This is a genomic window from Natronincola ferrireducens (assembly GCF_900100845.1).
Classification (GTDB): Bacteria; Bacillota; Clostridia; order Peptostreptococcales; family Natronincolaceae; genus Natronincola_B; species Natronincola_B ferrireducens.
Genome location: NZ_FNFP01000011.1, coordinates 1 through 57,671 on the forward strand (window position 1 = coordinate 1; position 57,671 = coordinate 57,671).

Below are 57,671 nucleotides of genomic sequence, written 5' to 3' on the forward strand. Positions count from 1 at the left end.
ATTGTACGAACAAATGTTCAAGAATTACATAATTTTATAATAGAATTACTATATATAATAAAATTTAGGTTTGTTTGCAATTTTTAATTATAATACATTTTACAAGTGCACACAACTATAAGGACTTATTAATTGATAAGAATTGAAAGCAAGATCAAAAAAATAAAGGATATATCTTTAGCTAAGAGTTCTACCCTTTATCTTTATTCATATATTTTCTTATTCTTTGGATGTCTTCTATTAAATCCCTAATTTCTTGTAGGTTACTATACTTTACTATCACCTCAAAACTAATCACCCCAAACATATAAAACACCGTCGTAAACGATTGATAAGAGAATTTACTTAACAAATGCTCTGAAATACCATACAAAAAAATAATCACCGCCAAGGAGAAGAAACAAGCAGGTCAATTCCCTCTGTTTCTTCAAGGCTTACTTACATAGAAAAAGTTTATGTAGGTAGGGGAGACAAGAACATCGAAGCTAGAGGGACCTACTGGAAGAGGGAAGGGGTTTTTCTTATCTCTGGAAGATGGATAGGAAGAATCAAAATACTATAAACAAGGTTTATTTGATTATATATCTGTTGAAGATTGAGTTTGTCAGAAATTCAATCTATTACTTGGTTCATGGAGCATTTTAAAAGCAAGTTTCTATGCTTTAGAAAGACTATTGAATAAAATGGCTTAGGAAATAAATAGACATCTTTAAAATTTTTTAAAATCGACAATAGGTGACATTAATTGCATTAAAATTATAGTACTATTTTCCTAAGAGATAATACCTGAGAGGGAAAGAGGTCAATTAAATGTAGGACATGCATTGGGAATTTAAGTGTAGAGAACTGTAGTACCATTACAATGATTTGTTTTTAGCCATTGATTAAGAACTCAAAATTATAAATTTATGTTTTGTTTTTAAAGTGCGGCCTAAGAAGAAATGCATAACAATACCACTAATATAGGAGGAAAAGATTTTATGGATTTATATAAAAATAATTTAACAGCAATTTTGACTGTGCATGGGAAAATATTTCAAATACCCTCTTTTCAACGTCCTTATAAATGGGATACAACCCACTGGAATGACCTATTTAGTGACATAATTAGAGCTTATGAAAAGCAAACTGAACATTTTATGGGAACTATTGTTCTTCAGAAAAATGGGCAAGGTGAAAATCTACGAATAGTTATTGATGGTCAACAGCGATTGACGACAATATCAATATTTTTATTGGCTTTTGCTAAATGGATAAAAGTATACAATAGCGGAAATGATTATTTGATTAATACTACGATAAAAAACTTTTTGATAACTAATCAATTTGATGGCACAGAAATCTTCAGAATAACCTTAAGTAATAAACATAATAATAATCAAGATTATCAGAACATGATTAATAGTTTCTACAAACCATCAGTTTTAAATGTTTCTACTAAAAGTATTTTTATAGAAGCTATAAATTACTTTTATAATCAGATAGATATGTTTTATGATGCTATAAAAGATGATATTGCTATAAGTGATTTTGTAAGTAGAATTTTTTCAGTAACAAGTGATAAATTAAAGTTTGTTACTATCGAACTTGAGAAAAATGAAGATGCAAATATGATTTTTGAAACATTAAATTCAAGAGGTAAAAACTTAATTGATGGAGAGTTAATTAGAAATTATATTTTTATGCACCCTAAAATAATAGATGCAGAAGAGATATACTTCAAATACTGGGAGCCAATTGAAGATCACTTTGAAAATTTAGAAAAAGAAAAGGTGTCTAATATCTCTGAATTTATTAGGTTCTTCCTTTATGCCAATACCAGTGAAATAAAAAATATAAGAAGTAATCGCATATACTTAGAGATGAAGGAATATCTTGATGATTATCTAAGTCAGCACAGTGTACCAGAGTTATTGAAGAAGCTTAATAGCTATAAACTGTATTATAACTATGTGATATTTCCAGATGAATTACCAGTTAAAAATTTTTCAGAAAAAATACAAATAAGTTTACATTTATTAAAGTACTTAAATACATATGTCTATACCCCCATACTTCTTAAACTATTTGAACAGTATGGTAATAACGTTATTTCACTAAAAACCTTTGAAGAGCTAGTATTATTAATTGCTTCATATTCAGTTAGACTGTCCATAAATGGCAAGAAAGTAGCAAATAAAATTATATCTGAGGTTATATTGTCCATCACGGATTTTGTTGATGAAAGTGATATATCACAAGAAATACAAAACATAATAAGCAGACAGAAATCAGCTCCCTTTTATGATAATCAAATGTTTAAGAAAATAATCAGTACTGCACCACTATATAGCCCGAAGAAAAAAGATTTTATTAAGTATTTGTTATTACTAGTATTTAAGGAAGAAACAAAAAATAAAATTTTATTCCAGAATATTGAGGGATTAACAATAGAACATATATTCCCGCAGTCATATGAAAATTGGATGGCAGATTTAACAGATGAGGAGTTAGAGGAAAACATTAGTTTATTAGATACCATTGGCAATTTAACACTGGTTAGTCAAAGTTTAAACTCAAAGCTTTCTAATAGCAGATTTTCCATAAAAAGAGAAGAACTAAAAAAATATTGCATTTGGCCATATGAAAGAGAATTGTTCTTTAATAGTGAAGAAAGCAAATGGCATAAAAAGAAGATAATTATTAGAGCTGATAAGATTTCTGATTACATAATTACCCTGTTGCCAGGTCCTAAAAAACTAGCTAAAAAAGAAATATCAGAAAACGAATTGCTGATTAAAGTTAATGATGTAACTATTGAAGGGAAAAACCAGAAGAATGTCTACATTAATGCAGTCAAGAAAATTTATGAAAACACAGATTCTAAAATATGGAATAGAATGCATATAAAAGGCTGTGCCTCACGGGATAAAAACCAATTTACTAGCCATCAAAGAGGACATTTGATTGCAATTGGAGATATTTATATTAATTACCATGCAAGTCTTTCGGAGAAAATTAGAAGGCTAAAGAGAATTGCTTTATTATGTAACACTAAAATTGAGATTAGTTAGCTATAAATGTGTTTTAAGGCTCATAAATTATTCTACTTTGCGTATAATAGGCTAAATTATAATAAAAAAGAGGGAAACTTTCGATGTAAATGTGAAAGTATTCCCTTTACTATTTTTCGTTCTTTCTCCATCTCCCAAACTCATCCAACAACTCCAGAAAACTTGCCGCACTGCTATACCTCACCAGTACCTCAAAACTAACCAATCCCAGAGTATAACACAAGGTTGTAAAAAAACGATAGGAGAATCTATCTAATAAATACTCGGAAGTGCCATATAGTAAAATAGCAACAGCCAAGGAGGATATGAGGACCTTTATAATCAGTACCTCTGTAGTCTTCTCAGAAAAGGTATCTATCATATCCTTAGAGAAGGCCCCTAGGAAACAAAAGAGATAGATAAAGGCAAAGAGGGTAAAGTCCTCTAGGAAAATTAACATCACCTTACACCTTCGTTGATGGAATATCTTCTAGTTTCAAGCTTAAGTATCAGGTTTTGGAGTGAGGCCAGACTAATAAAGGATACCAAGAGGTAGAGGAGATTTATAAAAATGCTTCTTTGAATATCAGATTGATCTACCTTGGTAATGTGGGGATTTATTGTAGTGGAATTAAGATTTGCCCTAGCAGTTGCTGGATCTACTTCCAGATTGCTGCCCATCAAAGAATAATTAAGAGCCTCACAAAAAAGACCTTCAGGGTAGTACAACTCTCTATAGGATAAATAAATATTCCAGGATAAGCTGATGGTGACAATACATAGAATAACTGCGGTTATTTTGGTAAACGGGGTTTGGGTTTTCATTATTCACTTCCTCTCTTTCTTTGGATTTTTAATCAATTGTTGTGTTTAACTTATTTATTGAAATAGAAATACTATTAGTACAAAAGGCACAGCCCTTGGAGGACCATGCCTTTTGAAAATTAACGATTAAGGACGAAATTACTGGGCCACTTCCAACTCGGTGGTAGAAGTTTCTACTAGGTAGGCACTATCAATGGCCACTAAATCTCCAACTCTTGTGAAGACGGACCCATTGGCAATGATGGTCTCCATAACACCCTTAACATCAGCAGCATTTAGATCCTCCCTTGGAGTGGATACCCTGATGGCTGCCAATTTGTCCTGATCTGTTTTAAATACCATTCGTAAATATCGGTTCAAGTCATAACCTCCCTTCTATAATGTAATTGATAAAATTAACAGATTACACTACCAGCTCACACCTTTCAGTCATAAAGATGCCCTTGATAGGATGGGGAAATAAGGACCCGATTTCTGCAACTACCTCTACGATGCTGTCTAAATCAGCATCTGTCTTGAAGCTGGCAATAGTTCTGGTCATATGAGTTTCCTTTCCATCCTGATTGATACCAGTGATAAATTGAGCTGATGCATTTCTTGTTTCATTCATTTTCATTACCGCCATGTTTTCACCCCCTTTCATAGTAAAATTTCATTCTTAGGAGAGGGCCTATAGCTCAAAGGTTTTAACTACCTTATCGGTTTCAGGCAGCTCCTCTTCATAATCAATGATAAACAACTCCTCTGGCTCTTCAAAATCCTCTTCAACCTCTATAATTTCATTATGATAAGGTCTATCATCCAGCATAGAAAGCTGAAGGGTTTCAAAGGATACAGAAATTTCTTCATTGGGCTTAAACTTTCTAATGGCCACCAAATTTTCATCATTCAGTTCAATATCACTTAACAAAATCGTGATGGATTGACTCCAGTTTTCGGCGGTTACTTTGTTACTAATATCAATCTTTTTAATCTTTGCAACCAGTTTAGTATTGGGCACCCAGTCACCTCCTCTGATTAGAAATTAATAATTATCCTCGCCAACGGGATCTGCCAGTGGTTCTAACGTCCACATGGGTGAAGGTTGGATAAACACCTATCCCGGTAAAGCCCAGTTCCTCGGCAATCTTTCCTATGGCCTCGGGGGAATATCCGGGAACCTGAATATCTGCTGCTCGGCCTAACATATGCTGACTATTGGGGCTACCCCCTACCTTTTGGTTATGGGCTAATGTTCTATAGCCTGATGTGAGGTTTACAGGTCTACCTACTTGATCCCTAAGCTGCTGGAGTTTTTCCAGGAGACGATGATCCAGTTTCACCAGCTGGGTACCACCTCTACATTGAAATTCCCATAGCTGAAAGTTCTTAGCAATTTGTATTTTGTTCACCCTCATCCTCCTTCCTTAGGTTTTCTTCATTATATAGGAGCGATTTAGGAAATTCAGCAAACAGGGAGGATAGGCTTTACAAAGGTAGGAAATTTTCTTATAATGAATACAGAACAAACGTTCGAGATGAACGAGATAAGGGGGAGGAGATGAATGAAGGATAAAAAGATGGAAATCTTGGTTTCTATAAAGAATTACATAGAGAAGAGAGGATACAGTCCTACTGTTAGAGAGATAGGAAAGCTAGTAGGCTTAAGATCTACTTCTACTGTACAAGGCTATTTAATAGAGATGGAAATTTGGGGCATCATTGAAAGACAGCGAACCCTACCAAGGGCATTAAGGATCACCGAGAAGGGAAAAGAAATTATAAAGGCTTATGAAGTAGTAAGTGGATAGAAAAGAAACCAATCAGTAGATACAGGCAGCTGCCTCAGCCGGCAACCCCCTGTATCATTTATTTTTTCCCACCACCCACCCTAAAAACCTCTGGGGTCCACAACCTTTTGCCTCCAGTCATTCATCCAGGAGGGGGTTATATATCCTAAAGGAGCCTCCTTCCTTCATTCCTCCCTACAAAAGATTGTACCTTTCGGGTCCTTGTCTTCGCTCCCTCCACAGACTACAGCTGTATTGCTTAGTAGGTGTAGAGAAGACCCAAGGGGAGATGGCTTGTTATTACCATACGTCCATAAAAGCCATGCGTCCTTACAAGGTATTCTACTGATTCGAGGGGCTGTAGACTGTTCTGGTCGCTGGGCCTATCTCTCTAGGGCCTTTGGCTACCGCCACCTCCTCAGACTGTAGCATCTATGGATAAGATTTAGGGGAGGGCTACAGACTGATCCAGTGGCTAAGTAGAGCTTTGGAGAAGGTCAGGGTCTATCTTTAGAGAAGTCAGGGTCCATCCTGTGATCAGAGGCTGCAGGAACAAAGGGGCTTTTTATCCTAGCCTCTGGCCTCAGGATGTTGCTTTGGGGTCCTATCATGGAGATGGTCTTCGAAGCTCCTTGCTTCCACAGCCTGCTGCTAAATGGAAGTAAGTTTAATAAGCGGCAACAGACTGTTCCAGCTTTATCCTGTCAGCTTTAGGGTCATTGTTGCTGCTCCCTCCACAAACTGTTTTGCTTTGTAGCTAGGTGTAGGGTGAAACAGATTGTTCCAGTCGCTGGGATAGGCTTTGCAGGTCCAGTCTCCACAGACTGCCTTTCCGATGGGGCGGTTCACGGAGAGGGGCAGACTGTTACGATTACGGGTCCACCTTCAGGGTATTCATCCCCCAACTAGCGTTCCATAGAGGTAGGAGCTATCTAGGGGTAAGTTTTTCAAGAAGTTCCTGCCAATATTCTATTTTGTTTAAGTGTTTTTTAAAGACATAATTAAGGAGATAGATAAAATAATTTTTTAAGACATTATGGTTTCACTATATTATCACTGTGTGGTAACGATTTAACCAGTAAGCCTACTTCTTTTTAAAAAAATTTTGAAGGACAAACTATGACAAAATTTAACAAACAATTATAGTAAAATGGAGGGAAGGGGAGGGATTGCAGTGGGATGCTTAGGTGTATTTTTAACAATATTATCAGGTTTAATTTTAATGGTTTTATTTGTAGAATATACTGGTTTGATGATTGGAATTTTATTCGCAATAATTACATTAGGTATAATTCTTTATAACAAGGCGAGTACCAAGCAAAAGGAAGTGGAAATTAAACTTGAAGAAGAAAAGGCGAAGAAGAAAGTGTGGGAAGATGGAAATAAAAGAAAATACAATATTCCACAAGATGCAAAGCTTGTGAGATATTACAAAGGCAATCCTAATATAAATAAAGGATATATAAAGTTTTATACATGGAAAGATGAGAAGAATATAAATTTCGTTGATAGCGAATTCAACATAGATATTGGTAAAGTACAAATGCAATTAGATGATATAAAATACTATTATATTATTGGAGATATATATAATGAGATGAGTATTGAAGGTGGGGGAAATGGAGGAAGTTCTTTAGGTGGAGCAGTAGTAGGGGGATTAGTTGCAGGTGGTGCTGGCGCAGTAATAGGGAGTAGAAAAAAGAATGATCCTATAAAAACTATAAATAAGAAAGTAGATGAAAGAAAAACCATAGTAGTTATTAAAGAGAATAATAAGGTGTTTAATATGGAATTTGAAGGAAAGACATACGATGTTCTACTAGAATTACTTCCAGAGAAAGAAAGAGATTATGTGAAAATTATTTCTACTAAGGAAAATAACGAAGACTGGTTGTATAAACAGATAGAAAAATTAGCCAGTTTAAAAAACGAGGGTATCCTTACGGAAGAAGAGTTTCAAGGAAAGAAAAAAGCACTACTAGAGAAAATCTAAATATAAAAAAGAAAGGGAGGTCATTATGGAAGGATTGTTGATGCTTGTAATGATATGCTTAGGATTAGGAATTGTTTTCTTATTTATTAACAAATCGCGACAAGAACAGAAAGGTAAAAGTGAAAAATTAGAACAAGGTATCTACGGAGAAATGAGAGCAATTCATTTGTATGGATTGAAATATCCTCCTAATGTAGTTTTTAATGTAAAATTATACAGTGATTACTTGCTGTTTGCTTATGAAAATGAACAAGTTAAGCTAAATGTAAAAAAAATTAAAAGTGCATCTGTTGAAAATGTGAAAGAAATAAATGAAAGTAAAGGGTTTTCTATCGGTAATGCTGCATTAGGAGGTATCTTATTTGGACAAGTAGGGGCGGCCATAGGTGGTTTTAGTGGGTCACAAAATCTCAAATTTAAGCTTTTAATTATCAATTATATTGATTCTGAGGGTATGTTAAAGCATATCAGCTTTATGCCTGATTATTTCTTAAATGTTACAAATAAAAGCATGACTGATTATAGAAATAAATTTTTATCAGAATTTTATAATGAATTAAAAAAGAAAATCGACGAAATTAGTGAACATAAAGCAATTCAATTAGAAGAACTCTAGTGCTTTAAAAACAAGGAGGTAATAAAAGTGGTAAAAATGATTTTAATATGTGGCACTTGTGGCAATGAAGTTGAAATGGTTCCACATCAAGTAGGCCATCAAATTCAAATGTCTAAGTTAGTTAATTATGGTTTTAGAGTTGATACACCGTCAATTGATAAATATGGTGATATAGGAGATTATGAAGATATTGATGATGTAGATGTTGAATTAAGAGAGATAAGAATAAATTGTAGCAAATGTCAAGATGATTATATTGTATTAGAATTTTAACCCCTAAATGTTTATAGATTATGGAGCCTTTTTCTGGCTCTTTTTTATGCATTTGACTGGGAAAAGATAGAATAAAATGAAAAAGATTAGAAGAAAAGACGAACAAAAGAGAATACTTCTCCAATAGAGGGTACATTACATTCTTAGAGGAATTCGGTACCTCCATAGCCTGCTGATAAATCAAGTAAGCTCAATAAGCTACAGCAGACAGTTCCAGTGTTCGGGAAGACTCTGTAGATCCAGTCTCCACGGACTGCCTTTCGATGGAGTTGTTCAGAGGGGAAGGCAGACAGTTTCGATTACGGGTCCACCTTCAGGGTCTTGATCCCCCAACTAGCGTTCCATAGAGGTAGGAGCTATCTAGGGCAAGTTTTTATAGAAGCTCCTACCACTATTACACTTTCCTTAAATGTCTTGTTTAAGAAATAGTTGCAAAAACCGCAACTACCGCTCCGCTTTCCTTAAACGTACATTTAGTGAATAGTTGGGGGGAGAGGGGCCTGAACTTTTAGGAAATTAAAGTTCTTCTTAGGAAATTTTATATTCGTCAAAGGAAATACAAAGGAAAAATAGAATATCGATAACATGTAAGTATTTACTAAAAAGAAATGTAAAAGCTTGTAAAGGTATCTTATTATATTGGGGATACATAAGGAGAGTAGAACAAAAAGTCTATGATAAATAACGCTATGTGTAATTTATTACAAAACAGATATAAATTTAATCGTGTAAATTACTAGGGGGGAGTAGTTTGGAAGACTTAACTTTAAAATCGGATATAGGTGCAACAGCAGCTTTTAAGGGATATCGATTACAAACATTATACATAGTTTATAGAATTTTACACCAGCAAGATAATGAACTTAAATTTCAGCCTGAAGGGCAAGAAGATTTGGCCATTTACGGAAGTGATAATAGTCTAATAGAAGTGATTCAAATAAAAAATCATACTGAGTCTTTATCATTATCAAAATTTTCACCTCAAAAAGAAGACTCTTTTTTTAGGAGATCCTTAGAAACTCTTTTAAAAGAAAGTAGTTGTAGTTTTAGTATTGTCTCATTTGGAAAAGTAGGTACGGAGCTCAAAAATGCAATTGAAAAAGATGAAAAAGATCGAAAGGAAATAATTAGAAAGCTAACTGGTTACAAGTATAAAGAAAGTGAGGTTAAAAACCTTTTTAAGAATTTGGAATTAGAAGAAGTTCAAGAAGATGAACTGCAGTTAAAAATATTTAATTTTCTTAAAGAAACTCAAGTTGGAATGGATCCACAAATAGCATTTGATTTACTAATGTTTTGGATTTACAAGTTATCTGAGGATAGACAATCTTTAGATAGAGAAAGTTTATTGAACAAACTGAATAGCATAGGAATCTTTTTCAGTGAGAGAGATATATTTTATAGGGAGTTCGGAACATCAATTGTTTCGTTAGGGATAGAATTAATTGATGAAAATCATAAGGTGAAGTTAGAAGAAGAATTTTCATTAGGGGTTTCAGCTAATTATAACCATATATTGGCTAACTTAGATATACCGAGAGAAGATAAACTAAGAGCAATTAGTGATGGGTTTGATGCCAGTAAAATTGTTATTATACATGGTGCATCAGGTCAAGGGAAGTCAACATTAGCCTATAGATACCTGCATCAATATTATCCAGCCCCTTTTACATACCAGATTAAACATGTGAAAGACAAGCATCATGCATTACAGATTGTTAGGGCTTTGTACGCCATCGGGAGAAATATTAATTTACCATTAGCGCTCTACCTTGATGTTGAGCCTGGAAGCACGGTGTGGGTAGAATTAATAAAGGAAATAAATCAATATGATATCTTTAATATACTCATAACAGTTCGAGAAGAAGATTGGAATAGAGCTATTTTAACCAATGCAGATATGATTTATGAAGAAATAAAATTATCATTAGACTCAGATGAAGGGAAAAGTATTTATGAAAATATCCTGAAAAATAAGGGGGAGCTAAAGTTTACCACTTTTGAAGAAGCTTGGAATGTTTTTGGTGGACAAGGACCTTTATTAGAGTTCATGTATCTTATTAATCGCGGTATGACTTTAAGGGATAGATTAAAAGAACAGGTAATGAGAATAAAAGATGAGATAAGATTAGAAAATGACTATGATCGATTACAATTACTGAGAGTAGTGTCTTTATGTGGATACTACGGTGCTAATGTAGATGTGGGTACCTTAGTATCCCAGTTATCCTTAAAGGATCCTATTTATGCCATTACAAGATTTGAAAATGAATATTTCTTTCGCAAAAGCACAGACGGAAAATATTTAGAGGCTCTTCATCCCATTCGATCTAAAATACTTGTTGAATTATTATTTGATTCAGTGCTATCACCAATACAACATGATATTAACCTATGTACATTAGTAATTTGTGAAGAAAATTTTGAAGTGTTTTTACTAAATTACTTTTATGAAAATGAGATTGAAGATAATTTCTTATCTTTTTTAAATAACCTACAGACTAAGACTTGGACAGCTTATGGAGCAATTACTAAAAGTTTGATTTGGCTGGGAATAAAAGGTTATATTAAGGAGAATTGGGACGTTATAGAAGAGGTATATGCTAAGCATAAACAAAGCTGGTTTTTAGTATTAGGTTTTGACTTATGCGGGTTAATGCATAATTGGGATCAGCAATTATTTAAAATGCTTGACATTGCACATAACCAACAACTCAAAAAAGATATATTAGAATATTCATCAAGATTAACTAGTAAGGATGTCGTGTTTCAGTTTGCAAAAGATTGGTTAATAAAATCCAAACAACCAAATAGTTCACCTGAAACAGAAACTGATTGGAAATACCTAGGGATGAGTATGTTTTGGATTGGTAAACTAAAGATAGATAAGGTTGTTTCGTTAGAGTACATTAATTTTGAACAAGCATCTAGGAATATATCTATTAGTAGCCTTGCAGATTTTATTGTAGGCCTGTATTATTATGATTTAGAAGATAACGAAAGAATTAGTACCTACCGAGACAAATTTCTTGAAAGATTTAAGGAGGAACATTTAATTCCTATCATTGAGGAAAAAGGAGAAGAAGTAAAGATACACAGCATAATATCTTATAATATACAAGACGAATCTGATGAGGATCAACTAACAAAGAATTACATCCATGAATACAATATGAGAAACGTTGAAATAGTAAGGCGACTATTTCCTGAAAAGAAAAAAATTTGCAGTCAAGGATATGGACATAAATTTGCTCTCATACCTATGGAACATGATGACACGACAAAGGAAATACCTATAGAAAATCTACCATTACAGTGGCAAGTTGAAGTTAATTCTACCTATAGAGAATTAGTAAATTATAACTTTAGACCAGAAGGATGGCAAGAATATGTTGATATGATTTTAGATTTAAGAGAAAATATAGTAGCGTTGCTAAATGATATTTTAGATGCAATAAAAAACCATTATAGAAAAAAGAATATCATAAATATATTTAAAGATTATATCAATGAAAAAGAATACAATAAATTATATGATGACATAAGTACAGCTATACTACTTCCTAAAACTGTAATGGATACGTGGGGGTTTATAGGTGAACAAAGTGATATAAATAGAAATCAGGATCAAGATCAATTACTCAGGTTTAGAATAGGACTAATTAAATATCATGAAATAGTAAGTACCTTAAGAAAAATAACTTCAGACTTAGGAAATTTTCTATTTCATGCTAAAAATATACTGACAGTAAATCCAGCATTAAAAAGTAAATCTAAAGAAGAAAAAAAATTGATATTAAGTAGAGCAGATACAATCGGAGTAGGAATAAAAAATGATAAAATATCTATACGCTACATCTATGATGCCTTACTATCCTTAGAAAAGTTTCAAAAAGAATTTCAAAAACATTTTATGAAATATGCTAATGAAAATGAACTAAAAATATTAGAAAAAAGGGAGTTGAAATTATTTTACCATGTAGCAATTGTGTGGAATAAATTTACTTTAGATAAATTTAGACAGAATGATGATATTATAGAAAATACGCTACTTGAGATGCATAAAATCGGAAGGAAGGTTGAAAAAAATATTACTAATCAATTTGCATCTTCTCAGCTTAAAATTAGGATTATAGAAGAAGAGAAAGCTTTAAATGATAAGCCATATAAAGTAATAATTATTGAAAGTAATGAGGTTATTTTTGATGAAGATGAGTTTCTTAAAAAAGTACTGGGCATATTTAAAAAAGCCTTTAGACCTGCTGAATATACAGATTTAAAGAGACTATATCTAGAAGATAATTATTCTGAGATTAAAGTAGTAGTGCTAGAAAAAGGAAAACTCCTTAGCTCTGTTGTATATTCCATTCCACTATATAGAATATTGGATGTAGATGAAGAATTTTCATTGATTGATATAATGCCCTCTTATAAGGATAATCAGCTAATAGTTCAAATAGGAATAAAAAAGTGGGCTGATTTAATTCCAGAATTAGAAGCTACAGAAAAAACAATGATTAACCTATGGGAATGCTATCATAATGTTGCGCACCTCATTCAACTTAAACAATTAGAAGAGTTGATTGAAATAAAAGAAGATGTTTTTGGGTTGACTATGACACAAAAATATTTAGAGCGTATTATGAAGTTAGTGGAATCTAAAATACAATTATGCATTGATTTTTGTTCCTATTTGCTACAACAGCTTGACTTTACTGAAGAAACTATAAAAGCAAATCCAGAAGTATTAGATATTTTTGAAGGAATTAAGATGATCCATAAGAACTTATTTCCAACTGATACAATGGGAGAAGAAAACTATCAGACCACAATTGACCTTGGAGAAATGGAAAATTGGATTAAAAAATTGCACCAAGCTATCGATGCTACTCATTTTGTCTATAAATGTCTTGCATATTATAAAATTGACTAATAGATTTAGAATAATAACTCTAAGTGTAAATTTTAAGTTAAATTAAAAGTAAATATAGCCAAAGTTATTTAAATTGCAAGACAGCCAATTAGAATAACCTTAATTTGTGAATCTAAATGATACTGCCACCGTATGTGGTGGTTTTGCCACCCATTTGCCACCCACCCAAAAGTTATAGGGAACTATAGAAAAGTATAGAAGGTTACCATACAATCTTTAGTTCCCTATATTTCAACATTTCAAGAGTATGAAATAATATAAAATGTTATATACATAGATGATAAAATAAACTCATGAAATAAACGGCGCATGTGGAGTGTGTGGTAAAGCTATATCGAAAGTAAAGAAAGAAGGCAATAATATGGATGGAACTATACGAGATAACATAAAACAAGGTACAAAGGTTAGAGTTGTTCAAAAACAGGATCAACGTTCGGGAAAACTAACAGAAGGTGTGGTCTTAAAAATTCTTACAAACTCCGCTACGCATCCACATGGCATTAAAGTGATACTTGAAGGTGGAATTGTTGGTAGGGTTAAGGAAATATTATATTGAAGACTTAGGTATTATAAAGGGCATCTGCTTAAAAGAAGAGATTGAATATCTGAAGAAATCTAAAGATGAAAAAATATAAAAATTCAACATGATTCTGTGCTTAATAAAATTTAAGAAAATAAAAGCATCTCTCAAATAAAAGGAGGAGATGTTTTTTTGCTACTAAAAAGAACATAAGTTCTTGAAATTTTATGCAATGTAACTTATACTTTTAATAAGAAAATATCTTATAATAAAAAGTACATCTATTGAAGAGTAGAGTATGTATCATAAAGAAAAGGATAAATACTTTAAATTAAAGATATAAATTAATTGTGTGCGTAAATAACTTTGTTACTGAAGAAGTAATGATTATATTTGAATATACTTGAATAGTATTGACAACGTTTATAACAATGGTATACTTTTTAAGGAAGCTTTTTTTTGGAGGGATACTATGACTATTGTGATAAAAGATAAAGAGTTGCTTACAACCCAAGAAACTGCAAATTATTTAGGCGTGAGCAAGTCAACAGTGTACAGAATGGTGAAAAATGAGATATTAAAGCCAATTAAGACACCTGGGGGTCAAAGAAGATTTGAGGTAAAAGAGCTTGAGAACTATAAAGATTTAAGTAGAAAAGGTAATAATGAAGATAAAAGGAATATTAAGAAAAAAGAAACTGAACAATTACAGATTAAAGTTTTAGATGATAATAATGGAAATGAAAAAAATCAAGAAGATGGGGAAAGTCAAGAAGATGTGGGAACAGTAGATCCAAGAAACAAATTAAATAACTTAACAGGTAAACAATGGATGCCAGAAACAAAAAGTTTTTGGTATCAAAAAGGATTAGGATCAAAACATCCACATGCAAAGATAGAAAGACAACATCCAGCCCCTTTTTCATTTCAAGATATTGCTAGATTAATATTATTTTTTACAAAAGAGAATGAAATTGTGCTAGATCCATTTTCAGGAGTGGGATCTACCATTAAGGCATGTGCTATGCACAATCGAGAAGGCATAGGGATTGAATTATCACAAAGATGGAATGATCTAGCAATTGAAAGAATTGAATTTGAAGTTGGTGAGGGCGAATCTCAGAAGCATACATTTATTAATGGTGACTCTACCATAGAGTTGAAGAAAATAGAAGATGATAGTATTGATTTTATGGTAACTAGTCCACCGTATTGGTCAATTTTAAATAAAAAAGCAGATCATAAAGTGAAAAATGAAAGACTAAAAAATAATTTGGCTACAAACTATTCTGACGATGAAAAAGATTTGGGAAATATTTCAGACTATCAAGATTTTCTAACAATTTTAGTTGATAATATTTTTATGGAATGTGCTAGAGCATTAAAACCTTCAAAATATATGAGTTTAGTAGTATCAGATTTTAGAAATCAGTCTGAATTTATTAGTTTTCACAGTGATTTAATCCAAGCAATGAACAAAAGAAAAATTAATAATAAATATGAGTTATCTTTGCAAGGGGTGAAAGTATTGCTTCAAAATCATAAATCACTATTACCCTATGGTTATCCGTTTGCATATGTGGAAAATATACATCATCAATATATAGTGATATTTAGAAAAACAGAAATAAAAAAGAAAAAAAAGAGATAGGAAAGTGTTCTATATGAAATGGAATTTTAATAAAGTTTATTTAGGCGATGCTGATAATTTGCTTAAACAAATGCTAGAAGATGGCCTTAAGTTTGATTTGATATTAACAGACCCTCCATATAATTTAGGGAAAGATTTCGGAAATGACAGTGACAAATTATCTCTAGATGAGTTTTTAAGGCTATCAAAGCATAGAATAACTCTATGTAGAGATTTATTACATAACAATGGAAGTATACTGTGGTTTGGAATACATCACTATATTGCATTTATTCAAGTTATAATGTATGAATTAGGTTTATATTATAGAAGAATGAATATATGGCATTATGAAAATGGATTTTCTAGAACAAGGAAAACTCCATTAACACAATATGAACCATTTCTTTGGTTCAGTAGATCAAAAAACAAATGGACTTATAATGTGGATGATGTAAGGATGCCTTATAAAAGTAGTGAACGGCTCAAAAATCCAGTTAAATATAAAAACTCAAAGGGAGAAGTGAAAATTTGGAAGCCGAATCCAAATGGTGCAATGAGGGGGGACGTATGGAAGTTTCCTACATTGGCAGGAAAAGCATTTGAAAATGAAAAAACAAAACACCCAACTCAGAAGCCTGAAATGCTCATTAGAGAATTGATAAAAGCGTTTTGCCCCAAAAATAAAGATGGTATATATGAAGGATACATTTTAGATCCCTTTCATGGATCAGGAACTCTAGGGGTATGTTGTGAAAAATTAAATCAAGAGGGTCATAACATCAAATGGATAGGAATAGAAATACAAAAAGAGTATGCAGAAATTGCAAATAAAAGAATAGAGGAGATTAATAGATAAAGTTAGCCCACCTATATTGCTTATAGGTAGGCTATTTATCATTTATTAGGTTTTGTTATTGAAAAATTCAAATTAGAGATATTTATTGATCTACCTAGTAATGTAATTATCTGATTTTCTAAAGAATAGTTATCACAATCTATATAGAAATTATCTTTATTAAAATTAACTTCCGAATTATTCCACATCAAAATCATAAGAGAACCTATTGTTAAGGATTGAATTCTTATATTTAAAACATTGTTTACATCTTTGATAACTCTCCAATACTCAGTTCTTGTATTAGGAAGATTTAGCGAAATTATTAAAGGTGTTAGTTCTTTATATGAGTAATTATATCTAGAAGATAAAACTGCTAAATCATCAAGTATATTTCTAGGTGAGTTTAAAACATCTTTGCCGAACTCAATCTCCAGTACACCTTTAACTGAAGAATTGGAGCTGAAAATTCCATCCATTCGTATATTTACATCACCTTTTCTTCTTATTAAGGTATTAAGTTTAAGTTGAATTAACAAATTTCGTGTAAATAGGTTAGGAAATTGTGATGAGGTATCGGCACATAATAGCTTTTTATATATAGAATCTATTAGAGCATCAGATTCATCCTGAAAAGAACCTTCTTTTTTAGTTCTAAATAACTTTGATAGCATTATCATATGATTAGATTTATTTGTAAGAGATACCTTTTCAACTGCTCTTGTATTAACTATTGCAGTTTTTTGACTTAAATAAATTGCTCCGACAGGACAACGAGATGCACATAAACCACAATTAATACATAGATTACTATCTACATGAGGGAAGGACGAGTTAGCAAGCCATTTAATAGCATTAACTGGGCACACATTAGTATTTTTATCGTTAGGAAATATAGAAAACAATGAGTTAGAAAGCTCACTTTCTTTGTAATTTAAACAATATCTTTCTATACAGCTTAGACAAGTGGATTCAAGTTTTGTACCCGTTTGAAAAGTAATGTATGAAGGTTTGTTAGGGTAATAAATTATCGAAATAGGAGTGGACTCTACTGTATAATGTTTAGGAACTATTTGTTGTTGCTTTTGATTAAAAATCTTTGACATTTATTATCCCCCTCGACTTTCTAAATTCTTCTTTATCAATTTCTTTTTTCTCAACTATTAGTTTTACAGTCATTGTAAGTAAAGATTTAAAATCGATAACTCCAATCCTTATGTTATATGCATTATAAATATCTTCAATTAGTTGATTGACATCTGAACGATCATTAGGAGATTTATATCCAACAGCTAGAGTAGTAGTTTCAAAGTCAGTAATATATGATTTTCGTGATAAAAGTATGATTTTGTTTTCAAGAGCTTGTCTGATAGCTTTTACAGATAAAAATTCTTCTTCTGATGGAGATTTGATTTCAATAGGAATGCTGTACCTTAAGTCATTGATTATAGCATCCCATCGTTCATAATTTATTCCATGTCTTGTTGCTGTACAGTTATAACCTAGAATAGAAAATAGATTAGCAGTCAAATCATAGAAAGTATCTTTATTGGAGTTTTTATAGGAATCAAACAATCGCTCTACTACTTCTGAAACTGATGTATAAGAAGTATGTAAATCTGTAATTAGTTTTACTAGATTATCATTTTCTATTGCTCTACTAAAGACTATATTTTTGTTAGGCTTTAAAGTAACAAATGAGCTTGATATTGTTTTAGTAGGTGAGTATTCTGAGAAATCCTCAAGTATATTTGATGATTTTGAGCTATATTCTAAGTCATTTTTAGGAATATATTCAGATAATGCTTCATTTATAGTATCCATATCATATGTTTGGTATGGAGAAAAAAGATATTGGGGATTTGTATCATATACTTTTTTAAGATTTAGGATATCATCTAATAAATTTTGTTTTATTGAATTAACTTCAAAGCCTCCTCTTTCAAGCATTTGGAAAAAGGAAACTTTCACTAAAGAATTAAAATCAATTTCTTTCGGTATTTTATTGTATCTAATATCTGTTGATGTTTTAATAAACTTAGCTGCAACTTTTCCGCTATCAGTTAGTTTTAAAAATACTAAACTTTTATCTGTGTAAATTTTTTTTGTACGCTCTTTCTTGATCCAGCCACAAAATTCTAAAACTGAGATAGGAAATCGAGTATAATTTCCTAATGTATTAACTTGAATTTTTAAATTTTTAGAAAGTGCATCTAACTCAGTCAATAAATTTTTGTGATACGGTCTTGAGGTTTTAATCTTTTTTAACGCAGAGAGGTATTCCTCAGAGCTTAAATCATTGATATTCAAAGGTCCAATAATCATTTCATCTCTAGATATATAACCATCTAAATCATCAATCATTCTTAGAATTGTTGCAAAAGGTCTTATGTAGTTTGCAGTTTTAATATCAATTACTGCATTTGGATAATTTATTCCTAAAATACATTCTTTAAAAAGTGATAGTGGATCTAGCTGAGCATTAGCCATGTGATCGCCTAAATATGTAAATTTAAAATTCAATTTTTTGTTTACATCTGATTGAATCCACCCTAAAATTCTATATAGTTCAGCATACATTTTTGACTGATTATAGAGAGGGTCTCTACTGCGATCCTTTCTAGTTGATCGTTTTAGTGCTTCTTTTCCCATATATCCTTCAGAAGAAACTAGATTTTTATTAGTAAGGGTTTCAGACATATCATCTAAAGTGAAAAAATACCTTTCTTTAAGTTCTGAATGTAGAATTTGAAATATTCTAATAAAAGTGGTTATATCGGAACCAGGGTTGGGAAATCTAATCATAATGATCCTCCTCATTGAAAATAAATAATTTAAATACCTCAATTTCTAAAGCATTAGCAATTTTTTTTATGTTATCTAGTGAAATACTTCTTGAGCCTCTTTCGACATCACTTATGTAAGTTCTATGTAACCCAGAGAGTTCAGCTAACTTTTCTTGAGAAATTCCTTTATTATGTCTAAATTCTCTAACATTAGATCCAAATAAAATTTTAATATTATAATTTTTCATCATGATTTTTTACCTCCAATACTAATTGTATTATTGTTGTAGGAAATACGTCTACATACAATAAGTGACATATCAGGAGTATAACATTAAGCGAATGGGAATCAAATATTTTATGGGTTATATACAGTATCACAAAAACCTATGATAAATTACTGGAAGTAATTTTTTACTGAAAATGGATATGAGTTACTAGAGGATGTGTTAAGAATGGAGGACTAACCTTAGGGGTGGTTCTTTTTGTTGGAAGATGTCGGAAATTGCGATTGAAAGTTGGTGAATTATGAAGGGGTTAAAAGGTATTTGTAGAATGAGGTATTATGTAAAAAAATTCTGATAAAGAGTGAAAATAAGTTAAACTAACTATATTGAGGTGATATCTGTGAGTTCCAGTTGGCATAAATATAGAAACTTGAATTCAAATACAAGAGCTATTTTATTAAACAAAGAAAAAACTACATATAACAACTCATCAGCTAGAGTAGTTTACCCTATTAGTATTTTTATGAAGTTGGGTCATTCATCAAATAATAAATACGATGGAGTTGAAACAATTAAAATTTACAAACAGTTTTGCCGTGATAATGGGACAGTTTGGTTTTCAACAGATTCGTTATCAAGAGGTATGGCAGTAAAAAGAAGAAATGAATTTATTGATGCTATAAAAAGAAATGAAGTTGTTGAAATTTACTTTGCGATAGGAAGAAATAGCGGTGGAAGCAATGAAATTGAATATAAAGCTAAAGTATTAGATATTTACACAGATGCAGAAGGCATTAATTCACCCGAAAAACAATTAACACCTTTAGAATGGCGTGAAAACAAAAATAAAATTTGGATAAAGATTAGTAGTTTAAATATTTGCAACTATAGAAAAACAAAAGATTTTATTGTAAGCAGTTCTAATAAAATTCTTTCTGATTCAATTGCTAAGTCTCAATATAACTTTGGCTATATAGAAAGAATATAGTAGGCAATTAACCCTAAGGTGTTATTAACTTAATTTATAATAAATTTGGAGGAAAAAATATGTTAGTTAAAAAAGTCGATGTGCGTAATAAATATAGACATGAAATACAAGATATTTCGAACAAATTAAATCAGCTTGAACAAGGCAGAATTTATGATAATACAAGAGCACGAATGGATGGCTCCCTTGCCACAAACATTGAGCAATTAAGAAGAATGCTATCGGAATTAATTTATAAGATTGAATATGATAAGGACTCAGTAGATGATGAGATAGCAGAGGTATTTGGGAAGGTAAAGGTTTAATAATTTTATTAGTTCAATCCACCACCCAACGGTGGTTCTTTTTTTATCCTATGGTACAATTTCTATAGCAAGCAACTAGATATGCAGGAGGTGTTCAGGATGATGAAATTAAAAGGATACAAAATATATTCATTCGATAGATCGCATATTAAAGATGGGGTTATTGAATCCTCAGATTTACATGAAAATGAGACCACCATTTCAGATAACTTTTTAACCCATGCAATAGAATCTTATAAACAACAAGAATTAAAAGACCAGGAGCTAATTACAGAGATAATTAAAGTGATGTTGCCACAATCAGAGGATAAAGCCAAGGAAGAATGGTTTGATGGACTAGAGTTCCAAGGAAGCAAATATTATGGGTGGTTTGCCACAACTGGTGGAATGAAACAAGAGAAAAATGGTATATGTGAAACGATTTTCGTAAGAGAAGATTTCAGACCCTTTATAGAGGAATTTGAAGATTTAATTTCATTAGGAAAATTTAAAGAAATAGAAGAGAGTAAGGATGAGATCTGCATAAATAAAGATATATTAAGTAGAATTTCCCTAGCAACAAGTAGTAGTTTCATAGCAGGTGATATGCCTAATTTCATTGTATTGCCACAGGCTAGTTATCATATTATTAAAGATTATAAAACCGTTGAAAAGGTTACAAAAAAGGTTGAAGATGAAGAAGGTAAAGAAGAAAGTATAATTGATTATAATTTAGTAGATTATTATCATGATAAAGAAATTGAAGTGTTCGATGGTGGGGGAATAGCAACACCACAAGTATTTAAACAAATTCAAAGATCATTGAAGATCAATTACCCAGTAGAATTTGCCATTATTCGGGCATATGGCATCGGCATCAAAGGAATGATCACTAAATTTGACATTGTTGAATACCTAAGAAAAACCTACAAGGGAGAAACTAAATATTGCAGAATTAAGAATGGTAATTTTGAATTGCTCGATCGCTGGGACGAGTGGCAACCAGTAACAAAGAACACTATATTATTAAATGAAAGCATGGTCAAGTTGGCAAAGTATTTTAAAGGTATGGAAGAGTACAAAAAGAAACTAGATTCAGTAGAGGAAAAATATAAAGGAATTATTAGTAAACTATACGTAACGAAAATTAATAAAGCCGATAGTGAAATCACAGATTATAGGCGTTTGAATTATCAAATATTAACGGCATTAGCATTATCCTATAAAGATTATATAGAACTAGCACAAGAGGATGTAAAAGCGTATCGAAAAATTCTTAAAGCATATGTGAAAGATGAAAATAATCAATGGAAGATTGATATAGATACAATTAGACTGTTTTTTAAAAACATAGTCAAAATGAATAGTGATGATAAGGATGAAGAAGACTTTGAAAAGATGCTACAGGAGCCTAAAAATATAGCAACGAAAGTGGAAGAGTTGTTAAGTATAAGCGAAGATTTTGTTAAATTAAAATATGTCCGTAATGGATTGGCAAGATTAATTGAGAAAAAATGTCGTGAGGTATGCTGTGGCAAGATTACTTGCAAGGCAAAGTACCAGTATATTGCCATTGATCCTATTTCCTATATGAATTTTGCTATGTATAGGAACCAAGGGGAAAATGGACTGGGGGAAGAAGAGTTCTATAGTGCAGATTGTCAAGATGGAGACATGAGAACAGTTGCTCGTAACCCCTTATGTGCATACAGTGAGATACATAATGTGAAATTTGTTAGAAGTGAGTCATTAGATAAGTGGCTATCTCCATGTAGGGAACTAATATATTTTAATCAAAAAAGTGATATATTGGCTCTCATGAGCTCTGCAGATTGTGATGGCGATGCCTGTACTGTCATAGATAATAAAATCATAAAAAATGCAGTAGTTATTCCAAAGGATGGTAAATACTTTATTAATCCAGACGATGGGCATAAGGAAGAAATGGCTTATAATAATGAAAATAGATTTATAGCCACATATAGAGCGGCAGGAAATCTAATTGGTAATATCGCTTTAAAATCTGCAAGTATTAACTCAAATAGCCAACAAACATTAGATTATTATGATACAGAAAGTAAACAGTTTGGTGCATATTCAATGCTGGAAATTGAAACAGAGTATGAGAAAAAAACAGAAGAATATAAGAAGCTAAAAAATGAATATATCAGGGAGAAAAAGAATAGTGGAGAGTGGATCGATATTTTAGATGCATCTGAACAACATAGAGAGCACATAAGACACAGGTTCTATGAAAATGAGAAGGATATATACATTGTTCTGTATAATGCTATGGTTGCCATCGATGCTCCAAAAACATTATATTTTCCCTCACCAGAGGATATGAAAATCATTAATGATAAATATGCTAGAAAAGCAAAGTTTCTGCAGTATAAAGAAAATAGCGAAGATATAGATAATAGGCACTATATATACACCTGGGGTCTTTTGGATAAGGTTGCAGGCAATATCAAAGGTTATCTGTTGGATGAAATAGATGATATAGTGATGAAATGGGATAATCGAGTAGATTTGATTCAGCAAAAATTAATAAATGGAGAATATGACCATGAAAAATATAACGGATGCTTAGGAAAGGTAGAGGTTCTATATAAAAACTATACGGAAGAAAGAGAAGAAGCTAATAAAGAATGTCTCAAGAAGATCAAAAAAGAGAATAAATATAGGCATGAGATGATGGAATTACATAAAAATTGGAGCCAGTGGGAAGAAGATGAACATTGGGCGACTGTCAGAAGATATAAAGAAGATAAATACAATAAATTTAAAGAAATTGATGCTAAATATATTCTAGAAGCAGAGAAGATATTTACAGAATATGACTTGCCGACAATTAGTAATGCTATTGCTAATGTGAAACCATGTACGGAGGACTTCATCATTAATTTATTTTTTTCTGTATTTAAGTTTCTAAATGATACGTTACGAAATGATAGATATGTGTATGTTAAAGACCCTGAAGGGGATATACACTATTTATACGATAATTACAAGAAAATACCAATAAAAAATACTGATAACGATAATATAGTAAAAATGCTACATTTAGAAGAAAAGAAACGATTAAAGGCTATTGATATTATGTCGGATAAATTTAGATGTAAACCCTTAGATATGGAGGTCATTGATATAATAGAGAATGGTAAGGAAGATATAACATTCGATATTGCAGTGAAAGAGAATCAAGTTATATTAATTAAAGATGATATTGAATATGCAAAAGTATTCCCAGATTCAAAATATATCCAGTATGGAGAACATAGTTTATTTAATTGCAGTCAGTTAACGGTTGCTAATATTCTAAAAGGAAAAGTGTCTGATAAAAGCATAGGATTAATTTTAAAGAGTATTGCCATTAATGAATAGGAATTATGTGGCTTCCAGCCACACGTTGGTGGAGAATATAAGAAGGTAACTAAAATATTATTAATATTCATTTTATGGACAGTAAAATAAAATTTGATTTCAACAAGACTGATTAAACTAATTTGTACAGTGGGCAAGTCTAGCATAAGGGCTACACGCAAACAAGTTTGCTAGTATCCCTAATACTAGATGTTCCACACCCACTTTTATGGAAGTCATAAATAGAAAACAAATAAGGGGGACTGTACAAATGAAGGATGATACAATTGTAATTACACAAGAAAGAATGGCTGGTTGGCTTATGTTTAATAGGTTTCACTGTATAGGTATAAAAGAAGATTTGAAAGATAGAAATAGGAAGATTTACATTTTTAAGGATAGTCCTATGCTGAGAAAAGTAATGGGAATCTATAATAAGTATAAAGATAAAATCCCATTTTAAAGGGGGCATATACTTGGAGAGCAAAACAGTGGGAGAGATAGTGGAAGTAGATTCTAATGATTTTTCACCAAAGACAATCACAGAAGCATTTATATATATGCAAAAAGTATGGTATGGAAATGAAATAAGCGAGAGCCAAAAGAATAACATTTATAAATTAGCTCAGTTATTATATTATCCTACAAAAAGTGATATCAATGTACCTATTATTGCAAATATTCCAATGGGACAAGGTAAGTCATGCTTATTGGTTGAATTTGTGAAATTCATGCATGATAATGATCCTGAATTTGGAGCAATCGTTGTAAAGAAAACACTTAAAGAGTGCCACGACTTTTGTATTGATATGGGTATTTATGATAAATATGCTGAGGAATATCTATATGAAAATGATAGAGATAACATGAGAAAAATTTATTATAACTACATTGATAATAATAGCAAAAAGGGAAATGAAGAAAATGATTATATTAATGGACATACAGGTTTTATTGCTAGAACGGTAAGAGGTTTTAATTTTACAGATTGTCAAAAGTATAAAGATTTAAGCCAATTATGGTATTTTGGTAGACCACCTTCTGATTATGTGAATTATGATTATCGCCTATGTCATGGTTGCAGAATACCATGCAGTGCCAGGAAGAGTAAATATGAATGTAATAAGCATAGAATTTTAGCCATTACACATACAAGACTGTTTTTAAGCAACTACATAGATGAATTTTTTGAAGATATTATGTTCTTTGAAAAAGATGGTCAAAAGCTTAGAAGAAAGCTTCTAATAATTGACGAAAAAATAGATATGTGTGACGTTTCAGGAATTACTGAAGCAAGTTTTAAAAAGATACATGAAATTATAATTGATAAATATAACCAGTATGAAGAATTGTTTAAGGAAATTAAAGAGTACTTTGAATCATTAGATTATCCAGAGGATATGAATGAGCCAGTGAAAAAACAAAAGAAATTTTTCCGAGGGGGAGAAGGATTTGCATTTGAACAAGAATTGTTAGATGCTTTTTATAATGATACAACGATAGAACGTGAAAAATATGAAGACTTGCTTACTATTGAAAGGATACTAAATAGTGTTCAAATTACAACAAATATCCCTTGGAGATTTGGAGATAGTAAGGAACGTGCTGAAAAAGAAGGTAGACAATTAACTAGAGCAGTTTCTGAATATCAATATTTAGATTTATTATCCTATAGCAAAGATTTTGAGAAAACCATTATTCTTGATGCCACAGCACACTTGGATTATGATTATTTAAAATCTAATGGAGTCATTTGCAATGAAATTAAGAATGATAAAAGGACAATAAATGTGTTTGTACCCAAAAAAGATGCAAATACATCTAAAAGTAAATTACTGAGGGTAAGTGATAGAGGTTTAAATAATGAAGCTAGAAAAATGGCTTATAAAGCCAACTTGAGAAATCTAGCTTTAGAATGTAGTTCTTTAATGTTAGAAGAAGCAAAGAAAACATTAATAGTGGTTTATAAAGAAATAACAGGTGACAGAGCATATGATTTTAAGGATGATTTCAAACAGGAGCTTAAGGATGTATATGGTGATGAAGGGTATACAGTAATACATCATGGGGAATTTACAACAGGAGTTAATGACTTTTCTAATTGTGAAAGATTGATAATTATGGGACAGTTGAATAAGTCTAGTACATTTTACCAAAATAAATGTCTAGCAGTAGGAAGAAGGATTGATGATGATTCAAAAATACAAAATGTAAGCAATACTGAAATAAATGATTATCTTATTTCTACTATTCAACAAATTGGAAGGACGGCTTTTAGAATAAAAGAAGAAGTGGATATTTATTTTATAGGTAGGAATATTTTGAATCAGATGTTAATTACAGAGATGAAAAGATATTTTCAAGTTAATCTTGATAGTTTCATTAATAGATATTATTTTCAAGAACCAACTAAGCAGGAACTTCTGATAGAAAAAATAAAATCTGAGAACAAGTTTACGCAGGTTGGAGGGATTATAAAACATCAAGTGTTTAAAGAGTATTGTAAACAAATCGGAATGGACGATTCCATATTAAGAAATAAAAACTTCAAAGAAAAATTGAAGGAACTAGGGATTATAAAAAACCCAGATAATAATAGAGAATATATAGTTAGTGTTGATTTATCAAAAGCGTGAAACTCTTATATATATTATATAGGACATTCACACTTTTAATTGTGAGATAAGAAATATATATACCCATTGTCCCCTTGGGGGGAAGATTGTGCAAAAGCGGGGTTTGCTTTTGGGCAATCATAGGGGGGAAGGGTTTGACTTCAAAACATCTCAGTCCCCAGCAAAATACACTGGTGACTGAGAATATTATTATTAATTTTAGAAGGTAGATTAATTTCTATCTTCTTTTTTAATTACCTAAATTTAAGGAGGAAGATGTTAATGAAATCAATTAGAAGAATGAACTGTGAGGAAATGTTGGAATTTATGAAGAAGAATAGATTAATGGAGTTTACTTATACAGATGGAATTAAGATCAGTAGAAATAATCATAGTGGTCTTAATATATCATTTGGTGATGGAGAAGAAATGGATTATAAATTCTACATGAATCTATTGGAAGGATTGGCACAGTCTTAGGATTGTGCCTTAATTACTATTCCTAGAAGGAGGGTAGACAATGGAGATATTAAAAGTTTTAGCATTTGAAACATCGAGGGTGGCTTTAGGGCTATATGGACTTTGTTTAATATATGTTATTTCAACTTGTATAAGTAAGGAAATAGAAAGGCTGGTGAGATGGATTGGAATTCAAAAAAATAAATATAGCAGATCTTAAGCATGCAGAATATAATCCTAGGGTTGATTTGAAACCTGGGGATAGAGAATTTGAGAAAATAAAGAAAAGTATAGAAGAGTTTGGATATGTTGAACCAATTATTGTAAACAGTGATATGACGATTATTGGTGGGCATCAAAGGAGCAAAGTGCTAAAGGAACTAGGCTATACAGGGGTTGACTGTATTGTTATTGAAGTTGATAAGACAAAAGAGAAGGCACTTAATATCGCTCTGAATAAAATTACAGGTGGATGGGATGAAGAAAAACTAAGTCAGTTACTAGATGATTTGAGATTAGAAGAGTATAATGTGGAACTAACAGGTTTTGACTGGTCAGAAGCGGAAAAGTTATTTGATGAGCATATGCCGACAGATGGAAGTGAGAGTGGGGAAAATCCCGATGATGATTTTGAAATTGAATTACCAGAGGAGCCAATATCAAAACTAGGAGATGTATGGATATTAGGGAAACATAGGTTGGTAGTGGGTGATAGCACCAAGGAAGAAGATGTAGAAAAATTAATGAGAGAAGATAGAGCGGATATGGTTTTCACAGACCCTCCATGGAATGTAAACTACGGTGCAGTTAGTGAAGGAAATGCTCAAGGGTATAAGCCTAGAACAATATTAAACGATTTTATGGGAACAGAGGATTTTAAAGAATTTATGAATGGTGCTTTCAAAATAATGAATAAGTTTTCTAAAGAAGGGGCTATGACCTATGTGGTTATGTCAGCACAGGAATGGGGAAATATGATGTTAACACTTTCTATGAATGATTATCACTGGTCATCTACGGTTATATGGAACAAGGATTCATTGGTGCTTTCAAGGAAGTATTACCATACAAAGTATGAGCCGATTTGGTATGGTTGGAAGGAAGGTCAGGCAAGGCTACATCCATTAGGAGACAGAAAGCAGAGTGATGTTTGGGATATTCCTAGACCTAAAGTATCAGAATTACATCCTACAATGAAACCAGTTGATCTTGTAATTAGAGCAATCAAGAACAGTAGTGATATGAAGGATATTGTACTAGACTTATTTGGAGGTTCAGGAACTACACTTATTGCCTGTGAAGAAACTGATAGAATTTGCAGGATGATGGAGCTTGATCCTAAATATGCTGATGTAATTGTAAATAGATATATTGAAAAAGTTGGTAGTAGTGATGATGTAGCTGTTTTAAGAAGTGAAAATAAGATTAATTATAAAAACCTCGAATTCTATAATTGAGATAGTTTCGAGGTTTATAGATGTATAAATTATTCATTTTACCCTTTTAAAATTGTTTAATTTTAATTCTTGATTGCCTTTTTCGATAGCACATGTTACGAAGTCATCAATTAATTTTTTATAGTGTTCCTCAAGTCCTCCATCTAATTTAATTTTGTGCAATAGTGCTGCGGTTCCTCCGATTTTTCTTTTTCCGTTAAAATAAGAATAATTCATATTGTAGTATCCTCCTTGAAAATATCTATAATTAGTATACCCTGAAAAGGGATATTTATTTTCTGTGGGTGGAGAATATATTAAAATCGATTTGTATTGTAAGCAATTAACTTGATTTCATGTATGTTTAATGGAAGTAGAGAGTATGAGGACTGAGTAAAATCAGATCTTTTAAGCTTGTTCATTTCCTTTTGCTAGTGTAAAATAATGGTGAAAGGGGATGGAGATATGTATTCATTAATAGACAGGTATGATTTTATGAAGAAGATGAAAGTTGATGAAAGAATGGTAGATGCTTATAAGGAAAAGATATTACGAACACTAGAAAATAAAACGTATATTCATTTAGCTGATGAATTTACAGGTTTAAGCAATTATTCAATTGAATGTTCTCAGCAAACAGAAGAACAAGAATTGGAAAAGTTCTCTGGAAAACTATCGAAATTCATGGCATATCAAGAAGCATTGCATGACATGGTGACTTCAGGTAAATTAATACCAGTAAAAATTACAAATACATATTCTGTAGGTAGCTTTAATGTAAGAATACATTATGCTATCAGAAACGGTATGAGTACATTGAGTGGAGATAGAGATATTAATATACCTATATTAGAACACAATACATTTATGCTTAAACCTTCACTTATGAATAAGTAGAATTATAGAGCCAATAACAAGGCTCTTTTTTAATACAAGAAAATAGGAAGGTGGTGAAGATTATGGGTAGCAGGAAAGGAATCCCCAATAAAACAACTAGATATGATTCGGACATATTACCTAGACTATCTGACATAAAAGAATGGGTGATACAAGGAGATACAGTAAGGGAGATTTGCAAGAAATTATCTATATCCCATGATACGTGGTATCGTTATTGTAAAGAAAATGAAACACTATCTGAATTGGTAGATATGGGCAGGAGTGTGTTATGCAACGATGTGGAGAAATCTTTATTAAAGCTTTGCAATGGTTATGAGTATGAGGAACTTAAAACTATTGTTGAAGAAGATAAAAATGGAAAGAAGAGAACTAAAATAGAAAAGACAAAACGTCACCAACCACCATCTGCTCAAGCCATTTCATTTTTCCTTAGAAATCGTATGCCAGAGGAATGGTCTGATAAGAAGGAACTTATATTGGATACAAGTCAAAATGAAGAAGCTAGAAAGAAACTCTTTTTAGAAATGATCCAAGAGGATGCTATCGATGCTGAATATTCAGAGGTGGATGAAGAAGATAATAGATTAGACGATCCCCAGGAAGATGAATATACTGATGAGTAGAAACATTATGTATTGAGTTTTTAGGGAGATAAATGCCCTTTTTATTGCAATTATGAGCCTAATTTAGCCCAATTTCACGACATAATGAAGGTTATGTATTGAAATTTATCTTTACTTTCAATGCCTTCAGAGGTATCATGTACACACCAAATATTAATGGAGGTGCTGAACATGGCTTGTATCAACGGTTTTGAAGAATATTTGAAAGGGCAAGATAAAAGTGATGATACCATTTGCTGCTATATTAGAGATACTAAAGCCTTTATCAACTGGTATAATAACCGAACTGGATATGGCTTAGATAAACTAATAGAGCTGGACGCAGTAGAATATAAGAAGCATATGCAAAATGGTACTGACTCAATCATAACAATAAACCGTAAAATTGCAAGTGTTAATGCCTTCTTAGCTTGGCTACACAGGGAAGGGATGGTTGAAAAGGAACTAAGCATCAAACCTATAAAAAATAAGGAAACACACCAATATAAAGGGTTTGAGGATAAGGAGTTAAGGAAGCTTAGGGCAGAGATCCATCGTTTAGGGGATAAGATGCATATAGCAATCATTGAAATACTGCTAGGAACAGGCATAAGAGTAAGCGAATTGGTAGATCTCAAGCTAGATGATATAGAAATATCCGATAGAAAGGGTAAGATATCGGTGCTTGGCAAAGGAAATGCATTAAGAGGTGTTCCTTTGAACAAGGACACTAGAAAAGCCATCACTGAATATCTAGAAGTCAGAAGAGAATCAACCGATGAACATCTATTTATAGGTCAAAGAGGCAACTTAAAGAGAAATGCCATCAATCTAATATTAAAGAAATATGGAGATAGGGTGGGAATAGAAGTAAATCCCCATAAATTAAGGCATAGCTTGGGGTATAAGTTGGTGAAGGAAGGTAAGCCAATCACCACAATCCAACAGATCCTTGGACATGATAATATTCAGACTACAAATATTTACACTTTAACAACTGAAAGGGACAAAGTAGAAGCTTTAGAAGGACTAGAGTGGTAGAAATACCATTCTTTTTTAATGCACTTCTTCAATGGGAGGGGTGCTTCTATTTGTGGAAATATAGCCGTCAGCAAAGGGGGTGAAAATTTTTTTGAAGAGTATGCAGGAAATTACAAAATTATTCCTAATATTATATAGTAAGGCAAAAGTATTAGGAGGAGAAAATGAACACTAAAAGATTAAATAATGATATAAAAAGTTTTTTTGATGTTAAAATTGAAAGCTTTCAAATTTATTACATTTTACGTGATAAGGTTAAGAATGAGTATTTATATAGTACATTTTACTGTAATATGTCTCCAAAGCTAAAAAAAAGCCTACAGGATGAATACAAAAATAAAGTTTATGATTCAATTGATGGGAAGATAGTTGAAAAGTTTGATGTTATCGGTTCTGAAGCTGATTCAATTGAATTTTTAGAATCTAAAATGGTTAATAACCTAGAAAAAATAAAAAATGGACTTAATCCTATAAAAGCTAAAAAAGCCTCGGACATAGATGTAGATATAAATGATATTTGGGGATATGTAGTTGTATTTACAAATGACAAGAAAAAGAAATTATCAATTTTCAGGAAATTTACTACTCCTAAAGCTCTAAATGAAAATAAAAAATTTAGTATTGTAAATGGGAATATTGAAGAATTTAATGAACAAATATTTACATTAGACTTTAAAATCGATGCATTAGAAGTAAATAGCAACATATACATTATCAATAAATATTATTTTGAACTTTTATTTTCTTTCAATGAAGAATATGTAAAATACGTTAAAAATTCATTGGAAAAACTGAAAAGTGAAAAAGTGATAAACAATTTTGATGAGTTCTCTACTAGATGTTTAGAAAGCGGTAATCTAGTTAGAAAATTAGTTTATGTGGTTAATAAAGATAGATTAAAATGGCTTAAAAAGCATATCAAATCAGCACAATCTGTTATAGATGAATATGAACTGAAAGTTAAAATTGAAAACAGCAAAATTGACTATTCAAATAAAGATTGTAATGTATCTGATGTAATGAAACTTATTTGTGGATGTTGTGTAAAAGATGCTGTTGACATGCATAGATATTTTGCAACTAGTGTTAAGGAGGTTAGCTGATCTAAATTAGGTGGTGAATTGATGTTTAAAAAAACAATATACAAAAATAGAATTTTGTTATTTCTAACTTCTTATATTCCTTTATATTTAATTATTATTGTACAGAATAGTAGTTCATTATGGAATAGGGTTACAGAAATATTGGTAGATAAGAGCTTAAGCATTGAAGAAATACTAAGTTCTAAAAGCTCAGTTATTTTAAGTGTGAAAGGTCTCGCATATTTTGTAGAAACTTATATTATAGTGTTTTTCATTTGTTTATCAATAGTAATATTGATTATCATGAAAAAAATGATAGATGGGCTTGAAGAATACAAAGAGGACTACTTTACAGTTACAGTAGTAGATATTAAAAACAAGAGTCATGAATATATAATTTCTTATTTTTCAGTATACATATTTCCATTTATAACCATAAATTTAAGTACAGTATCTGGAGTAATACAATTTGCAATTATGTGGGGAATCATTGGCTATGTATATGTAAAGAACAACCTTATATATATAAATCCTACTTTAAATATTTTATACAAATATAATATTTATGAAGCTAAGATGGAATATATAGATGAAGAAAGTAATGTTATTTTCCATGCAAACATTTTAAGTAAAAAAGATGAAAGTATGTTTACTTCGAATAAAGAAGTATATGTAATTAAGGAAAGTGATAACTTATACATCGAGGGAGGAGGCAATGATAATTAATATAAATATTATAGAATCTGAACGTCAGAACATCTTACTAAAACAATACCTAAACAAATATTTCTCCTCAGACAAGATAGAAGAACTTGTTGGGGAGTTTGCATTTTCAGAACTTCGTAAGTTACTTGGCGAGATGGATATAGAGTTTTTTGCCTTGTGTTATTTCCCTAAATATTTTGACAGGAAGTTTGGGCAGTTTCACAAGGAGCTATTTGAAGAATTAAAATATATGTTAAACAATAAAGGGTTGATTGAAGCTTTTGGACTCCCAAGGGAGCATGGCAAAAGTACAATCAACTCTTTTCTATTTCCCCTCTATTCCACTTTGTATAACAAATCCCAATTTACATTGATTATATCGGCAACAGAACAGATTGCCCTACCATTCCTTGATATGATAAAGGATGAATTAGAGAACAACCAGTTACTAATTGAGGACTTTGGTATTCATAAGGGTAATCGATGGAATAATAATGAAATATGGATTAGGGGTAGGGCTGGATTGGATGCTTGCATAATGATTCGTGGAATTGATGGCTCTCTTAGAGGAATCCATTTTAAACAACATCGACCCCAGTTAGTTCTTCTTGATGATTTATTGAAGGATGATACAGCAAAATCAGAAACGAAAAGGGAACAAGTCAAAAATACCTTTACAGATGTTGTGATTCCCATTGGAACTAGAGATACCAATATACTGGTAGTTGGAACTGTTCTTCATGAGGAAGATTTGATGGCAGATTTATTAAAGGGTAAAATCTCAGGGGTTAGAAGTATAAAGAAAGCAGCTATTATTAATTGGGCAGAAAGGGATGACCTATGGAGTCAGTGGCAAACTAAATATAATGATCTTCAGGATTTGGATAGAATTGAAACTGCCAAGTCCTTTTTTTATGCCCATGAAGAGGAAATGTTGGAAGGAACAGAAATCCTATGGTCAGAATACCTAGACTACTATTATCTTATGTGTAAGAAACAAGCGATGGGGGATAAATCCTTTTATAAGGAGATGCAGAACAATCCACGTAGCAGTGATGATTATATATTCCAAAATATATCTTATTGGGACAAGCTTCCTGAATATGAGGAATTAGAAATTGCTATGTATATTGACCCTGCAATTAAAGCAGGAAAGAGGAACGATTATTCTGCCATTACGATTCTTGGACAGCATAGAAAGACCAATCAAATGTATGTTGTAGATGGTTCTATTTATAAATTACTTCCCGATGATTTATTTTCAGTTGTAGTTGAAAAGCTACAAATATATCCTGTTGAGAAGATTGGATTTGAAGCTACACAGGCACAGAGCTATATGAAACAGAAATTTGAAGAACAGCTATGGCAAAATAAAATATATGTTCCAGTGGATGAAGTAGTGGCGAAGGGGCAAAAACATGAGAGGATTATTACATTGGAGCCTGATATTAAGAAGGGATATATTCTGTTTAATTCTGATAATATTGCCTATAACAATCAAGTGAAGGATTATAATAAAGGAGCCAAACATGATGATGCTCCAGATTCTTTATACGGTGCTGTGCAATTGGTGCAGGGAGTTCAGAAGTTAAAATTTTATGATAGAGGATTATTATTTTAGAGATATATGGTATACTTGTAGAAAAACATGAAAGGTGTGATTGGAGTGCCGATGTATACTTTTGAACTAATCAATAAAGATCCGAGTCTAGATTTAACTTTAGAACTAAACAATATCAATGAAGCTATAAACTATATTTTAGAGGGCAAAAATAGAAGGAACCCAGTATTTATTGATGTTGATAATATAAGAATCAATAGAATTACTCAGTATCGAATGGAACTGGATGTAGAACTAGGAGAAGATGCTAATGATTCATGGAAACAAAAAATTGGTTGGTATTTAGCTAATAAATGTGACATGAGAAATTATTGCAACTCTGCAAATGCAGAAGAAATGTTTAAAATCAGTTAGTAATTACAATGCGATCGGAGCCTATACTTTTATATAGGTTCTTTTTTATTTTTTGAAAGGAGCTGATACTTTGAAAATAACTGAAAAATTAATATTGGAATGTTTAAGTGAGTTGGAGAAAAATTCTACTGATAAAAAGATCTACAAGGAATATTATGAAGGCAGGCATAGTATTTTAAAGAACTATGCCATGCAGGACAGCAGGAGTAATCAAAAACTCATTTTTAATTTTCCTAGAAAATTTGTTGATAATGAGACAGGCTATCTATTAGGTAAGCCTGTTAATTTTGTGTCTAAAACAGATAAAACAGAGATTACTGATTGTATTGACAGAAATACAAGCCATTGGGATAAGGAGCATAATATTAATCTTAGAAAAATGAGCGAGATTTATGGAGAGAGTTATGAGCTGAATTACCTTAATTCTGAAGGGGAATTTTGCTCCTCTATTTTAACACCATTAGAAGCTTATGTATTGGAGGATGGTACTGCTGAGAGGAATGTATTGTTGGCACTTCATAGATTTACAAGGCGATTTGATGAAACGGAGTACTTAGATGTATATACTGATACAGAGATTTTACATTATAAAATTACTACCGATGAAAAGGGTGGTACAGAACTAGGATATATAGACAAACATAACCACATATTCAATCGTGTTCCTGTAATCGTATGCCCTGCCAGCAGTGAGAGGAAAAGTGGATTTCAAGATGTACTGAGTTTATTTGATGCTTATAATGCCCTGAATTCAGACTTAGTCAACGAAATTGCAGATCATAGAAATGCTTACTTGGTGATTGAAAATGCAAAAATTGAAGAAGGAGATTTACTTAAAATGAAATCTATGGGGATTATACAGGTTCCCAAAGGTGGCTCAGTAAAATGGCTGACAAAGGACATCAATGATTCCTTTGTAAAGAATGAACTTGATAATATTGAGAGGAAAATCTATGACATGATGGATGAGGTGAATTTCAATGAAAATTGGGCAAGCAATACTTCCTCTTTGGCACTCAGAAACAAGCTTTTAAATCTTGAAAATAGAGTTGCCATGAGACAAGCATTTATGGAAAAGGTGATTAAAGAAAGACTGAAAAACCTCTTTATCTATGTCAAGAAGAAGGAAGGTAAAACCTTTGACTATAGAGATGTAGCCATTAAATTCACACGTAATTTGCCTACGGATCTTGTAGGCCTTGCAGATGTTGTTGGAAAACTACAAAATATATGCTCTCAAGAAACCCTACTGACCTTATTGCCATTTGTAGAAAATCCCAAGGTGGAGGTGCAGAAATTCAAATCTGAGTTGGAGAAAATTGATTTTGAAACTTCGGGAGATGATGACAATTGAATGGTAATTACAGAGAGGAAATCCTAGAGATAAAAAAGGAAGCCATAGAAAAGGTGAATGATGATGTCAAAGAAGTTTATAGCCAACATAAGGAGGTGCTGGGTGGACTGTTGATTATGCTAATAGATTTATTTGATAGATATTCTAAAGAAGGGAGGTTTCATGCTAATCGATATGAGAGAGAAAAGATATTAAAGGAAGTTAAAGAGACAATTGTTAAAGAAACGAAGCAACTGATAACACGAGATATTCATATTAGCAAGGATGCTTTAGAAGAAATTATTAGAAAGAGTCATGAAGAGCATATGAAGTTATGGGGGAGTAGGGGTAGTACTACACTTACGCCTCTTTTTATTCAAGAGATAATCTTTAGAGACTATAAAGGGAGTACATTCAATAATAGGATCATGGAGAATAAGAAAAAGTTGGCAAATAGACTTTATGTTGAGTTTGATAAAGGATTGAAGAAGCATGCTACATTGGTAGAACTATCCCACAGCATACAAGAGACCTTTAAAAGATCTAATTACGAATCCTACCGTTTACTCATGACAGAACAGGCAAGGGTATTTGAAGAAGTTCAGAGAAATGCATTTCTTATTTCAGAAATGGTGGATAGAGTAATGTGGGTAGCTGCTCTTTGTGAAAATACCTGTCCCTATTGTGAAATGATGGATGGAAGTATTTTTGCAGTAGATGATCCCAATAAACCTGAGATCCCTGCCCATGTATTTTGTCAGTGTTGTTGGGTGCCAGTATAACAGTAGAAATTATCGTTGCCGTAGAGTTACTTTCGTGATGATAGGAAGTAGCTCTTTTTTTATATCTAAAAACATGCGTTTCCAGTTCTTAGAGTTGGAAGGGCAAATTATAAGGAGGATTATTTATTATGACATTGGAAGAGGTAAAAGAGTTTTTACAAAGTGAAGAAGGAAAAAAGGAAGAAGTCATTGCATATTTGCAGGAGATAAATCCATTAACTGTTGCAAGGGTGCAGGAATTCTTAGAAGTAAATCCTGAAGCGAAAAGCTGGATGGATTCCATTAAGGATAAGCATCTATCCAAAGGATTAGAAACTTGGAAAAGTAACAATCTTGAAAACCTAATCTCCGAGGAAATCAAAACTAGATTTCCAGAGAAGGATGAAAAGGAAGTTGAGGTTGAGAAGTTAAGAAGTGAAATTGAACAGATGAAGCAGGAAAAATTAAGGGAATCCTTAACCAATAAAGCCATCAAAATAGCTACAGAAAAGAATCTACCCGTTGAGTTGGTAGATTTTTTTATTGGTAAGGATGAAGAGATGACTGCATCTAACCTTCAAGCATTAGAGAATACCTTTAGTCAATCTGTACAGAAAATGGTAGAGACAAGATTAAAAGGAGAAGGTTATGTACCACCAAAAGATAGTGAAGTCAAATCTGGTAATTTAGAAGGTTTATCGATGGAAGAGTATATCAAAGAGAGAAATAAATAAAATTTGAAAGGGAAAGGTGATATTTTATGGGAAATACAATTTTAACACCATCAATTATAGCAAAGGAAGCATTAATGCAATTAAGAAATAATACAGTTATGGCAAGTTTGGTACATAGAGATTATTCACAGGAGTTTGTGGCTGGTGTGGGTAATACAGTAACCATCAGAAAACCAGCAACATTTGAAGCACAGGAGTTTGATAGAAATACAGGCATTCAGATTCAAGATGCAACGGAAGGTTCTGATACAGTAGTAATGGATAAATTACTAGATGTATCCTTTGAAGTAACCTCTGAACAGTTAACTATGGACATTAAAGATTTCAGTGAACAACTATTAGTTCCAGCAATGCAGGGGTTTGCCAATAAAATAGATCTATATTTACTTGGTTTATATAATGATGTTCCTAATGCCAGTGGTATAGCAGGAACCACTCCAGGTGAAGTAAGTGATATTACTGGAGCTAGAAAAATATTAAATGACAATAAAGTACCTTTTGCAAATAGAAACCTTGTGATTGACACAACAGCAGAGGATAAACTTCTGCAATTACCTACCTTCCATGAAGCTGATAAAGTAGGGGATAATGGTACTGCCATGAGGGAAGCCTCCTTAGGTAGAAAGTTTGGCTTTAATATATTTATGGATCAAAATGTCCTAACCCACAGCAAAGGAACTTTAGCTGGTGATGAAGGGACAATAAAAGTAAAGGGTTCAGTAAGTGCAGGTTCAACTCAATTAGTAATAGATGGGATAAACCTAACAGGAAATCTTATCAAAGGTGATATCCTATCTATTGGAGGCAAGTCCTACGTAATAAAAGAGGATGCTACTGCTGCTAGTAATGAGATCACTGTAAAAGTATATCCTGCTACAACGGATATTGCCGATGATACTGAAGTGATTATTACTGGTAACCATACTGCTAATCTTGCATTCCATAAAAATGCCTTTGCATTGGTAAGTAGACCACTTGCATTACCAAGGGGACTAAGTTCGGAGCAAAAGGCAATCGTCAACTATGATGGATTTGGTTTAAGGGTAATTTATGATTACAATAGTCAATACAAGAAGGATGTTATTTCGATTGATATGCTCTGTGGAGTAAAGACTTTAAATCCTGAATTGGCTTGTAGGTTATTAGGCTAAGAATATTCAAAGTAGGGGTGTGCCTTAGGGTGCATTCCTATTTCTATTTTAAAAGAAAGGGTGATGATATTGAAATGTCCTTATTGTGGGATAGATTACAACAGCAATATTTCATTTGATGCTCATATACAAAATTGTTTCTACAGAGATAACCCCATTAAAAAGCAAGAAAATAAAGTTGAAGAAACACCAGCATATGAGGCTATGAAATACAAGGAGTTAAAAGGCTTGGCAAAGTCTAAGGGAATTAATACGAATAAAATGAAAAAAGAAGATCTGATTCAAGCTATCAAGGAATTGGAGGGGTAAAGTGATGTTGGAATTGATGAAAGAGTTATTAGAAATAGATCTTATCGATAGTACTAAGGATCATGTGCTAAATCACTTTCTAAAAAAGGCTTGTGAGGTTAGCCTTGGTTATTGCAATGTTTCAGAGTTGCCAGATAAATATGATGATACTATAGTTGACTTTGCAGTGTACTTGTATAGAAATAGAAACAATACAGGATTGATTCAAAAACGTGAAGGAGAAAAGAATGCAACTTTTGAGATAGGGGTTCCTGAAGAGATTAAACTTGCATTGCCACCACCTAAAATAAAGGTTGGTGGCTATTAATGTTTTATGATAGAGAAATTAAAATATTAGACAATGAACAACAAGTAGTTAGAAAGATACTTGGAGATTTACAGCCATATCATAAGAATTTTCATTATGAAGATGGCTATGAACTGGAAATTACCCAAAGGGCTTTCTGCGATAGAGAGCCCTTAATACATAAGTATGTAAAGCTAATGATTGGTGATATTCAGTATAAAGTATTGGATATGAAGGTGTGGAGTGATTATTTAGAATTATGGTTATATGAATGTAGAGATTAAAGGAAGGTGGAGTATGTCTAAAAAACTAGAAGAAATCATAGACTTTATGATTGATGAGAAGGGAAGTCCTGTAGAAATTAATAATATGGAAGCTTGGGCATTAATATGGGATGCAACCGATAATGTTCATTATTATAACGATAAGTTTATCAGATGTAAGGAGTTAATTGAAACAGGAGATAAAATATTTCTAATCGATGAAAATCACACTTATCTCATAATAAGTCAAGTGGCATTAAAGGAGAATCATTATAGGGCAAGGCTTAGAAAATGTAACCAGTTACTTCTAAAAGAGATACCAGGGGAAGAAGTAATAGTAGGCTATGATCCAATGGGGAGACCGATTTATGAGTATACTGACCCACAGGATATTTACTTTCCAGCAATTGCAGAGAATAGAGCAATGGATATTAAATCTAATCAACCTATTGTATTGCTGGAAAATGAAATCATGGCTATTTTACAAGACAATATAGAAAATAGAGAGCATTTTATTGAAGATGAAAGATTTAAAGTAGTTGGTAAGGAATACAGAGTAATTGGCGTAGGTAGACTTCAAAATGGCTTGATTACAATAAAGGGTGAATTGGTATAAAGATTATTTGATTTATAAATAAGAAGGGCAGATGTTATTACGAGGTTATTACAAAATTGAGGGGGAATTTCATGGTAAACAAATCAGTAGAATATTTATTAAGTACACATATTTTAAAGGATCTTAAATCTAGAAATTTAATTACAGAAGAAGAGTTTATTGCCATAGATATAGAAAATAAAAAATCCTTTCAAATGGCTAAAAATCAGGGAATTAACTTGATTAGTTAGCGAATGAATTATATCATTGACACACTAAAAAGAATATATTTGAAAGGGTGGTTATATGGAAAAAGTAACAGTTATAAAACCAAAGGTCTATAAAAATTTCAATGGAAAAGCAAAGGATGAAGTAAAAAGAGTAGCAGCCTATTGTAGAGTAAGTACCCATCATGAAGAACAACTTAATAGTTATCAAGCACAAGTATCACATTACACAGCTCTCATTCAGAATAATCCTGAATGGGAGCTGTGTGATATTTTTGCAGATGAAGGGATATCGGGAACCAATTCAGAAAAAAGACCAGAGTTTCAACGAATGATTAAAGAAGCTAAAGCAGGAAAAATTGATTTAATTCTTACAAAGTCCATTTCAAGGTTTGCTAGAAACACAATGGATGTTTTAGAATATGCAAGGATGCTAAGGGGCATAGGAGTAGCGATAGAGTTCGAAAAAGAAAGAATAAATACACTAGAAGCTTCAGGGGAGGTCATGATGACGATATTTAGTTCTTTAGCACAGGAAGAATCAAGAAGTATATCAGAAAACTCTAGATGGGGGATTGTTAAAGGATTTAAAGATGGAAAAGTATTTTGCAATACAACAAGGTTTCTTGGTTATGATAAGGATGAGAATGGAAACCTTGTAGTCAATAAAAAAGAAGCCAGAATTGTAAAGAGGATCTATCAAGAGTACCTAGAAGGAAAAAGTGCTCAAGGAATAGCGAAGGGACTAGAACAGGATGGGATTCCAACAGTAACAGGCAATAAAAAATGGTGGGATAGCACAATAACCTTGATATTAACCAATGAAAAATATTATGGAGCATTGCTTCAACAAAAGACAGTGACAGTAGATTTTTTAACCCATAAGCGAGTAAAGAACCAAGGCTTTGCAGATCAATACTTTATAGAGGAGAACCATGAAGCCATCATTCCTAAGGAAATATGGCAGAGGGTACAGGAAGAAAAAGAAAGGAGGGCACTTCTTAAAAATAACAAAAAAGGGGATAGAGGAAAATACTCCAGCAAATATCCCTTTAGTAGCAAGATCGTCTGTGGAGATTGTAATAATACCTTCAAAAGAAGGATTTGGAATAGCAATAATAAGAGTAAGAAAATTGTATGGCAATGTAAGACTTATATCCAACAGGGAAAAGATGCCTGCCATATGAAAGCAGTAGGGGAGCAGGTGTTAAAGGATGCTTTTGTAAAGGTTTTTAACGATATACAGAAAAATAAAGAGGGTTTTACAAAGACATTGCTGGAGAATATTGAGAAGGTGCTTAAGAAGAGATTTAGGAACAATAGGATAGAGGAAATAGATGAAAATATAGAAAATATAAAGAAGGAGTTAAAAGCCTTAGTCAAGCTACAAACCACTGGAAAAATTGACGGAGAAGTTTACAATGAGGAATATATGAGAATATCCCAAGAACTAGAAACCTTGAGAAAAGAGAAGGGAAAATTTGAAAGGGCAAATGAGGCTGAGGAGGAATATAAGGATAGAGTCAAAGAAATTATTGAAATAGTGGATAGTATGGATAGACTATTAGAAGAATTTAATGATGAAATATTTAATGCCTTGGTTGAGAAGATTGAGATTCTTGAACCAAGGCATTTTGTTTTTGTTTTGAAGAGTGGGGTTAGGGTGGAGGAAATCGTTAAAAATCCCTGAGTTAAGAAGTGATAAAAAAATTGGTGTGAAAATAAATTTCAGTATAGAACTACAAGGCAATATAGTGCTAAAGAAATCTTTTAAACAGCTATATTTTAATATAATTATTTAAAAGATTTTTCTTTAGCAATTTTATAATAGTGCAAGAGATAGTTATTCAGACTTCACTTTTATAGTACCCAATTTATAGAAAAAACGTATTCGGAATGGTATAATGTATAAAAATGGACTTTCAATATAGTTTTTAATAGATTGGGGTGGAATAATGGATACATACACACCAGATAGCAGTGGAATAAATAGTTTAGGTGGGTTTTCTTATCAAATTAGGGTTTTTGTATATTATATGTTATTACTCGAGGATAAAATGCAAATAGAATTTGAAACAATAGATGATGTTAATATAAAAAAAATTAAACCTAATGAAATAGATAATAATGATGAAAATTTTATTAGTAAAATAAGTGGAGTAGATAGTAACATAGCAATACAGGTTAAAAGAACAAGTATAACGGAAAATACAGCTCAAAAAACACTTCTGAATTGGATACTACTTGAAACATCGGAAAATGTAGTAACTAAGTATGTATTACTTACTGACCAAGAATATAATAATAAAGATATACTTTTTAATAAATCAGCCAAAGAATTATTTCAATGCATTGAAAAGTCAGATAAAAGTGCCAAAGCAATTATAACTAAAGTTAAAAATAAATTTAAAAATAATTTCAAAGAATTTGAGAAAAAATACAACTCAATAAATGAGAAGTATGAATTTATTGCATTTGATAATATTGATAAGAAAATAGATGAAGCTAGTGCTATTTTATTTAGAAAAGCAGGTATAAATAAAGTGGTATATTATAACAGAATAAAGGAGTTACTTCAACATGTTACAGTTGAAGTAATGGAAGCTGTTAATAATAAAAAGGCATACATATTTAGTTTTGATGAATTTATGGCACTAATAGATGATATATGTTTCAGAATAAAAGAAGAAGTAATGAGACCACTTTACTCTAATTTTAAAAGGATGAATAAGGTTGATTTTAAAGAATTGCACATAGCCAATTCGAGAGAGTATCAACAGTTGGTCGCGTGTGAATTACCACAAAATTTAATAGAACAACACTTGGGATTTAGTGGATATTATGAAAGTCTTAAATTTTCGTATATGGAGACAAATAAGATTTGCAAAATTAAAGATATTGAAGAAACAACCTATGAAAATTTTGAAAATGTGAAATTTAGTTTACAGCGAAGTGGACAAGATAACCCCTATAATCGATTAGAAGAAACAAAAAAACAAAGCAATTCTTATGCAGATAATGAACAGATTAAATTCGGTTCTAGCATATACTTAACAAAAGAGGAAATGGAAGATATTCAAATTTCTTGGGAGGATGAAGACAATGAGAAACCTCAAACTCGAAATAGAAGCAATTCAGATTAGTATTTATTGTGATATTATTATTCATATCTTAAAAAAGCACAAAGAACTAAGCATAAGCAAGTTATTAGTTTTTTCATACTTAATTAAAAAAGAAAGATTCATACCAAGTAAAGTTTACAATGGAAATAATACTCAGGATATAGTTTGTAAATGTATTTCTTTGCTCGCGGGTGATTATGATGAATATTGTAATAGTATACAATATATTATTAAGGCAATTCACCTGCTAATAACGGATAAAGTATTACAATTGAGGAATAATCATTTGCATTGCAAAACAGACATAAAGGTGAAAAAAACATTGTATGATGAAAACATATTTATGGAAAAAGCCATTGAAGCGAGCAAAAATATGACAGATAGACAATTTTTGAAAGAGGTAATGTATAATGTTTAAAATAAATAAACTGATTATGTATGGAGTAGATGATAGAGAGTATATATATAAATTCGCATCAGGAGTAAACTATTTTAAAGGGAAAAATAGTTCTGGAAAAACGGAATTTTATAGTTTTATAGATTTTATGTTTGGGTCTGCAGAAGATATTAGTAAGAAACCTTGGTATAATGATACTTTAGAAAAAGCATCAATTATATTCCAAGTAGATGGTATTAAATATGTTATATCGAGAACCCGGAATACTGAAGAGAATTATTTACATTATGCTGATGAAGAAGAGGGGGAAAGTATTAACTTACGAGAGTATAAAGGAAAGCTTAACTCTATATTTACTAAGGATGAGAGTGTATTAAAAAATATAAGAAATTTTACAGATGAAGAGTTGACCTATAGGGCATTTACAATGTTTAATTTTCTTGGTGAGCAAAGACAAGGTGTTATACATGATTTTTTAGATAAGTGTAGTGATATAAAATATTCTGTAAAACTTGCACCTATATTAAATTTTATTTTTAATAAAAATTTAGATAAAATATATGAACTTCAACAGGAACTAGATTTATTATTAGAAGAAATAAAAGGGTTAGAGGAGTCTTTAACAAGACATGATTTCATATGTACACTAGTTAATAATAATTTACAAAAATTGGGTTCTAATGCTTGGTATACAGGTAAAAATGCTTCTGATGTAAAAAAGCAACTTAATGACATAAAAGACTTACAGAGTGTTGTCAAGAAGAAAGACGAAAAAAATATAGCTGATTTAGAAGTAATGTATAATAATATTTCTGAGCAAATAAAGATTTATGAAAATAAGATATCTGATACAAAGCAATTTAAAAAAGATAATAGTAATAGGAAAATGCTATTAGAAAGGTTAAATTCGCTACTTGAGGAGAATCAAGCATTCGAATATTTGATTAAGCCACTTGAGAAATTAGTTTCTGAACTGGATAATACGATTTCATTTAGCAAGTATATTATAAGTGATAATACAATCAATGAGCTAAGGAAACAACGAGATGATTTGAAAACTGAAATTAAAAGAAATGACGCAAGATTCAAATGTTATTCTATAGACGAGAAAACAAAAGCGATTGCATTAATTGAAGATTATTTATCAGTTAACATTAGTTTTAATGATAATGAACTTAAAGAAAAAAGAAAAAGAATTAAAGAAATAAGGAAAGAATTAAGAGTATTACAAAATTCTGATGACTCATCAAAAAGAGAAAAACTTTCTCAATATATCACTAAGCTTTATCAGTCAGCACAAGGGATATCATCTGTAGTAGATGATGATATTAATCAAGAAGGTTTTAAAATAAAGTATTTTAAAAAAGGGAATATTTTACAGCCTGTAATTATTGAGAAAACAGATGACGAAAAAGACTCTGAAAAGAAAAAAGAAGTAAATTATTATATTGGTAGCATGGCTAGGCATACATTAATACAGTTGTGTGGGTATTTTGGATTTCTTGATATGCTTATAGGTGATAACAAATATCCTCTAATTCCGATTCTAGTTATAGATCATATTTCAAAGCCATTTGATGAAAGTAATAAAAAAGCTATAGGAACGGTGATTAAGGCTGCGTATGAAAGTATTGGCAAGGATAGGTTGCAGATATTTATGTTTGATGATGAAGATTATGAATCACTTGATCTGAAACCAGAACACTCTAATAATTTAGTTACAGATAAAAAAACTGGATTTAACCCTTTTTATATCCCTTTACCTAAACAGCAGAATGAAGATGAAACAATTAAAGATAAGACAAAAGACTAATTATTTTAGAAGGTATAATCAAGGTTGAAAAAGTTCTTAAATATTTTTATGTGACAATTAAAAAATAATGTGAAATTCGAATTGATTGTATATTATTTAGATAAGCACTTAGTAGTATTAAACTAAAACTATATTAATAATATCATGGTTTAAATGGAAAATGAGAGGATATATCCCTTTTATCGTCTCCACACATGTGGAGACAGTTGTGTTGATAACGAGAAAGTGAAAATGGGAAAGCCTTGAAAATAATGAGTTTTATAAGTGAAAATAAATCTGTCCACTCAACTTTAACCCTCGATATGCGTTCATAGGAACATATCGAGGGTACATTTTTGGAAAAAATTTTATTCTAAAATTACAGAGGGTTGAGTTGACAGATTAGATAAATTTGTAGGTTTGAGAAGATAGGATGGATGTATATATGCAAAGGTCATTATTGGGTATAGAATAACAATTATTAAATTCAAAGTAAAAATCATCCGATTGCAAATTAGAATAACCCGAGATACAGATATATCGTGTGGAGATGTGTCAGTCTCCTAGAGGAAAAAGGGGTTGACTGCAACTCATCAACCATAAACGAAAAACATTGCTTACAGCAGTTATCAAAGCTATTAACGAACTACTAGCTAACAAAGAACCTTTCATTTCAATATTGCAGAAAAACATAACTACTGTTCTTAATGAGGAAAAGGAAAATGCCATCGCTGATATCAATGGCCAACTGGAAGAATTACAGCAACAGCTACTTCAACAAGCAAAGTCTAAGAATGATTACAACGAAGTGGCTGATGAGATGACAGAATTCTCGAATGAGCAGTCCTACGAGTTGGAGGAATATGATGAGCAACTGGTAAGGCGGCTTATTGAGAAAAGTGATAGCTGACAATAAATTAGCCATGCTAACAATAAGACCAAAAACCTTCAAAGGTCGGCTTAGCCGGAGTTGGAATTTTAATTTTTTATAATAGCACAACCATCTTAATAATTCTTAATAGTTTTCTATCCTATTTCTTAAGCAGTTTTACTTAGAATAGCATATATAATCTACACAATAAGATTAGGTGGTGTTAAGTATGTTTAAATTTCTAAAAGAATTTGTTAAAAAACCTCGACTTATTGGAGCTATTGCTCCAAGTAGTAAATATCTTACAGAAAAAATGATAGAGAATATAGACTTTTTAAAAAGTGAATGCATCATAGAATATGGTGCAGGTACTGGAGTTTTTACAGAGAAACTCTTGGCAAGAATGAAAGATGATACACTTCTTTTGGTTTTTGAGAATAATAGAAATTTTTACCAGGAACTTGTTAAGCACTATGGGCATAAAAAGAATGTTAAAATAATAAATGATAGTGCTGAAAATGTGGTAAGATATATGAATGAGTATAATTTAACGAAAGTGGATTATATTGTATCAGGAATTCCTTTTGCTTCGCTACCGTTTAATATAGCTGAAAATATATTAAAGGACACAAAGAAAATACTAGCTGCTGAAGGGAAATTCATAACATTCCAATACTCTTTAATAAAACTACAGACCTTTAAAATCTATTTTAGAGAAATAAATTATAAAAAAGTTATACTTAACATTCCCCCAGCATATGTACTAAATTGCAGGGTACAGGAGGAAATATGATGGATAAGATACTTGTCGTTGATGACGATGCCAGTATAAGAAAACTAATAGAATTATATTTAATAAACGATGGTTATTCAGTAGATATTGCTAGTGATGGGATAGATGCTCTGAACCTACTAGAAAAAAATGAATATGATTTAATAATACTAGATATTATGATGCCGAAGCTGGATGGAGTAGCTACTTGTTTAAAAATTAGAGAGAAGGAGACAATGCCAATCATATTTCTATCAGCCAAGGGAGAAGAAATTGATAAAATAGAAGGTTTAACCGTTGGAGCCGATGATTATATTACAAAGCCATTTGGATCAATGGAATTATTAGCAAGGGTGAAGGCACAACTAAGAAGATACAAAAAGTTCAGTGAAAATCCCATAGATAAGAATATAATTGAGATTGGGGACTTAGTTATTAATACGAATACCCACGAAGTTAAAGTAAGAGGAGAACAAGTAAAGCTAACACCGAAAGAATTTGATATATTAGAAACTTTGGCCAGAAATAAAGGTATTGTATTTAGTGTAGAAAAACTATATGAAACTGTATGGAAAGAGAATTTTGCTGTATCCGATACCTCTATAGTAGTTCATATCACAAATATAAGGCAAAAAATAGAGTTAGACCCCAAGTCCCCTCAGTTCATCAAGACCGTATGGGGTGTGGGGTATAAGATATGAAGCGTAAAATGTTAAGTAAAATATCAATAAAGTTGATACTATTGAATATCACTGCTTTTGCCATTAGTATAGTAGTCTTCATTCTAGTTACTAGCGTTTCAACGTATTTTATAATAATTAGGTACGCCGATAAAATGGATATACCTATGGTTTTAGCCCATAACATTTATTCTTTGTTCTTGACTGTTTTACCTATAATTATTTTCATTGGGATCTTTTTGGTAGGGATAAATAAGCGGGTTAAATATCTAAATTATATAATAAATAGTTTAAAGGGAGTGAAGGAACAGGTTTATTTGGAAGAGCTAAAGCTAGATGGGAATGATGAAATTACAGAGTTAGCAAGTAGTATCAATATTATGTCTAATAGACTAAAGGAAAACTATGAAAGAGAAAAGAAAATCGAACAAGGTAAAAATGACTTGATTGTGGCAGTGTCCCACGACTTAAAAACACCGTTGACTTCTATAATAGGCTATTTAGAAATAATCAATAAAAACTCAAACACATATAACCATGAGGAAATTGAATATCTAAATATAGCATACGAAAAGAGCAAAGGCTTGAAAGATTTAATTGATGAATTATTTGAGTATACAAAGCTTGCTAATGATTATGTTGTTTTAGAAAAATCACCTTGCAACATGGTAATATTAGTAAAACAAGTTGTTGGAGAGTATATACCTTTGTTAAAACAAAAGAATATTTCAGTAGAAATAGATTGCCACTCAAAAGAGCTATGGTGTGAAATAGATGTTCAAAGCATCATAAGAGTTCTAGATAACATTATAAAAAATGCTGAAAAATATAGTTTTGAGAATACAGAATTAAAAGTGTTTATAGGAAAAATAGGAAATGAAATAAAGATTACCTTTCAAAATGCTGGAGAACATATTGCGGGTGAAGAACTAGAAAAGATATTTGACAAAATGTATAGACTAGATAAGTCAAGAAATCAAAGAATCGAAGGGTCTGGATTAGGACTAGCAATCTCTAGAAGAATTATTGAACTCCATGGAGGAAAAATATGGGCCCAGTGCGACGGTAACATTGTAAAATTTAACATAACCCTTAAAATGGCATAGTTCAATACTAAAGACTGTGCCTTTATAATTTCTTAAAGATAATAAAACCCTATGTACGATATTGTACTTCCTTAATAATTCTTTATATTTTTCAAGTAAGTATCTTAATACTTTACTTCTAGAATGTAAGAGAAACTAGCCGAAAAATATGTAAGGAAAAAACACAATATTATGCGTGGGAGGAAATAAGATGGATTTAATATATTTTTTTATATGCTTTGCTCAACCAATAATACTATTTACCCCTGAAATGGTGACTATTACAGCAGGAAGCTTGACATTAGGTGCTTTTAAAGGTTTTATGATTGGCTATTTTGGCATTCTAATGGGGATTGTAACGATGTACTTTATGGGAAGATTTGCTCAACAGCGCATAGTAAGACATATAGGGAAGGAAGAATTATTTAATAAATACACCAGACTAGTTGAGAAAAATGGCGATGTTATTATCGGCGTACTATTTATATTACCTATACTACCAGACAATATAATATGTGCTGGAGCAGGTATAAGTAAAGTTTCATTAAAAAGATTTATTTTTATTGCAGCTATATCAAAGCTAATAACAACGTTTCTCTATGCATATTCTGTAGAATTAGCAAATGTTTTTTCAATAAGCAAGCTACAGCTAATATTGAGTAAGTTGTTAATAATGACCCTAATTGTTTTGGTAAATCAATTCATTAAGAAGAAAGAACCAAGAAAAATGAAACAATTACATGATATGAGCTAGGGCAAGTGCTATATCTTCCGTAAAGGTAGGAAGACCTCTAGGCGATAATGTATAGGGTGGCATAAGATAATTCAGGAAGTTATTGGTAAGGGTTTAAAATGAAATAATTCAAGTTGATATATTCCCGCTTACCGATAGTGCTAAAAATACCATGGATATGTTTCCTTGCACTGATAATCCTAATGACATTCATTCTGTCCTCACGAGCCATGTGGAAACTGTCGCTAAACTATCTAGGATTTAGAAGGGTTTCACTGGTTATAAAACTAAAAATAACACTACTTTGCCACCCGTTATTACAGCAGGGTGGCAAAAAGTTGCATTCTTTGAAAGCGACTTCCATAAAACTGTTGATTTTGATAATCTGCTTTTAGGTGTACAAGGAATAGAAATATATAGATAACCTAATATCTTATATAAATTGATGTTATTCTAAAAGTTTGATACAGTAAAAGTAATAACTAGATTGTAAAAAACAAAGGAATAGATTATTATCTAGCACCTAGAGGATAGTTAGGAGAAAAATTAAATATGAAGAAGATAAGAAAACAACGGAAACTACGAAAAAAACAAGAAGAGAATTTCAATGATTATATAGATTCTGATGAAAACTTTTATTTCATTGTTGGATATACATCTGGAGGAGCACCATATGGAATTACATGGGAAGAGGCTAGTAAAGATGGATTAATTGAAAAGGATAGCTCAAGTAAGAAAAGCAAAGAAGATGATAAGATTCCATTTTGATTTGCAAATAAAGCTGAAGAAACCTAGGCAGGATAAAATATAACAATGAGCCTACCATTTTTTGAGGAATCCCTTAAAAATATCAAGCTTTGTTAGTTGACAATAGGGCTTGAAAGAAAAGAGATGAGAAAAGCAATGAATTATAGCGAGTTTATGAAAGCAGTTGATGAAAAACTATCTGATATGTCTGAAGTAGAAAAAACTGAATGGATACATAATATGGCTCGGACTACAAATGAGAATCAGAGAATTATATTTTTAAACTCCTTAACAAAAAAACAAGAGTATTGTCTGGAAATTTCTATAAAAAAGGAGATAAAAGAGCTAGAAGACTGGTGTAGAAAAGTAAAAGATGCAGAAATCTATTTTGAGTGTAGCGGTTATGAAGAGTATGGAGACGGTTATTGGGATAGTGATTATACTTATGAGTATTCTGATATCTTTGAAATAGGAAAAGAGCTTTCTAGAGTATTTCAGATTTTAGAAGGCTTGTTATTCCAAAAAGAATACCAGCAGGCGGCAGCATTATATGATGTGCTCTGCAGTATACCCTTTTCGGCATTGGATAGCGATATAGAAGAGTGGAGTGAGTTGGAGCTGGAGGAACTTGTAGAAGAAAAACTGGTAACGCTGGATTTAAAACGTATTGCTCTGAATATGATGTATGCAAAATATCAAGTTACTGAAGGGGAAGAAAGAGCAGTTACACTGTACCGGTATCTTTCATGGGACATGTGCAAAAACATAAAGGTAGAAGAACTGTTTACGGTAGGACCGGAAGAGCTTAAAGGAATAGACGGATTTATGGAGGATTGGATTTCTTTTCTGAAAAACACAAATGGCGACCAGGCGGGAGGTTTGCTGTCGGAGGCATGCATATATCAAGGTGGTATCAGCCGTCTATGTGAAGTAGCTAGAGAAGCATGGGAGAGACATCCGGTTTTATATCATCATGCTTGTAAGTATCTGCTACATGAAAAAAAGGAGGTTGAGTGTATAAAGCTAGCAATGGAGGCTATTAGTGTATTACCTGAAAAGTTGCTTATTAGGGGAAATATTGCAGATTTAGCTGCAAAAGCTGCTGTACAGTTGGAAGACACTGATATAATTAATCAATGCTATGAGGCGGCTTTTTATTCTCAATCAACACTGTACCATTATTTGCGATTATTTGAGCTTTCAGATTATCAGAATATAGCAGATAGGGCGGTTAAGTATGCAAAAACACTACCTGAGAACTCTATGTGGGAAGAATATCATAAAAATAAACAGATGATGGTGAATAGTATTTCAAAGGAACATAAGATGCTCCTCCGGTTTTTTAACGGAGAGTTTGATTATATTTATGAAGAATGTAAAAAAGATAGAATTACACTAGGCTGGAGCAGCAATTTTAAGGGAACTGTTGTACCACTTTTTATTTTGCTATTATACAAGAATAAAAAGATTACAAAAGCTGGTCAACGATTGATAGATGGAATAGAATACAGACTGGGATCCACTGAAGACTATAGACAAAGCTTTACGGACCAATTTTTAGGCTGGAAAGAAAAAGTAGTTCTAAGAAATGAACAATATGAAAAGTATATTGGTTGGCTGAAGGAGGAAATAGATAAAAGAACTGAGGCTGTTGTAGGGGGAAACCACCGAAAAAGTTATTATAAGGCAGCGGCACTGATAACAGCATTAGGTGAAACATTGGAGTCAAATGGGAAGTTACATGGAAGAATGGTTACGATAGAACATTATAAAAAAATGCATCCCAGAAAAAGAGCATTTAAAGCAGAATTTGAACAGTTTAATGAGGAATAAACGAATAAATAATTATTCCACTGTTATGAAGGAGAGGTTCGAAATGAATAAGACTAACCCGGAGAAAGCAATTAAAGAATTGACTATAATGCTTATGTATTTAACACGATTTAATGAAGGAGATCGTTTTGGCTCGAATTTTGATATGGCTTGGAAGGGATATGATTTTGATATTATTAATGAACTGGATGAGGAAGATTATATCCGACAGGGTAGCCATCGATCTAAGTCTGTAGCAATTACTGAAGAGGGGATAAAATTAGCAAAGGAACTATTACATAAATACAACGTATTGGATTGGAAGTAGGAGGAATAGTATCGTTAGATGTTAAAGGATCTGAAATAAAATGATACACGCCAAATAATATGGGAATAGCACATCAGCATGTATGCAGAGTGGTTACAAAATATGAAAAGATAGCTGGTGTAAAAAATCCGCAAGAAATAATAAATGATTTGCTCCTTGATATAGAAAAAGACCGGATTTTGTAGATGAACTGAGTAAAATTCAATAATTATGTAGGAAAGGAGGAGAAATAATTATGAATAAAAGTAATAATAAACTTCAAATAAGAAACAGTACAGCAGAATTTTTAATTTTTACATCACAAACAGAGGAAAATTCTATTGAAGTCATGATTGTAGATGAAAACGTATGGTTAACTCAAGACATGATTGCGACACTTTACGGGAAAGGGCGCTCTACCATCACAGAGCATTTAAAAAATGTCTTTGTAGACGGCGAATTAGATGAAAAATCAGCATGTCGGAAATTCCGACGAACTGGTGCTGATGGAAAAGTGTATAACACTAAATTTTATAATTTAGAAGCAGTGATTGCAGTGGGTTTTAGAACAAATTCTGAGCGAGCTATAGTTTTTCGTCAGTGGGCAACTTCAGTATTGAAGGATTTTTCTATCAGAGGCTATGTTATTGATAAAGAAAGGCTAAAAAATGGAGCATTTCTAAATGAAGAGTATTTTGATCATTTGCTAGAAGAAATTAGAGAAATTAGAGCTAGTGAAAGAAAATTTTATCAAAAAATAACAGATATTTATGCTACTGCTATGGATTATTCTCCTGATGCTTTGACAACGAAAACATTTTTTAAAACTGTCCAAAATAAATTACATTTTGCAATCCATGGTAAAACAGCTGCAGAGCTTATAGTAGACAGAGCGAATGCAGAGAAAAAAAACATGGGATTAACAACCTGGAGAAATGCTCCTAAGGGAAAAGTTCTTAAAAGTGATGTATCAATAGCTAAGAATTATTTAACTCTCGAGGAAGTGGACTCCCTTAATAGAATAGTTACCATGTACCTTGATTATGCTGAAAATCAAGCAAAAAGAAGAATTCCAATGACGATGGAGGATTGGGCAAGCAGGCTCAATGCTTTCTTGCAATTCAATGAATATGAAATATTAAATAACTCAGGAAAAGTCACGGCAGAAATAGCAAAAGCCTTTGCCGAAAGTGAATTTGAGAAATATAGGATTGTTCAAGATAGGCTGTTTGAGAGTGACTTTGATAGGTTGTTAAAGGAAAGTGAAGTTGAAGAATAGTGAGTGTTACTTTGGAGAAGCTTTAGGTTACTTACTATTGTGGATATTAAGAGATATTGCATGAGATTAGTGAAGAATTATATTGATAGAAAAACAAATGGGTGGCAATGCTACCATCCAAAAGTTATAGGAAACTATGGAAAGATATAAAAAGCAGAGAGGGCTTATTATATCAACTACATAACTTATAAAGGGGTCCAGGAGGCAACAAAAGAGGAAAGAAGAGCTTTTGCCTACAAACATCTTAAAGTCTTTTGTATTGCTAATATATTTTTTGTAATTTATTCGATTATCTCCCTTATATTTCATTATTCTACAGGATTAGATGTAGGAGTTTTTATAGTGATTATTATCATTTCAGCTATTAGAACTGTCCCCTATGAGCTAAAGGAAAAATAGAATATTAAGTAAAGAATTGTGGAATTTTATAGAAAATTATAGATAAATTATTTATGAGAGGAATGGTGTAATGTCAGTAACAGATTTCGGAGTAGTTCAAAAATGGGCTCAGCTACCTGAAAATATAAAAAAACTTATTTTAGCAAATGTATTTTGTCCTTCTTGCGGAGTCACAACCATTAAAAAATATACTTTGCATGATGATAAATCTGATATTTTACTTAAAGGTAAATGTAGTAAATGTGGCAAGGATGTAGCGAGGTTTGTTGAAAATGAATAAATGCAGAAAACTTAAGCTTATGAAGAATTATGTACCGTGTAAGGCCGTTGAAAACGAAGAAATTTTTCGCAATGGCATCTTCAATTTCAATATTTCAAGAATCCTTGAAGATATTATCAAGAGAGAGTTAGATGTTGAAAGGGAGGATATAAATACTGCTGATTGGTATAGAATACACTTTCATGGTTTAATTGACGAAACTCATTTACTGTCGGTTGATATAACAAAGCCAGTAATTCAAGCAGAAATTATACCAGGCAGATATGAAATAATTGATGGTAACCATAGGTTAGAGAAAGCATATAGAAATAACATAGAGACTGTAAATTCATATAAGCTTAGGAGAGCAACTTGTTAGATATTTTACTGACACATCTGGATATAAAACATTTGTAGAATATTGGAATTCTAAGCTTTAATTCAAGCTAAAAATAAAAATGCAAAGCATATGTATAACAATTATAAAACGGATTCAAAATAAATATTAAACAAGAAATTTGATGAGTTCCGTAGCCTTTCCTACATTTCAACATTTTCTATGCTGTTTTAACAGCTTCAATAAACTCCTGAAACTCATAAATGTAAAGCCATCATGATCATTCTTGATTCATGATGGCTTTATATTTATATATATTATGGGGGAGAATGTCTATTGGGTTTTGTTTTCGTTTTCTGGCTTAGGTGTAGGTGCTGGCTTCGGTAATAGCGCCTTTTTGGATAACCCTATTTTTCCTTGAGGACTAATTTCCATTACCTTTACTTCAACGAGGTCACCTTCAGCAAGGATATCCTCAACCTTTTCGACTCTTTCGTGGGCAAGGTTGGATATGTGGATCAAACCTTCTTTCCCTGGTAGAATTTCTACAAAGGCACCAAAATTCATGATTTTGACAACTTTGCCTGTGTAAATTTCACCTATAACCGCATCTTTTACGATGTTTTCAATCATTTCCAATGCTTTTGCAGCAGATGCTTGATCTGATGCAGCAATGTAAATCGTTCCATCATCTTCGATATTGATTTTAACACCAGTAACATCAATGATATTATTGATGACCTTGCCACCTGTACCAATAACCTCTTTTATTTTGTCGGGATGCACTTTAAATTTGGTAATCTTAGGTGCATAGGGGGATAACTCAGCCCTAGGTGTGGTGATGGTTTCCTTCATTTTATTTAAAATATGTAGTCGTCCAGCTCTAGCCTGCTCTAGGGCCGCCTCCATAATGCTTCTATCTATCCCAGCTATTTTAATATCCATTTGCAGGGCAGTAATACCATCCTCAGTACCAGCCACCTTTAGGTCCATATCTCCGTAGGCATCCTCCATACCTTGAATATCAGATAAAATAGAAATTTGACCATCTTCTTTTATGAGGCCCATGGCAATACCAGCCACCATACTTTTAATGGGTACACCAGCATCCATAAGGGAAAGTGTGCTACCACAAACACTTGCTTGAGAGGAAGATCCATTACAGCTAAGCACCTCTGATACCACCCGAATAGCATAGGGAAAATCTTCTTTGCTTGGAATCATAGGTGCAAGGGCTCTTTCAACCAAAGCTCCATGGCCAATTTCTCTTCTACCCGGACCCCTCAAGAATCGCACCTCCCCAACACTATAGGGAGGGAAGTTATACTGGTGCATGTATCTCTTTTCTTCTTCCTCACCAATACCATCTATACGCTGAACGTCCCTCAGGTCCCCGAGGGTAGTAACGGTTAATACTTGGGTTTCTCCCCTTGTAAAGAGGCCAGTCCCATGAGTTTTAGGTAAAATTCCTACTTCAGTCCATATGGGTCTAATTTCGTCTGGTTTACGAAGGTCTGGACGAATACCATCGGCAGTAATCATTTTACGGGTTTCTTTTTTAATAAGCTTTGCTAGAATGCCATGAACTTCTTTAGAAGAACCTTCATACTTTTCTTCAAAATGTGCCATCGTTTCAGCTTTAATTAGATCGATATTTTCACTTCTCTCAGCCTTGTCAGGAGTTTTAATAGCATCAGCTAATCTCGTACCTAAGAATGTGCTGACCTCTGTTAAGAGAGTTTCATCAGCTTCTTCAATAATCACTTCAGTTTTAGGCTGGCCTACCTCAGATACAATATCCTCGATGAAGCCTATAATACTCTTAATTTCCTCATGAGCAAACATAATGCCATCTAATATTTGTCCTTCTGTTAGTTCATTGGCACCTGCTTCAATCATGGTAACTGCATCCTTTGTTCCTGAGACCACTAACTCTAATTGGCTAAGCTCCTTCTGTTGACTGGTGGGGTTGATAATAAATTTATCGTCAATCCTCCCAATTAAAACTGAAGCTGTTGGTCCCATAAAGGGGATTGAGGATACTGAAAGGGCGATTGAAGAGCCAATCATGGCTGCGATATCGGGAGGACAATCCTTATCCACCGATAACACGGTAGCAATGACTTGAATTTCATTATGATAACCCTTGGGGAATAGGGGCCTAATGTGTCGATCGATTAATCTAGAGGTTAATACTGCCTTTTCACTAGGCCGACCCTCTCTTTTGATAAAGCCACCTGGTATTTTACCAGCAGCATATAATCTCTCTTCGTAATCACAGCTTAGGGGTAAAAAATCAAGACCTTCCCTAGGACTTTTAGAGGCACATGCAGTAGCTAAAACAACTGTATTGCCATATGTAACGGTACATGAGCCATTGGCAAGCTCCGCTGTTTTGCCAATTTCAACAATGAAAGATTTTCCTCCAAGCTCGGTTTTAAAGGTTTTTGCCATATAAAATCACTCCTATTCTTTCTTTTTCATCTTATGTTACCTGATTAAAGGTATCTTTCTACATCTTCTAC

General features: G+C 32.1%; 60 protein-coding genes (1 of these 60 running past the window's edge). 48 read left to right on the top strand and 12 right to left on the bottom strand.

The genetic code is table 11. The features are described 5' to 3' along the window. Window positions 1-980: 980 nt before the first annotated feature. Window positions 981-3,053, top strand: a complete 2,073-nt coding sequence (locus tag BLS22_RS13740) for a DUF262 domain-containing protein (RefSeq protein ID WP_176762195.1) — start codon at window positions 981-983, stop codon at window positions 3,051-3,053. 109 nt (window positions 3,054-3,162) lie between these two features. Here the strand turns inward: BLS22_RS13740 and BLS22_RS13745 are convergent, their stop codons facing one another. The 6 genes from BLS22_RS13745 to BLS22_RS13770 all read right to left on the bottom strand — a co-directional run bounded on the left by BLS22_RS13745 (window position 3,163) and on the right by BLS22_RS13770 (window position 5,248). Continuing rightward, window positions 3,163-3,492, bottom strand: a complete 330-nt coding sequence (locus BLS22_RS13745) for a hypothetical protein (protein ID WP_090554781.1) — start codon at window positions 3,490-3,492, stop codon at window positions 3,163-3,165. After that, window positions 3,492-3,857, bottom strand: a complete 366-nt coding sequence (locus tag BLS22_RS13750; protein ID WP_090554783.1) for a hypothetical protein — start codon at window positions 3,855-3,857, stop codon at window positions 3,492-3,494. Before BLS22_RS13750 ends, BLS22_RS13745 begins: the two co-directional genes overlap by 1 nt. A gap of 138 nt (window positions 3,858-3,995) precedes the next feature. After that, window positions 3,996-4,217: a DUF2922 domain-containing protein gene (locus BLS22_RS13755; RefSeq protein WP_090554785.1), complete on the bottom strand. Its 222-nt coding sequence runs from the start codon at window positions 4,215-4,217 to the stop codon at window positions 3,996-3,998. 43 nt (window positions 4,218-4,260) lie between these two features. Beyond that, on the bottom strand, window positions 4,261-4,482 hold the full coding sequence (locus BLS22_RS13760) for a DUF1659 domain-containing protein (protein ID WP_090554787.1): 222 nt from the start codon (window positions 4,480-4,482) through the stop codon (window positions 4,261-4,263). 45 nt (window positions 4,483-4,527) lie between these two features. Further along, a complete protein-coding gene (locus tag BLS22_RS13765) occupies window positions 4,528-4,857 on the bottom strand; it encodes a hypothetical protein (RefSeq protein WP_090554788.1) in 330 nt (109 codons plus the stop codon). Between the two features lie 31 nt (window positions 4,858-4,888). Continuing rightward, window positions 4,889-5,248: a YcbK family protein gene (locus BLS22_RS13770; RefSeq protein ID WP_090554790.1), complete on the bottom strand. Its 360-nt coding sequence runs from the start codon at window positions 5,246-5,248 to the stop codon at window positions 4,889-4,891. A gap of 153 nt (window positions 5,249-5,401) precedes the next feature. Here BLS22_RS13770 and BLS22_RS13775 point away from each other — a divergent pair, with 153 nt between their 5' ends. The 8 genes from BLS22_RS13775 (at window position 5,402) to BLS22_RS13810 (ending at window position 16,450) form a co-directional block, all read left to right on the top strand. Further along, window positions 5,402-5,647, top strand: coding sequence for a LexA family protein (locus tag BLS22_RS13775; protein WP_090554792.1), 246 nt, complete (start codon window positions 5,402-5,404; stop codon window positions 5,645-5,647). Between the two features lie 1,153 nt (window positions 5,648-6,800). Then, the gene (locus tag BLS22_RS13780) at window positions 6,801-7,619 is read left to right on the top strand and encodes an SHOCT domain-containing protein (RefSeq protein WP_090554793.1); all 819 of its coding nucleotides are present in this window, start codon (window positions 6,801-6,803) and stop codon (window positions 7,617-7,619) included. 25 nt (window positions 7,620-7,644) lie between these two features. Next, window positions 7,645-8,235: a hypothetical protein gene (locus tag BLS22_RS13785; RefSeq protein ID WP_090554795.1), complete on the top strand. Its 591-nt coding sequence runs from the start codon at window positions 7,645-7,647 to the stop codon at window positions 8,233-8,235. 27 nt (window positions 8,236-8,262) lie between these two features. After that, window positions 8,263-8,508, top strand: coding sequence for a hypothetical protein (locus tag BLS22_RS13790; protein ID WP_090554797.1), 246 nt, complete (start codon window positions 8,263-8,265; stop codon window positions 8,506-8,508). 751 nt (window positions 8,509-9,259) lie between these two features. Then, window positions 9,260-13,441, top strand: coding sequence for a hypothetical protein (locus BLS22_RS13795; RefSeq protein ID WP_090554798.1), 4,182 nt, complete (start codon window positions 9,260-9,262; stop codon window positions 13,439-13,441). A gap of 361 nt (window positions 13,442-13,802) precedes the next feature. Next, on the top strand, window positions 13,803-13,997 hold the full coding sequence (locus BLS22_RS13800; RefSeq protein ID WP_090554799.1) for a YwbE family protein: 195 nt from the start codon (window positions 13,803-13,805) through the stop codon (window positions 13,995-13,997). Between the two features lie 436 nt (window positions 13,998-14,433). Continuing rightward, window positions 14,434-15,612 carry a DNA methyltransferase gene (locus BLS22_RS13805; RefSeq protein ID WP_090554801.1) on the top strand — a complete coding sequence of 393 codons (1,179 nt, stop codon included), beginning with the start codon at window positions 14,434-14,436 and terminating at the stop codon, window positions 15,610-15,612. 13 nt (window positions 15,613-15,625) lie between these two features. Then, window positions 15,626-16,450, top strand: coding sequence for a DNA-methyltransferase (locus tag BLS22_RS13810; RefSeq protein ID WP_090554803.1), 825 nt, complete (start codon window positions 15,626-15,628; stop codon window positions 16,448-16,450). A 38-nt stretch (window positions 16,451-16,488) separates the two neighbouring features. Here the strand turns inward: BLS22_RS13810 and BLS22_RS13815 are convergent, their stop codons facing one another. The 3 genes from BLS22_RS13815 to BLS22_RS13825 are packed head-to-tail and all read right to left on the bottom strand — an operon-like array spanning window position 16,489 to window position 19,466. Beyond that, window positions 16,489-17,535: a 4Fe-4S binding protein gene (locus BLS22_RS13815; protein WP_090554804.1), complete on the bottom strand. Its 1,047-nt coding sequence runs from the start codon at window positions 17,533-17,535 to the stop codon at window positions 16,489-16,491. After that, on the bottom strand, window positions 17,519-19,234 hold the full coding sequence (locus tag BLS22_RS13820; RefSeq protein WP_090554806.1) for a hypothetical protein: 1,716 nt from the start codon (window positions 19,232-19,234) through the stop codon (window positions 17,519-17,521). The genes BLS22_RS13815 and BLS22_RS13820 overlap by 17 nt, the downstream gene beginning before the upstream one ends. Continuing rightward, entirely contained in the window at window positions 19,227-19,466 is a 240-nt protein-coding gene (locus BLS22_RS13825; RefSeq protein WP_244269560.1) for a helix-turn-helix domain-containing protein, read from the bottom strand. Before BLS22_RS13825 ends, BLS22_RS13820 begins: the two co-directional genes overlap by 8 nt. Window positions 19,467-19,842: 376 nt before the next feature. Here BLS22_RS13825 and BLS22_RS13830 point away from each other — a divergent pair, with 376 nt between their 5' ends. From BLS22_RS13830 to BLS22_RS13860, 8 genes are all read left to right on the top strand, one after another. Continuing rightward, a complete protein-coding gene (locus BLS22_RS13830; RefSeq protein WP_090554808.1) occupies window positions 19,843-20,430 on the top strand; it encodes a hypothetical protein in 588 nt (195 codons plus the stop codon). A gap of 59 nt (window positions 20,431-20,489) precedes the next feature. After that, the gene (locus tag BLS22_RS13835; protein WP_090554810.1) at window positions 20,490-20,735 is read left to right on the top strand and encodes a hypothetical protein; all 246 of its coding nucleotides are present in this window, start codon (window positions 20,490-20,492) and stop codon (window positions 20,733-20,735) included. A gap of 99 nt (window positions 20,736-20,834) precedes the next feature. Beyond that, complete coding sequence (locus tag BLS22_RS13840) at window positions 20,835-24,101, top strand: hypothetical protein (RefSeq protein ID WP_090554812.1); 3,267 nt, start codon at window positions 20,835-20,837, stop codon at window positions 24,099-24,101. Between the two features lie 250 nt (window positions 24,102-24,351). Then, entirely contained in the window at window positions 24,352-24,543 is a 192-nt protein-coding gene (locus tag BLS22_RS13845; protein ID WP_090554813.1) for a hypothetical protein, read from the top strand. 13 nt (window positions 24,544-24,556) lie between these two features. Then, complete coding sequence (locus BLS22_RS13850; protein WP_090554815.1) at window positions 24,557-26,716, top strand: hypothetical protein; 2,160 nt, start codon at window positions 24,557-24,559, stop codon at window positions 26,714-26,716. A 261-nt stretch (window positions 26,717-26,977) separates the two neighbouring features. Then, a complete protein-coding gene (locus tag BLS22_RS13855; protein WP_090554816.1) occupies window positions 26,978-27,175 on the top strand; it encodes a hypothetical protein in 198 nt (65 codons plus the stop codon). A 40-nt stretch (window positions 27,176-27,215) separates the two neighbouring features. Continuing rightward, entirely contained in the window at window positions 27,216-27,374 is a 159-nt protein-coding gene (locus BLS22_RS15245) for a hypothetical protein (RefSeq protein ID WP_176762196.1), read from the top strand. Further along, complete coding sequence (locus BLS22_RS13860; RefSeq protein ID WP_090554818.1) at window positions 27,340-28,611, top strand: site-specific DNA-methyltransferase; 1,272 nt, start codon at window positions 27,340-27,342, stop codon at window positions 28,609-28,611. Before BLS22_RS15245 ends, BLS22_RS13860 begins: the two co-directional genes overlap by 35 nt. Before the next feature lie 33 nt (window positions 28,612-28,644). Here the strand turns inward: BLS22_RS13860 and BLS22_RS13865 are convergent, their stop codons facing one another. Beyond that, window positions 28,645-28,827 carry a hypothetical protein gene (locus BLS22_RS13865; RefSeq protein ID WP_090554819.1) on the bottom strand — a complete coding sequence of 61 codons (183 nt, stop codon included), beginning with the start codon at window positions 28,825-28,827 and terminating at the stop codon, window positions 28,645-28,647. Window positions 28,828-29,055: 228 nt separating this feature from the next. On the opposite strand from BLS22_RS13865, the gene BLS22_RS13870 reads away from it, so the two are divergent. The 31 genes from BLS22_RS13870 to BLS22_RS14015 all read left to right on the top strand — a co-directional run bounded on the left by BLS22_RS13870 (window position 29,056) and on the right by BLS22_RS14015 (window position 55,188). Continuing rightward, on the top strand, window positions 29,056-29,487 hold the full coding sequence (locus BLS22_RS13870) for a hypothetical protein (RefSeq protein WP_090554822.1): 432 nt from the start codon (window positions 29,056-29,058) through the stop codon (window positions 29,485-29,487). A 62-nt stretch (window positions 29,488-29,549) separates the two neighbouring features. Beyond that, entirely contained in the window at window positions 29,550-30,113 is a 564-nt protein-coding gene (locus BLS22_RS13875; protein ID WP_090554824.1) for a helix-turn-helix domain-containing protein, read from the top strand. Window positions 30,114-30,284: 171 nt separating this feature from the next. Next, window positions 30,285-31,133 carry a tyrosine-type recombinase/integrase gene (locus BLS22_RS13880; protein WP_090554826.1) on the top strand — a complete coding sequence of 283 codons (849 nt, stop codon included), beginning with the start codon at window positions 30,285-30,287 and terminating at the stop codon, window positions 31,131-31,133. 164 nt (window positions 31,134-31,297) lie between these two features. Next, on the top strand, window positions 31,298-32,236 hold the full coding sequence (locus BLS22_RS13885; RefSeq protein ID WP_090554828.1) for a Kiwa anti-phage protein KwaB-like domain-containing protein: 939 nt from the start codon (window positions 31,298-31,300) through the stop codon (window positions 32,234-32,236). 21 nt (window positions 32,237-32,257) lie between these two features. Then, on the top strand, window positions 32,258-32,941 hold the full coding sequence (locus BLS22_RS13890; RefSeq protein WP_090554829.1) for a hypothetical protein: 684 nt from the start codon (window positions 32,258-32,260) through the stop codon (window positions 32,939-32,941). Continuing rightward, window positions 32,931-34,541, top strand: a complete 1,611-nt coding sequence (gene terL, locus BLS22_RS13895) for a phage terminase large subunit (protein WP_090554831.1) — start codon at window positions 32,931-32,933, stop codon at window positions 34,539-34,541. Before BLS22_RS13890 ends, terL begins: the two co-directional genes overlap by 11 nt. Before the next feature lie 45 nt (window positions 34,542-34,586). Next, the gene (locus BLS22_RS13900) at window positions 34,587-34,895 is read left to right on the top strand and encodes a hypothetical protein (RefSeq protein WP_176762197.1); all 309 of its coding nucleotides are present in this window, start codon (window positions 34,587-34,589) and stop codon (window positions 34,893-34,895) included. Between the two features lie 70 nt (window positions 34,896-34,965). After that, complete coding sequence (locus BLS22_RS13905) at window positions 34,966-36,249, top strand: phage portal protein (protein ID WP_090554835.1); 1,284 nt, start codon at window positions 34,966-34,968, stop codon at window positions 36,247-36,249. After that, window positions 36,246-37,010 carry a minor capsid protein gene (locus tag BLS22_RS13910; RefSeq protein ID WP_090554837.1) on the top strand — a complete coding sequence of 255 codons (765 nt, stop codon included), beginning with the start codon at window positions 36,246-36,248 and terminating at the stop codon, window positions 37,008-37,010. Before BLS22_RS13905 ends, BLS22_RS13910 begins: the two co-directional genes overlap by 4 nt. Window positions 37,011-37,138: 128 nt before the next feature. Then, on the top strand, window positions 37,139-37,723 hold the full coding sequence (locus BLS22_RS13915) for a DUF4355 domain-containing protein (RefSeq protein ID WP_090554839.1): 585 nt from the start codon (window positions 37,139-37,141) through the stop codon (window positions 37,721-37,723). A gap of 26 nt (window positions 37,724-37,749) precedes the next feature. Then, window positions 37,750-38,874, top strand: coding sequence for a major capsid protein (locus BLS22_RS13920; RefSeq protein ID WP_090554841.1), 1,125 nt, complete (start codon window positions 37,750-37,752; stop codon window positions 38,872-38,874). A gap of 69 nt (window positions 38,875-38,943) precedes the next feature. Beyond that, on the top strand, window positions 38,944-39,183 hold the full coding sequence (locus BLS22_RS13925; RefSeq protein WP_176762198.1) for a Rho termination factor N-terminal domain-containing protein: 240 nt from the start codon (window positions 38,944-38,946) through the stop codon (window positions 39,181-39,183). 4 nt (window positions 39,184-39,187) lie between these two features. Further along, window positions 39,188-39,490 carry a phage head-tail connector protein gene (locus BLS22_RS13930; protein WP_090554888.1) on the top strand — a complete coding sequence of 101 codons (303 nt, stop codon included), beginning with the start codon at window positions 39,188-39,190 and terminating at the stop codon, window positions 39,488-39,490. Continuing rightward, on the top strand, window positions 39,490-39,753 hold the full coding sequence (locus BLS22_RS13935) for a hypothetical protein (RefSeq protein ID WP_090554845.1): 264 nt from the start codon (window positions 39,490-39,492) through the stop codon (window positions 39,751-39,753). Before BLS22_RS13930 ends, BLS22_RS13935 begins: the two co-directional genes overlap by 1 nt. Window positions 39,754-39,766: 13 nt before the next feature. Continuing rightward, window positions 39,767-40,348 (top strand): hypothetical protein, encoded by a 582-nt coding sequence (locus tag BLS22_RS13940; RefSeq protein WP_090554847.1) that lies wholly within the window; start codon window positions 39,767-39,769, stop codon window positions 40,346-40,348. 71 nt (window positions 40,349-40,419) lie between these two features. Beyond that, a complete protein-coding gene (locus BLS22_RS15250) occupies window positions 40,420-40,578 on the top strand; it encodes an SHOCT domain-containing protein (RefSeq protein ID WP_176762199.1) in 159 nt (52 codons plus the stop codon). Between the two features lie 55 nt (window positions 40,579-40,633). Next, window positions 40,634-42,244 carry a recombinase family protein gene (locus tag BLS22_RS13945; protein ID WP_090554849.1) on the top strand — a complete coding sequence of 537 codons (1,611 nt, stop codon included), beginning with the start codon at window positions 40,634-40,636 and terminating at the stop codon, window positions 42,242-42,244. Window positions 42,245-42,509: 265 nt separating this feature from the next. After that, window positions 42,510-43,697, top strand: a complete 1,188-nt coding sequence (locus BLS22_RS15430; RefSeq protein ID WP_244269561.1) for a hypothetical protein — start codon at window positions 42,510-42,512, stop codon at window positions 43,695-43,697. After that, window positions 43,657-44,094, top strand: coding sequence for a hypothetical protein (locus BLS22_RS13955; protein ID WP_090554851.1), 438 nt, complete (start codon window positions 43,657-43,659; stop codon window positions 44,092-44,094). Before BLS22_RS15430 ends, BLS22_RS13955 begins: the two co-directional genes overlap by 41 nt. Then, window positions 44,087-45,886 carry a hypothetical protein gene (locus BLS22_RS15435; protein WP_244269562.1) on the top strand — a complete coding sequence of 600 codons (1,800 nt, stop codon included), beginning with the start codon at window positions 44,087-44,089 and terminating at the stop codon, window positions 45,884-45,886. The genes BLS22_RS13955 and BLS22_RS15435 overlap by 8 nt, the downstream gene beginning before the upstream one ends. A gap of 592 nt (window positions 45,887-46,478) precedes the next feature. Beyond that, complete coding sequence (locus BLS22_RS13965; protein ID WP_090554854.1) at window positions 46,479-46,775, top strand: hypothetical protein; 297 nt, start codon at window positions 46,479-46,481, stop codon at window positions 46,773-46,775. A 190-nt stretch (window positions 46,776-46,965) separates the two neighbouring features. After that, complete coding sequence (locus BLS22_RS13970; RefSeq protein WP_090554856.1) at window positions 46,966-47,529, top strand: class I SAM-dependent methyltransferase; 564 nt, start codon at window positions 46,966-46,968, stop codon at window positions 47,527-47,529. Then, entirely contained in the window at window positions 47,526-48,209 is a 684-nt protein-coding gene (locus BLS22_RS13975) for a response regulator transcription factor (protein WP_090554858.1), read from the top strand. Before BLS22_RS13970 ends, BLS22_RS13975 begins: the two co-directional genes overlap by 4 nt. After that, window positions 48,206-49,294 carry a sensor histidine kinase gene (locus BLS22_RS13980; RefSeq protein ID WP_090554860.1) on the top strand — a complete coding sequence of 363 codons (1,089 nt, stop codon included), beginning with the start codon at window positions 48,206-48,208 and terminating at the stop codon, window positions 49,292-49,294. Before BLS22_RS13975 ends, BLS22_RS13980 begins: the two co-directional genes overlap by 4 nt. Before the next feature lie 190 nt (window positions 49,295-49,484). Continuing rightward, entirely contained in the window at window positions 49,485-50,027 is a 543-nt protein-coding gene (locus tag BLS22_RS13985; RefSeq protein WP_090554862.1) for a TVP38/TMEM64 family protein, read from the top strand. A 531-nt stretch (window positions 50,028-50,558) separates the two neighbouring features. After that, a complete protein-coding gene (locus BLS22_RS13990; protein ID WP_090554864.1) occupies window positions 50,559-50,774 on the top strand; it encodes a hypothetical protein in 216 nt (71 codons plus the stop codon). A gap of 123 nt (window positions 50,775-50,897) precedes the next feature. Beyond that, window positions 50,898-52,586, top strand: a complete 1,689-nt coding sequence (locus tag BLS22_RS13995; protein WP_244269563.1) for a hypothetical protein — start codon at window positions 50,898-50,900, stop codon at window positions 52,584-52,586. A gap of 43 nt (window positions 52,587-52,629) precedes the next feature. Further along, on the top strand, window positions 52,630-52,893 hold the full coding sequence (locus tag BLS22_RS14000) for a DUF6429 family protein (protein ID WP_090554866.1): 264 nt from the start codon (window positions 52,630-52,632) through the stop codon (window positions 52,891-52,893). 235 nt (window positions 52,894-53,128) lie between these two features. After that, window positions 53,129-54,151 (top strand): virulence RhuM family protein, encoded by a 1,023-nt coding sequence (locus BLS22_RS14005; protein WP_090554868.1) that lies wholly within the window; start codon window positions 53,129-53,131, stop codon window positions 54,149-54,151. Between the two features lie 469 nt (window positions 54,152-54,620). After that, complete coding sequence (locus BLS22_RS14010) at window positions 54,621-54,830, top strand: hypothetical protein (RefSeq protein WP_090554870.1); 210 nt, start codon at window positions 54,621-54,623, stop codon at window positions 54,828-54,830. Beyond that, entirely contained in the window at window positions 54,823-55,188 is a 366-nt protein-coding gene (locus BLS22_RS14015) for a ParB N-terminal domain-containing protein (protein ID WP_208974709.1), read from the top strand. Before BLS22_RS14010 ends, BLS22_RS14015 begins: the two co-directional genes overlap by 8 nt. A 291-nt stretch (window positions 55,189-55,479) precedes the next feature. On the opposite strand, the gene BLS22_RS14020 is transcribed toward BLS22_RS14015, so the two are convergent. Both BLS22_RS14020 and BLS22_RS14025 read right to left on the bottom strand, forming a co-directional pair. Beyond that, window positions 55,480-57,600, bottom strand: a complete 2,121-nt coding sequence (locus tag BLS22_RS14020) for a polyribonucleotide nucleotidyltransferase (protein ID WP_090554872.1) — start codon at window positions 57,598-57,600, stop codon at window positions 55,480-55,482. 44 nt (window positions 57,601-57,644) lie between these two features. After that, on the bottom strand, window positions 57,645-57,671 hold the end of the coding sequence (locus BLS22_RS14025; protein WP_090554874.1) for a hypothetical protein. The gene runs 228 nt beyond the window's last position; only the last 27 of its 255 coding nucleotides appear in the window; its start codon lies beyond the right edge, outside the window; its stop codon occupies window positions 57,645-57,647.

Excerpts from the sequence above, each read along its gene's own strand:
- BLS22_RS13740 (WP_176762195.1), top strand. The coding sequence starts at position 981 with ATGGATTTATATAAAAATAATTTAACAGCAATTTTGACTGTGCATGGG.
- BLS22_RS13745 (WP_090554781.1), bottom strand. The coding sequence starts at position 3,492 with ATGTTAATTTTCCTAGAGGACTTTACCCTCTTTGCCTTTATCTATCTC.
- BLS22_RS13750 (WP_090554783.1), bottom strand. The coding sequence starts at position 3,857 with ATGAAAACCCAAACCCCGTTTACCAAAATAACCGCAGTTATTCTATGT.
- BLS22_RS13760 (WP_090554787.1), bottom strand. The coding sequence starts at position 4,482 with ATGGCGGTAATGAAAATGAATGAAACAAGAAATGCATCAGCTCAATTT.
- BLS22_RS13775 (WP_090554792.1), top strand. The coding sequence starts at position 5,402 with ATGAAGGATAAAAAGATGGAAATCTTGGTTTCTATAAAGAATTACATA.
- BLS22_RS13785 (WP_090554795.1), top strand. The coding sequence starts at position 7,645 with ATGGAAGGATTGTTGATGCTTGTAATGATATGCTTAGGATTAGGAATT.
- BLS22_RS13800 (WP_090554799.1), top strand. The coding sequence starts at position 13,803 with ATGGATGGAACTATACGAGATAACATAAAACAAGGTACAAAGGTTAGA.
- BLS22_RS13805 (WP_090554801.1), top strand. The coding sequence starts at position 14,434 with ATGACTATTGTGATAAAAGATAAAGAGTTGCTTACAACCCAAGAAACT.
- BLS22_RS13810 (WP_090554803.1), top strand. The coding sequence starts at position 15,626 with ATGAAATGGAATTTTAATAAAGTTTATTTAGGCGATGCTGATAATTTG.
- BLS22_RS13815 (WP_090554804.1), bottom strand. The coding sequence starts at position 17,535 with ATGTCAAAGATTTTTAATCAAAAGCAACAACAAATAGTTCCTAAACAT.
- BLS22_RS13820 (WP_090554806.1), bottom strand. The coding sequence starts at position 19,234 with ATGATTAGATTTCCCAACCCTGGTTCCGATATAACCACTTTTATTAGA.
- BLS22_RS13825 (WP_244269560.1), bottom strand. The coding sequence starts at position 19,466 with ATGATGAAAAATTATAATATTAAAATTTTATTTGGATCTAATGTTAGA.
- BLS22_RS13835 (WP_090554810.1), top strand. The coding sequence starts at position 20,490 with ATGTTAGTTAAAAAAGTCGATGTGCGTAATAAATATAGACATGAAATA.
- BLS22_RS13840 (WP_090554812.1), top strand. The coding sequence starts at position 20,835 with ATGATGAAATTAAAAGGATACAAAATATATTCATTCGATAGATCGCAT.
- BLS22_RS13845 (WP_090554813.1), top strand. The coding sequence starts at position 24,352 with ATGAAGGATGATACAATTGTAATTACACAAGAAAGAATGGCTGGTTGG.
- BLS22_RS13855 (WP_090554816.1), top strand. The coding sequence starts at position 26,978 with ATGAAATCAATTAGAAGAATGAACTGTGAGGAAATGTTGGAATTTATG.
- BLS22_RS15245 (WP_176762196.1), top strand. The coding sequence starts at position 27,216 with ATGGAGATATTAAAAGTTTTAGCATTTGAAACATCGAGGGTGGCTTTA.
- BLS22_RS13865 (WP_090554819.1), bottom strand. The coding sequence starts at position 28,827 with ATGAATTATTCTTATTTTAACGGAAAAAGAAAAATCGGAGGAACCGCA.
- BLS22_RS13870 (WP_090554822.1), top strand. The coding sequence starts at position 29,056 with ATGTATTCATTAATAGACAGGTATGATTTTATGAAGAAGATGAAAGTT.
- BLS22_RS13875 (WP_090554824.1), top strand. The coding sequence starts at position 29,550 with ATGGGTAGCAGGAAAGGAATCCCCAATAAAACAACTAGATATGATTCG.
- BLS22_RS13880 (WP_090554826.1), top strand. The coding sequence starts at position 30,285 with ATGGCTTGTATCAACGGTTTTGAAGAATATTTGAAAGGGCAAGATAAA.
- BLS22_RS13885 (WP_090554828.1), top strand. The coding sequence starts at position 31,298 with ATGAACACTAAAAGATTAAATAATGATATAAAAAGTTTTTTTGATGTT.
- BLS22_RS13890 (WP_090554829.1), top strand. The coding sequence starts at position 32,258 with ATGTTTAAAAAAACAATATACAAAAATAGAATTTTGTTATTTCTAACT.
- terL (WP_090554831.1), top strand. The coding sequence starts at position 32,931 with ATGATAATTAATATAAATATTATAGAATCTGAACGTCAGAACATCTTA.
- BLS22_RS13915 (WP_090554839.1), top strand. The coding sequence starts at position 37,139 with ATGACATTGGAAGAGGTAAAAGAGTTTTTACAAAGTGAAGAAGGAAAA.
- BLS22_RS13920 (WP_090554841.1), top strand. The coding sequence starts at position 37,750 with ATGGGAAATACAATTTTAACACCATCAATTATAGCAAAGGAAGCATTA.
- BLS22_RS13930 (WP_090554888.1), top strand. The coding sequence starts at position 39,188 with ATGTTGGAATTGATGAAAGAGTTATTAGAAATAGATCTTATCGATAGT.
- BLS22_RS13935 (WP_090554845.1), top strand. The coding sequence starts at position 39,490 with ATGTTTTATGATAGAGAAATTAAAATATTAGACAATGAACAACAAGTA.
- BLS22_RS13940 (WP_090554847.1), top strand. The coding sequence starts at position 39,767 with ATGTCTAAAAAACTAGAAGAAATCATAGACTTTATGATTGATGAGAAG.
- BLS22_RS15250 (WP_176762199.1), top strand. The coding sequence starts at position 40,420 with ATGGTAAACAAATCAGTAGAATATTTATTAAGTACACATATTTTAAAG.
- BLS22_RS13945 (WP_090554849.1), top strand. The coding sequence starts at position 40,634 with ATGGAAAAAGTAACAGTTATAAAACCAAAGGTCTATAAAAATTTCAAT.
- BLS22_RS15430 (WP_244269561.1), top strand. The coding sequence starts at position 42,510 with ATGGATACATACACACCAGATAGCAGTGGAATAAATAGTTTAGGTGGG.
- BLS22_RS13955 (WP_090554851.1), top strand. The coding sequence starts at position 43,657 with ATGAGAAACCTCAAACTCGAAATAGAAGCAATTCAGATTAGTATTTAT.
- BLS22_RS15435 (WP_244269562.1), top strand. The coding sequence starts at position 44,087 with ATGTTTAAAATAAATAAACTGATTATGTATGGAGTAGATGATAGAGAG.
- BLS22_RS13970 (WP_090554856.1), top strand. The coding sequence starts at position 46,966 with ATGTTTAAATTTCTAAAAGAATTTGTTAAAAAACCTCGACTTATTGGA.
- BLS22_RS13975 (WP_090554858.1), top strand. The coding sequence starts at position 47,526 with ATGATGGATAAGATACTTGTCGTTGATGACGATGCCAGTATAAGAAAA.
- BLS22_RS13980 (WP_090554860.1), top strand. The coding sequence starts at position 48,206 with ATGAAGCGTAAAATGTTAAGTAAAATATCAATAAAGTTGATACTATTG.
- BLS22_RS13985 (WP_090554862.1), top strand. The coding sequence starts at position 49,485 with ATGGATTTAATATATTTTTTTATATGCTTTGCTCAACCAATAATACTA.
- BLS22_RS13990 (WP_090554864.1), top strand. The coding sequence starts at position 50,559 with ATGAAGAAGATAAGAAAACAACGGAAACTACGAAAAAAACAAGAAGAG.
- BLS22_RS13995 (WP_244269563.1), top strand. The coding sequence starts at position 50,898 with ATGAGAAAAGCAATGAATTATAGCGAGTTTATGAAAGCAGTTGATGAA.
- BLS22_RS14000 (WP_090554866.1), top strand. The coding sequence starts at position 52,630 with ATGAATAAGACTAACCCGGAGAAAGCAATTAAAGAATTGACTATAATG.
- BLS22_RS14005 (WP_090554868.1), top strand. The coding sequence starts at position 53,129 with ATGAATAAAAGTAATAATAAACTTCAAATAAGAAACAGTACAGCAGAA.
- BLS22_RS14010 (WP_090554870.1), top strand. The coding sequence starts at position 54,621 with ATGTCAGTAACAGATTTCGGAGTAGTTCAAAAATGGGCTCAGCTACCT.
- BLS22_RS14015 (WP_208974709.1), top strand. The coding sequence starts at position 54,823 with ATGAATAAATGCAGAAAACTTAAGCTTATGAAGAATTATGTACCGTGT.
- BLS22_RS14020 (WP_090554872.1), bottom strand. The coding sequence starts at position 57,600 with ATGGCAAAAACCTTTAAAACCGAGCTTGGAGGAAAATCTTTCATTGTT.